Consider the following 57,671-nt stretch of genomic DNA (forward strand, 5'->3'; position numbering starts at 1 on the left):
CTCGCCGTTTGCTCCCTGATGGATCGCGATGGTCTGCACAGGTCGTCCCAGTCCATCAAAATAGGTGATATTCTGTGTTACCTGATCTTTTGTCAGGGTGTTGAACTCAGCAGCCTTTACCGCTTTTTTGGGTACTGCTGTATATATAAAATTATCATCGCTTAAGTTTTGGGAATTTACGCCTAAACTTGTAAATGATAACAAAATCAATAGTAGTATGTGTTTTTTCATTTGAGTTATTTTATGTTTTTGGCACGAATAGAGTTATCTGATTCGTATGAATTGTTGTTTTCTAATTCTTAAAATTTATTTAATTCATACTTTTAGATACCTAAAGCATGTTATCAGTACTACAATTTATTGTTATTACTTCTGAACCTGTTTTTGTAAATGTTGGAGAAGTTACAGAACTACCTGTTGTGCTAGGTCCATAATCATACAATGTCCCTCGGACAGAACTTGTAATGGTGATACTCTTATAATAAGTTGTTGTCGCATTTACTGTCACATAAAATGTATCTCCTGCAGCCAATGTTCCGCTTGATGTACCTGAAGTAGATCTGGTTAAATAACTGGATCCATTTTTAAATAAAGTACAGGTTCCTGCTAATCTATTAAAATTCAAACTGCAACTATTGCTTATGGGAGCCGAAGCTGTAGTCATAGACACGGCAGTACTTAAAGGACTGTCTCCTGCGGCATTGACAGCTTTCACCTGGATACTGTAAGCTGTTGAGGCTGTTAATCCGGATAGTGATCCGGTGTTGGTAGAGAAGGTTATCCCGGTATCGGATCCATTTTTATATATTTTGTAACTTGTAGCTCCTGCAACTGCTGTCCACGAAAAATTTAGTGACGTAGCTGTAGCGCTCGTAAATGTTAATCCTGTAGGTGCAGCAGGTAGTGGAGTCGTACAGATTCCGTTTGTATTGGCATTTGCCTGACCATCGGTATTGAACTTGCTAAGTCCTAAAGCATCGGCATCAGCTTGTGAAATAGTCGAAGTTACAGCACCTTCGGCCTGATTATACGTTACATTCGACCCTGATGTTCCTGCAGCACAATTGTTTTTTGTAAAAGAACCGCTTCTGGCCATGCTTTTATATAAAGTACTTCCTGCAAAGGCAATATCACAGTCAATCTGCTGTCCTTTGTAATTATAGCAGTATTTCTGAAGGATATCAAGATTTTTGTCCTTAACAAACTGTAATCTGCCAAAAGTGTCATAGGTATAAGTCATCTTATCACCTTTTGGATCAGTAATAGTGCTAACTCCAACTAACGGGATATGAGTGTAGGTAGTCACCATCGCATTAGGCAAATTGGTTCTTAAAGAATTCAGGTCTGTTAGTAAGGCAGCTTCTGTTCCCGTATCTGATTTAGCCTGGAGGTTAGATATATAGGAAACCACTTCGCTGTAGGCAGCATTTTCTATCTTAGCGATGGGCTGTGTTTTATTGTAACCCCAGATAATAGATACAGGAGTCCCACTTTCTTGTGTATACTGCAAAATGTTTCCTTTGTCATCGTATTGATTATAAGTAACTTTTTTATCTTTTAATGTATCAATAACATCTGCACCTTTATTGGCATACACATATTTTGGAAGCACTAAATTAGCGGTTGAGGCATCTTTTGCATATACAGTTTTCTGATCAGACAGTTTGTTTGCATTATAACTTTTTACTGCCAGAGGTGTTCCTATTCTGTTCTTACTGATTAGCTCAGGAACAAATGGTTCTAATCCCATTTCAGAATCTGTTGGATAATAATATTTAGTTTCCAAGGTTTCATTTGTTGAATTGACCACTTTTTTGCTTTTAAGCAAAGTCAGGTTTAAATCGTAATCAAATTTCGTTGACTGTACTACAGAATCATTTGCATAATAATTGATGTTTTCTTCACTACTTAAGTTATAATTTCTAGGCCAATATTTAAATGTAGCTACCTGAAAAGCATTTGAAGGTCTTGGATATGTTAGCGCACAGGCTCCAGCTCCCGCACCTAAATCTCCACCTACTTGCGCTCTTACTTCATAAACAAGTTTAGAGTTTAAAAAATATAAAAACTTGGCATTATTAGGTATTTCAGTAGCATTATAACTGTTATTTTGTTCTGATACTTTTTTACCGGTATTGTTTCTAACCTCTTTATTTGTTAGTAGTCCGGTAGTGTATTGATATTGAAGATCTTGCAAGGAATTAGAAACCTCATTGCCGCTGAATTTAAAAATTGTTTTTCCATTATTTAATAATGAATTGTTTATGTCATTTCCAGAATCTTTTTTTTCTACTATTTTATATAACACTGGACTTCCTCTAAAATCAGATAATGGAAGAACACTTGTATAGTTATAAAAGTCCCGTCTTACATAAATTGAAGGGCTGCAGGCACTATTATCCTGTACATGGACTCCTGAATAAAATTTTGGTTTTTGAAGCATTACCCCTGTGCTCTTTGAGTCCTGAGAATAATTATAAGTTGTTGTGATACATTGGTCATTAAAGTCACAATTTTTAACCTGCTTTACTCTTAGTCCACCCACTGTCTGATTAAAATAATCTGAACGCTGTTTTATTGCTACATCAATTGAAGCAGTTGAGCCTATACTTGAAATTGCTTTTATACGATACGTTCCCGGAGTATTTATTATTTTTTTTATTGTACCTGCAAAGCTGTTAGTCTGTGGAATCCAGGTAAGCTCTTTTAGCCAGGTCTGATTAAAAATAAAAATAGCATTTGCTTCATTATCCCCATCTTTTAGCATCAGAACTTTAGTATCTCTTTGTTCCTGGTTTTGGGTTATTTCAGGTTGATTGGCAACGCGATAGTAAATAACTACTTCTGTTGGAACAGTATTGACAACAAAGGTTTCTTCATCTGTTATTCCGTTATGGGCAGAAGTGCCTGCTTGTGCATGAGTGGTAACTGTAGCGTCTGCTTCATATGGCAAATTATAGTCAGTTGATTTCAAATACACCGCATTGGGTTCATATTCTATTAATGAATATCCTTTAGTTTGATATCCTATTTTAGTTAGTGCACCTATTTTAGTACTTAAGAAATCCGGTTTCAAATAAGGATTGTCATCAGGTAAAATTAGGCCATCATAAGTTGCTAATATTCCATTTTTATTATAGTAACCCCACAAATCTTTTTTTACATAATCACTGTCAGCTGTCATGATCGGATATGGAGTACTCATATCATATTCCATCTCGTTTATAATCTGTCCATTAAATTTAACATTCATCAGATTAGTTCTCTTTCCAGTCCATCCTGAATAAACAAAATCATAACTTTTGACAACTGCTGTGGCTTTATTTTTAACGGATAAATTACTTATAACCGAGATTCCTGGCTCTAACGGATTATCATTGTATTGTAATTCAATGGTATAATCATTTGTTATTATTTTTTTTAATTTATTGGTACCTGCATTACTGTATGTTTTGTTTGTTATAATCTCACCATCTTGTCTGCCTACAGACATAGTACCTTTTAGAATCAAGGTCTGGTTTACATTTATATCATTAGAAAAATCAACAGAAGGGGAGTATTCAAATAAAATTTTATTTGTTGTAGTAGGAAAATTAATTTCTGTCAACAAAAAAGAAGAAATGTAAATAGAAGAACTTTCCCCTGAAGATTTTGAACTTTCGGTGGGTATGTTAAAAATATAATTAATGCCTTTATCATCTGTCACTGTGAAGCCAGTATGGAGATAACCTGAAACTTTATAATTTCCATTTTTTAAAAAAAAGGCATTACTATCTTTATCCAAATAAAAGCTGCAATTAAGACTTCCGGCATTTACACTATATTTATCAGGTTCGCCATCAAGAATACCATTTGCGACATTTTCCAAATAATGTTGAATTGTTGTTAATCCGGAGGTAGTTGCATAGTCGTCGAAAGGAGGAAGTTTATTGATGTAATTATATACATATTCTTTATGTGCTTCTCTACCGGTATCATCTAATCCGTTAATTGAATGCAGTATTGAACCTCCAATATTAAATGTCCAGCCAACTCCCGCATATCCTGGAGCTTCATCCAATAAAAGTCCTGAGTAATTATAGGACAGATTAATTGGCATTGTAAAATCACCTTCTTTTATTTCAAAAATAGGTATAGTGTAATTCATCCTGCCTGTTGCAATATCAATAGGAATTTCACCTACTTTGGAAATTGAAGCAGCCTGAGGAGAGGCAACCGTAATATTGGGAATATTAGATTTTAGTGCATCTACTTCCTGCGATTTTACTTCTTGATAGTTAATTAATAAAATGATGATATAAAAAATAAGAGCATATTGTTTCATTCGTATTTTATTTGTTTTGAATGTTTGATTTTCCGTTCTTAATTTTTCCATATTTTAATGACTTTGACTGTTTCTGTTTTCATATTTTTTTAATGAAGTGTTTTTTAGACATGTTATTATTCCATTGTTAATATATTCCTAGAGCATTGTATCAGTAATACAATCTATTGTTATCACTTCTGAACCTGTTTTTGTGAATGTCGGCGAAGTCACGGCACTACCTGTTTTACTCATTGCATAATTATACAATATCCCCCTGACAGAGCTTGTAATGGTGATCCCTTTATAATAGGTTGTTGTCGCACTGACTACTACATAAAACGTATCTCCCGTTGTTAGTGTCCCGCTGGAGGTGCCTGAAATAGATCTTGTCAAATAACCCGAACCGTTTTTATACAATGTACTGGTCCCTGATACCCTGCTAAAATTTAAACTGCAGCTATTAGATACGGGTGCAGCAATGGTACTCATTGACACAGCAGTACTTAAAACGCTATTGCCCGAAGCATTGACAGCCATCACCTGGATACTATAAGCCGTTGAAGCTGTTAATCCGGATAATGAACATGTATTGGTAGCGGATGTTATACCTGTAGCTGCCCCGTTTTTATATATTTTGTAACTGGTAGCACCCACGACCGCTGACCATGAAAAATTTAGTGATGTGGCTGTAGCACTGGTAAATGTTAATCCTGTAGGCTTAGCAGGTATTGTATCACAGATTCCATTTGTATTGGCATTTGCCTGACCATCGGTATTGAATTTTGTCAATCCCTTAGCATCAGCATCAGACTGTGAAATGGTAGAAGTTACAGCACCGGCAGCCTGGCTATAGTCTACAAGAGAACCAACTCCAGAAGTACAGTTGTTTTTCATAAAACCGCCATATTGGGCTACACTGCTAAAAATACACGTTCCGTTTGTGTTTGCATTCGCCTGTCCGTCTGTATTAAATTTCGTTAGTCCATTAGCATCAGCATCGGCTTGTGAAATGGTAGAAGTTACAGCTCCTTGAGCTTGGGTATACGTTACGCTTGACCCAGCTCCTGCAGTACAGTTGCTTTTGGTAAAAGAACCGCTTTTGGCAATACTGCTAAAAGTACAGGTTCCGTTTGTATTGGCATTCGCCTGTCCGTCGGTATTAAATTTTACCAGTCCATTAGCATCTGCATCGGCTTGCGAAATGGTTGAGATTACAGCACCTTGAGCTTGGGTATACGTTACACTTGAAGCAGTTCCCGAAGTACAGTTGTTTTTGGTAAAAGAGCCGCTTCTGGCAATGCTTTTATACGAAATAACAGTAGTTGAGCTATTATCACTGCAGTCTGTTAGCTGTCCTTTATAATTATAGCAATATTTTTGAAGTACATTCAGATCCTTGTCTTTTACAAATTTTAATCGGCCAAAAGAATCATATTCGTAGTAGGAAATATTTCCTTTTGGATCCGTTACACTCGTTACCCCTATCAAAGGATTATACGTATAAGTGGTAACCATAGACTGAGGAAACGAACTTCTTAAAGTATTCAGGGCATTTCTAAAAATTTGCTCAGTGCACTCATTTGACACACAATTATCATGGTCCCCATTAGATAAGGTTTGTAAATTAGAAACATAGCCGGCAATCTGGTCGTATGTGCCGTTTTCTATTTTGGCAATGGGCTGTGTTTTGTTATAGCCCCAGATAATCGATACAGGTGTTCCGCTTTCAGGTGTATATTGCAAAATATTTCCTTTATCGTCGTATTGGTTAAAGGTTATTTTTTTATCATTAATTTTATCAATGATGGCTGTTCCTTTATTGGCATAAATATATTTTGGCAGCAACAGATTATCAGCTGTTTTGATATAGTCTGTTTTTTGTTCGGACAGTTTTATGCCACTATTATGGCTTTGGGTGTCTAAAGGGATTCCAATCATATTTGCCGCAACTAACTCATTTTTGAATGGTTCGCCTGACATTTCTGAATCCTGAGGATAATAGTATTTGGTCTCAAGTACTTCACCTTTTGAATTTATAGTGGATTGACTTTTTGTCAAACCTGTACTTTCATTATAATTGTAACTGCTGCTATTTACAAGAGATTCATTATTAAAATATTGGGTTGTAGTCTCCGTTTTTATTTTGTAATTATTGCTGCTGTGTGATATTACAAATGTTAAAAAAGAATTATGATTATGAGCAGTATGTATGCACCCGATGCCACTTGTAGAAAAATAATCCTCTCTTAACTTTGTTGTAATACCATATACTTTTTTATTTACATCAGGATTAACTGAATAGTCATACACATTAACAGTTTGTTCCAGTAATTTATTTGACTGGTCAATTGTATTTTTTTTAATCAAAACCCCATTTCTTAAAATTGCTTGTTCCGGATTAAGATTATCTACCGGATAGTCTGTTAATGAATAAAAGACTTCTTTTCCCTTTGCATTTCCACTGTCATCTTTAACAGTTTTTGTAACCACGCCATACAATACAGGACTTCCTCTATAAGGAGATAAAGGATAAACACTGCCGTAATTATAGTAATTAAAAGTTGCATTAACCCCGGTACACATATTATCTAAATGGTAACTTCCAGCACTGAACTGGATATCTGTTAAAGAAACTCCACTGCTGTAATTATTGCTGGCAGAATAAGAATAAGTATCTGTAATACAGGTACCATTAAAATCACAATTTTTGATTTGTTTTATTCTCAAGCCTCCAACAGTCTGATCTAACTCTTCGGGCAAAGTATTGGTAACTAATGAAATGCTTGCTTTTGTACCTTTTATCGAAGATGCCTGCAGGTGATAGGTACCAGATTCTAAATCTGTTATGATTTCATTTCCATGAAAATTCAATTGGCTGGGGATCCATTGCAATTCATCATTCCAATTTTGAGATTTGATAAATATGGGTGAACTACTGCTACCTTCTTTATAAAATTTTACAGTGCCATTAGTATATGTTTCATCAAGTGGAATACCTATATTATTGGACAGATCATATGTTAATACTGCTTTACATGGAATAGTAATAGTGATTATCTTATCAATATTATCTAAGTCTTGATAAGGAGAGGTCTGAGCATTATCTCCTCCAACAGTAAAAATATCAGGGTCATAAGGAAGGTTATAACTTTCACGGGTCATATGTACCTTATTTGGTTCGTAATCTATCACTGAATATCCTTTGGTTGCATAGGTAATTTTGGTTAATGCGCCAATTTTTGTACTGTTATAATTAGGTTTTAAAGTGGGGTTGTTATAAGGTGAATTAGTATATTCTAATGCTACAGGCGAACCATTTGGAGGATTATATGATGAATTTGTTGGAGGAATATAGGAAGAATTATAATATCCCCATAAATCTTTTTTTAAATAATTATCATTTTGGATATTTGGTCCTCCAGGAATTGGATACGGGGTAGACATATCATATTCCATTTGGTTTAGCATTTGTCCATTATAACTTATCCCCAACAAATTGATTCTCCTGCCAAACCAATCAGAGTAGTCCAGGTCATAATTTTTTACTACATTATTGTTTTCTTTAATTATTAAATTATCAATTACAGCTAATCCTGTAGGTGAATTATTATACGACACTTCTATCGTTTCTTTTGATGTAATGATTTTTTTTAAATACGAATTGTAGGTAGAAATTAGAGTGGGGTTTTTATAAATGGTTGTAAATGCACTGGTATTATAAGATAAAACTAATGATTGGTTTAACATAAAATCCTGATAATAGATGTTTGAATCTTCATATTGAAACGTGATCGTATTATTGGAATCAGGGAATGTGATTTCTGTAATTAAATAAGAAGAAATGTAATCATAATTTGTTGCAGCTTCCGCAACACTTAGGTCGGCATTTTTAGGAGCATCAAAATGGCTCATAGCCATTTTGTCGAATTTATATTTAATTCCTTTATCATCAGTAAGTGTAAAACCAGCTGTAGTAGTCCCAGATAGCTTATACGGTTCATTTTTTGTAAATATAGCGTTGCCATCTTTATCAATATAAAAGGTACAATTGATATTGCCTATGTTTATAATATATTTATCCGGAAGTCCATCCCTTGTCGCGCCAGCAATACCTTCTAAAAAACTTACTTCATTTATTATATAAGGGTATTCACTATGATTGCCATCAAAAGGAGGTTTGTTAAATAAGTAAGCATCAACCCCGTGTTTATCTCCTTCGTGATATTCATCATTTAGCCCATTTACAGAATGGACAATACTTCCGCCTATGTTAAAAGTCCATCCTGTTCCTGCCCATCCTGCATTTTCCTCTAACAACAATCCTGAATAATTGTATGAAAGGGAAATAGGAAGCGATAATCCTTTTTCCTTTATTTCGTAAATAGGGATTTTAAAATCCATTCTTCCCGTTGTTATGTCTACAGGAATTTCACTCACTTTTGCTAAACTTGCCTGTTGTGGCGTGGGCATAAAAACACTTGGAACAAATTGTGTATTTGCAGTTGTCAGCGATCCTTGAGCATTGGCATGCATCACTGACAGCATGGTAATTATAAGTACTTTTAAACCTAAAAAGTAATTTTGTTTCATATAATAAAATTAATTTTGTTTTCGATTGTTTTTGATATACAGCATGCAGTTCATGAAAATCTACCATTTTAACCTGTTGTTATCGCTGAAGTAATTACCTGACAGTTATATAAAATATGAGGCTGTTTTCACTTTATTTTTTTATGTTTTTAGTATTTAATTTCCCAATCCTTTAATCACTTTCACGGTTTCGGTTTTTACATTTGTTTTTATTTTTACCAGATAAACTCCCTGAGCATATTTACTTAAATCAATAGGGACTGTTCTTGCAGAAATAGTAAAATGCTGTAAGGTGTGCCCCATTATATCTATGACTGTGGCCGTTCCTTGTTTAAAATCATGATCAATTATGATGTTTGTAAATGCACCTGCAGGATTTGGAATAGCTTCCATTGCAGCTTTGACTTTCTCTACTTTAGTTTTGTCTTTTAGTTTTACTACCCAAAAATCATTACTGCCAATAGCAGAGTTCTTATCCTTAGAGGAATTGGAATTGGAAGTTCCTGCCATTAAATAGCCTCCGTCACGGGTTTCAAACAATTTTCTTAAAATATCCTCTCCGTTGCTCCCAACTGTTTTGTTCCAGATTTCCTCTCCCTGCCCATCAATTTTCAAAGCGATATAATCATTAATGCCATCCTGTTCTTTTCCAACTCCTGCTTTTTTTGCCATATCATTTAGCAATGACCGTTTTGCTTCTGTTTTTGCATATCCCCCAATGAGATAGCTCTGATCTTCGTTTACAACCATAGAAGTCAAAATATCCACTTTGCCAAAATCATAGGTTTTACTCCAGATAACTCCTCCTTCATGATCCAATTTAAGAACCCAGTAATCTGTTCCATTACTCACAATTCCGCCTAAAGGTGTTAAAGGATTCCTGCTGTTAGAATTTCCCCCTACAATATAGCCCTTCCTCTTTGGTCTGATAAATAATATAAGGCTGGTCATCGCCGTCTTCGCCATAAGTCTGCTGCCACTCGATAGTTCCGATTTCGTTTATCTTGATTATCCAATAATCACCGGCTCCGCGGCAGCCATCGATTTTATCTCCTGAAACAGGCGAATTTGAATAACCCGCCAAAATATAACCGTTATCTGATTTTTGCTGTATGCTTCGTAGTAAATCTGCATATTGTCCGCCAAAAGTCTTTTGTCATTCAATAACTCCTTCTTTATTTAATTTGACAATCCAGTAATCCATATTGCCCCTGGTCTTCTCTGATTTACTAAATAAATCTTCCTTGACAACAGCAACAGGATTTTCGATTAGTTTATTGCTCGCTATTGGACCAGATGCTGACGAACCGCCTAAAATATACCCTCCGTCTTTGACCTGAAAAGCACACAATAATTCATCCTGGCCATTTCCCCCTATGGTTCTTTGCCATTGTTCTTCCCCTCTTGCGTCGAGTTTAATTACCCAAAAATCAGCCAGTCCTTTACAAGGCTCTTTTTTTTGAAAACCCTCAGATGAATTAGAAGTACCTGCCAGTATAAATCCCCCATCACGGGTACCTTTTACACTTTGTAATAAATCAAATCCACTTCCGACAAAGCTTTTTTGCCAGTCAGGATCCCCTTTTTCATCCATTTTCCAGATCCAGTAATCCAAATCGCCATGATTGTCTTCGGTTTTATTTCCGGTTTTGTCTGACAAAGAACTTCCCGCCAGAATAAAACCATAGTCTGCAGTAGGTATGGCATCAAAAAGATAATCGGCGTGCTTGCCGCCATATGATTTTTCCCAAAGGATGTCCTGAGAATAAGTTAAAGCCGAAACAAGAATAAGAAGGGATAAGTAAAGTTTTTTCATAAGCACTTTTACAGGTAATTGAATCATTTTATTTTCCGCAAATTTAATGAATATATCTGTAAAAATTTTCTGTTTTTTAGTCTTTTGGTTTCGTTTTTCGATACTATAACAAAGAGTAAAAAAACAACCTGTTGAAAACGAATGATTAATAAATTTCATATTTTTAAAATCAGGTATTTATACTTAGAATTTATACCGACAAGCAATATGTGTCCCAAACATCTTTAAAACTTAGAAAATATAGCATGCTTGTATGAAATTAAGATTTTTCGGTAAGGAAAACTGGAATATTTACGCCAATTACAATAGTCATAATTGCATTAAAACTATAGATTGCAAGTATATTTAGACTACCATCGATTTTATAGGATTATCAGGATCTCCAACTGAAAAAAATTGGTATAATTAAAAGCTAAATTTTAAAAAACAGATTTGAATCATAAATTATGATAACAAACAATTCACAATAATCTTCTAAGAACCGGTTATATATTTCAATGTTCACCCGCTACAAAGATAAAAGCTTCAGATTTCTCTGAAGCTCTTTTGCTTTTAACCACAAAAACTGTGTAAAGTCAAAGATGTTTGTCAGCTTTTTATAAAGAAACTTTTTGAGGAACAGGGAATTTTTACCTAATAAAAAAGACCAGACATACTTAAATATCCGGTCTTTATATTTCATCTTTATAAAAGTATCTATTTTTAAAGATACAACTCTTTTAATCCAGGCCTTAGTGCCCGTCAAATTCCCTGCGGTTGTAAAAAGCATCGTCATCACTTTCAGATCCGGATCGGGACTCCTCATCAGCATAGTATGATTTTAATACACTTCTTTCGTAGTTCCTATCAAAATTATGCTGTGTATTATATCTTCCTGTTCTCCTGAAAGTATCATAGGTTATACTGTTGGCCATGACAATTTTTGTGTCTTTATTGATGTTTACAGACCCAATTGGAATAATCAGATGGCTGTCTCCTTCTTTGTACATAAATTCTCTTCCATTGTCATTTACTATCGTATCATGAACCTCATGACGGCTGTCGTCTATTAATTCTTTATCAACTTTCACGTCCAGATATACCACACGCTGCATGTCCTTATTGACCCATAAATTGTCAATTTTACCAATAGTGCGATTGTCAGCATCAACGATTTTCCATCCTCTTATATCAGAATAGTTTGAAGCTACCTTATAATCTGTAAGTTCGTCAAGCCTGTATAAATTTTTATCTTTATTCTCCATGTTCTTTTTAATTTTATCAATTATATCTTCCAGGTTTCAGGCTTACTCTGCAATGGTATCTGTACCCGAAACGTTCTCAATGGTGGTTTCGCTCTGCACCTCATCGTCTCTTAAAAAGACATAATATAGCAGCCCAGCGATCAAAAGCACTGCAACAATCCATGGCCAGACTGGCCTCTTTTTCTCAATTTTAATTTCTGCCATAACTTTATATTTTTATATGAATATTTTAACTTCATCATAAAGTTACAAATGAGACAAGCGTGTAAAGTATTTAATTTCAGATAGATGTTATAAAATTCCCAGCAGATAAAAAACCTCAATTATCACTATTAGTTATCAATAAGATTTGTCTTAATGTAAATTTTATCTTATTTTTATCATAAGAGTATCAGTAAGAATTGTCAATAGTGAATATTAAACTATTCAAAATTAAAACTATAAATATTGATTTTCCAGACTCTAATTATTGTGCACAGATCTTTTTATAATCAAATAACGGTATGTCTTCATGAATCATAAAAATCTGATATCAATTTTTACTATCTTATTATTTTTGTTGTCTGGTAAAATTCAGGGACAAAGCTTTGATAAGGATAGCTTACTGATTTACAATAAAATGCTTTCAAAAAAACAGATCCATGAGGACCTTAAAATACTCCTTGCCATACGTGAAAAAGTAAACTCGGGATTGTATCAATATCGCTCTAAAAAACAGATAGACAGCATCTACAACACTACTATTAAAAGCATTAAAAAACCTATGAGTGTTATCGATTTTTACAAAATAATACTCCGTCTGACCGATTATGAAGGAAGTGTCCATAACTATACTATTCCTAACCTTGATTTGATAAATTTCCTGAACAGACAAAAATCATTTTTCCCTTATCCTCTTCTCTATATTAACGGACAAATTATTTTTGATGGTCAATCGTCAGATATACCGCCCGGTTCGAGAATAAAAAGTATAAATGGCGTAACTGATGTAGAATTGATGCACTCTTTTTATAAATACTATACTGCAGATGGTCACACTATTACAGAAAAGTTATCGGCTAGTGTAAACAAATCATTTGGGATAAACTATCTTTTGGAATATGGTCTTCATGATGCATTTGTAATAGAATACATCTCCCCAAAATCTGACTCTCCTAAAAAAAAGGTGCTTCCTGCGGTAACGCAGCATGAGAGAGAAACAAACATTAAAAACAGATTTAGTGCCCCAGTTACTAACCTGACAGATTTCAGGAAACAGTCTGCTTATAGTTTTCACATGCTTAATCCTGATACAGGTATATTAAATCTGAGATCTTTTGGCATGGCATCCGGATCAGACGATCCCAAATTTGAACCGTATGTGCAATTTTTGGACAGCGTTTTTAACACACTGGACAAAAACAAGGTTTCTAATCTGATCATTGATGTTAGAAATAATCCCGGAGGCAGTGACCCTAACTTTGAACAGCCTGTAATGTATCTCACAGATCAACCATTCAAAGAAAATGTACAGGCTACTATACTCTTTGACCCCAACTTTTTACCTTACGAAAAATATTTTTGGGGTGTTTCAACATCAGAACGACTGGATAGTGTTTCAAGAAAAATGGGAAAAGAATACCTGAAAGGTGTTTATCCGGTTTTCAAAAATAATATAAGCATACAAAACCCAAAATACAATCCGTTTTATCATCCTAAATCGCCCTTCTTTAAAGGCAAACTTTACCTTTTGATTAATGAAAATGTGGCATCAGCAGCTTCTCATTTTGCTTCTCTGGTAAAAGCTTATGTTCAGAATGTTACCATCGTTGGTGTTGAGACCGTTGGCGGTTACTATCGTCATAATGGACATACGCCACTGGTTTATGAACTTCCGAATTCAAAGATAAAAACACAATTTTCAATTGTAAACCTGGTACAGGATGCACCCAAAAAAGATAATCAGCCAGATGGTCACGGTATTATGCCAGACTACGAAGTATGGCCTTCTTTAGATGATTTTTTCCAACAGAAGGATACGCAAATGGAATTTACTCTTAAACTTATAAAAATGAAATGATCGTAATTTTTTATACTTCCTAAAACCTATAAAAGCTCCGGAGAAATCTGGAGTTTTTTTGTTTTTCTGAATAAAAATCTTTAGCAATCTTTTTTGCGCTCACAATCGGAGCATTATATCATCTTTATCCCTTTAGTTAATCATTTCTTAATCCGTTAAGAAAATTATCCGCAGTACTATAAATTCGTCTTATCAACGCGTATGAAATAAGCTCTGTTTAAAAAATTAAAAAATTGATTTATACTACACTTTTAAATATTGCAGTTTTTCAGGGAATTGTTTTAGGTTTAATTATTTTAAAGTCTTCCTTGTTCAATAGTAATTCAAATAAATATCTGGCCTATTTACTTTTTACGCTTTCCATTATTTTACTGAATCATGTTTTTGAGATTGAAGATGCCTTTACCCGCTATCCTTTTCTACACTTTATTAACCATATTGAGTGGACATTTCTAATACCTGCTTTGCTATTTCTGTTTATAATAAACAGAGTTGATGATCGTGTAAAAAGCAAACAAAAAATTTATTTGTGTTTTATTCCGTTTGTCTATTCTGCTGTTCTTAATATTATACAAGATCTTGATCATGTCGCCGGAATTTATACTATTCCTGAGTCAGGCATTGGTTTAATCAATATACTGGGTCTGATTCACCTTATTTTAGCGGTTACCTTCATCCCGTTTCTGTTACTTTACTCTTATTTTATGATAAAGCATTTAAAAGATTCAGAGGAAAAAAAATGGATTATTCCCTTATTAATAATTGTTTCCTCATTATTATTCGCCTTTATTATTACCGCTTTGGTGGGCTTATTTCTTCAATATGACATTTCTCCTGCTATGAACGTTCTGGCTTTATCTGTTACAATCATTATTCACTGGACCGCTTATAATGGTCTTTACAAATACAAACTAGCCAAAAACAAAGAGGCTATTTACAATTTTTTGAACAACGATTTGGCTATTCCACATACCAATATGCAAATTATTGAAACTGACAATCCCGAAGAATACAGGGAATCTATCACGGCAGATAATCTTTATTTTCAAAAACTGGAACTTCTTTGCAAAGAGCAGCACCTTTATACTGATAGTACATTAAACAGAGAGAAAGTGGCAGAACAACTAGGCATAAGCGCGGGATACCTGTCACAAATTGTAAATACGATAACAGGAGACAATTTTGTGCAGTACATCAATCAATATCGGGTTGAAGCTGTCAAAGAAATGATTTCCAATTCTGAATATAACAATTATAATTTACTGGCAATGGGGCTGGAATCCGGCTTTACTTCGAAAACGACTTTTTTTAAAGCCTTTAAAAAAGTTACCGGTCAGACACCAAATGAATATAAAAATAGCTGTAAATAAGTACCGATTTATACATTTTTAAGCTTTTGAGACCTTCTTTAATTTTTCTTATGTGAATTTTGGAACTCAATAATTCAAATCACATTTTATGAAAAAAAACTTTTTACTGCTTATTGTTTTGTTTGTCTTTTATTCTTCTAAAGCACAAAATGAAACTGATCCTTATCAGAAAAATAATGAAATCAAATTAAATGGACTTGCTCCTTTATGGCAATCTTTTCAGGTTGGTTACGAAAGACATTTAAATCATAATTCGTCATTAGGACTTTCTGTTTATTATGTGTTTGACAATACAACAAATGAAAAAGATTTAAATTATTCAATCTCTCCGTATTACAGAAGATACTTTGGTAAAAAATATGCATCAGGCTGGTTTGTTGAAGGATTTGGAATGCTGACTTCTACAGATGGTAAAAAAATATATGCATCAGAAGATCATTCCCTATATACAGAAAACCCGGATGTTATTGATTTAGCTCTCGGTGCAGGTGGAGGCTGGAAATGGGTCAGTAAAACCGGATTCCTTCTTGAAGCGAACATTGGTTATGGAGGTCTGTTATTCAATGCAAATAAAACAGACCATACTATTGTTGCAAAATTTGGACTGAGTGCCGGGTATAGATTTTAATAAAACTTAAAAAACAGATTTAGTTTAACCAAAAAGTAGTTCAAAATTGAACTGCTTTTTGGTTGTTTTGAATCATTTTTATTTACTGTTCAAAGATTAGCCTTGTTTAAATAACCACGTTACAAATGCTACGATTTATATTATGTTTTAAGCAGGTCACCAGTTGATTTGTTACTCATCGTTGCGGACACGGATTACAAATCAGCGTTATCGTGTTGTTTGGTCTTATATTGAGGGCACGGAAAAAATTTCCGCGCTATCGTTGTCTACATATTTGCGCAATCAGGTATAACCACGGTCGAGCATCATAAGCCATGCTCCTGTACTATTTGTGGGCAGGGTTGATCGCAACACCTTTTTTTTGTAGCTTGACCAGATTTCTTTGTAGGCACGAGCCTGAGGCATCGCGCGCTAGCCGTTACTTAATTCTGCTTACACCAGCGGGGGACTACTGACCAAATTATTAATTACGATGGCAAAATTCCAACCGAAGTTGTGATGGAAGATAAAACAGCCGTTGAGCAAATGAGACTCATACAACAGCTCGAAGACGATGACAAACAAACCATCTTTAAACTTATTGATAAAATGCTTACCAGTAGACTCTATCTACATTGGCTCATCAAATTTTACGTGTTTGCATCCAAGTGCTATGACTTCGGCTATTTTATCTCTTAAAACATTCGCCCAGGTCCGACATAATGCCTGAGCATCCGGATAAAGATCTTTTCGCTCGTTGACAACAAAACGAAATAAGACACACATTATCAGAATTTTGAATTCAACAAATTAGGCTCTATTGAAAGCATTGGCAACACACAAAGTACTTTTATAATGGCCGAAATAAAAAATCTTCACAATATTAATGTAGAGAGCTAAATTAATGCATTTAAAGGAATTGCTATATATGATTTACAAGAACCTTTTTTCCAGATAAATTTTAAATGTTTAGAGTTTCAAAAACAAATTATGTTAAGCAAAATTAACATAAAAAGTGTTAAAACAAACTTTCACAGCAAATGATAATTTTCTGAATATTTTCTAGACACTGTCCTAAAAAGAAGTGAATTATTTTTTACCTGATACTATCAATCGAGATTAAACCTTTTGTTTTTTTTAGTCTTCAACTCATAATTACGACGATTTTCTGTCAAAACCTCAGTCTATTAGAGTGTTAACCTCTCTAACTGCGTGCGAATTTTCTTCAAAAAAATTCTCTTCTCATTTGTAAAAATACCTTCCAATATTCTTTTTTTTACATTTTTCTATAATTTTCTCTAAAAAGCAGGAGCATTTTAATCATAATCGCCTATAAATACAGAGAACACAAAGCCTTACAAATACTGGAATTTACATATTTTTCAAATATTAACATATAAATTATAATATCAATATTTATTATAGATATAAAAAACACATACTAAAAAAAACAGGATAGTGCAGGATAGAATTAGCAACAGAACCTTTTAGGTTTGACATATTCGTATTTACTAAAAAAAAGTTAAAACTAACTGACCTTTTCAATATAATAAATTAACCAAGAATGAAGAAAAAAATACACCATCTACTTATCTTTTCATTTTTAGTCCTTCTCTCAAGTTGCAGTAAGGATGCTTATGATGATTACTACGAGCGACCTGACTCTTTAGAACCTCCTATCTACCAACAACTAGAAGCTCGTGGAAATTTTAAAAATCTTCTGGTTTTAATTGAAAAAGCCGGATACAAGGATATCTTAGGTAAAGCAGGATATTGGACCATGATGGCTCCGAATGATGAGGCATTTACGAAATTTTTTCAAGAGCAGGGTATTTCAGATGTAAATAAAGTTGATGCTGAAACTGCTTCAAAAATTGTAAAATATGCTCTCATATACAATGCTTTCCGTGCAGATCAGCTTTCTGACTATCAATCAGGTACGGGATGGGTTCCGGATAATGCCTTTAGAAGAAGAACTGCCTTTTACGATGGCTTTCAAAACAAAACCATAAACGGCAAACCCATGGTTGTTGTCGGATCTAACAGAAATGGAGGTTATCTTTCAGGAGACAATAATAACAAATATATCTCTTATTTTGAAAAAGAGTATTTTGCCGCAAAGGGATTAACTTCGAATGACTACAATTTTTTCTTTCCAGGTTCAACTTATACCGACTTTAATTTATTAGGTGGAAGTGTAAAAGAAGCAGATATTGTGGCTGAAAATGGAATTATCCACGAAGTTACCAAAGTATCACTTCCTTTGGTAAATTTAGATCAGTATTTAGAAAACAACAGTCAGTACAGCCAATTCCGTAAGTTACTTGAGGACAATCTGGTTATTTATGCATTTAACCAATCTGCTACTACAACCTACCGTAATTTTTCTGGCAAAAACGACGATGTTTATGTAAAATACTATGACCCCACTTTGCCTTATTCCCCTAATAATGAAAACTTTTTAAAGCAGGCAGATAATGATGGGCAGAGTGATGCTTATACCCTATTTGCACCTGATAATACATCTTTACAAAAATTCATTGACGAAGTTTTACTTAAGAACTATCCTTCAATTGATAAACTTCCTCAATATATTTTTCAGGATTTATTTAAAGCACACATGGTACAGGGTGCTGTATGGCCATCAAAATTAGGTTCATTTAACAACGGTTTGGATGAAGAATTAAGATTCAACTTAAATACAGATGTAAAAGAAGCCAAAGTATTAAGTAATGGTTTCTTTTACGGAACTAACAAAGTACAGGCGTCAAATTTATTTTACAGTGTGTACACCTCAGCTTATCTGGATCCTAAATTTACTTTAGCTACACGATTGTTTAATGATGGTTCTTCATACAGGGAAATTATCAGCAATATCAATCAAAAATACACCTTGTTTCTACCTTCGGATACAGTATTACGTGGACTTGGATATGAGTACAATACGGCCAGATCCGAATGGAATTATGTATCTCCAATTAATGGTGCTGCTTTATCAGGAACACCAGCCAGACTGCGTTTACTGCGTGTTTTATACAATTGTATTGTCCCTACACCTAATGGAGAACTAAATGATTTGTCAGGTTCCGGAATTATACGAACAGGAGACATGGATATTCCCGGTGAATACATTAAATGGAGCAATAACAAACTCTATGCTGCAGGAAATGAAGTTTTGAATAACATGGTTAATATTCTTGGATATGAAGATCAGCAAAACGGACGTACTTACTATATTGACAAATTACTTGAATTTAGTGAAGAAACTCCAGGAACAGACCTTAAAAATTTAGCTGTTGCAGGATCAGAATATTTTAATTTCTATAGTTATTTAAAAAACTCTAATATCTATACCACAGCTGGTGACAAAATCGCAGGAGTGAACGTTGGTAACTCATACACGTTTGTTGTCCCGAACAATGCAGCCATTATACAAGCTGTGAAAGATGGGAAACTTCCAGGAAACCCTGCAACCGGTGTGCCTAATTTTGCTCCTTCTTTACTTGGTGACCAAGATCAGGTAGCAGATTTTATAAGGTATCATATATTGGTCAACAAAACTGTTTCTGACGACGGACTTGAAGCAGGACAAATTGAAACTTTAAGAAAAGACAGTAAAGATGAAAAAACTTACGTAAGTGTCATGAGTGATACTGGAGTCTTGACTTTTATTGATAAATCCAACAGATCTGCCAATTTCATTGCAAACAAAAGTAACAACCTGGCTGACAGAACCTTAATCCATTTAGTAGACAACTATCTTTTATATACGGAATAAAATGAAACAAAATCTAACCAATTTACTTTACCGTTTTTCATTTGCTTTGATTATTCTGGCAGCACTGCCGTCATTGGCTCAGGATTCTAAAAATGCCTTAGTGCGTGGTCAGATTGTCGACTCAAGTGATAATTTACCAATTCCTTCAGCTACTATCGTTGAACAGGACTCAGAAAATCGTACCGTTGGAGGTGTTTTATCTGACATAGACGGAAATTTTGCAATACATCTAAAAAACCCAAATAATAAATTATTAATTTCAACTATTGGATATAAATCGAAAGTGGTTTCTGTTAACGGCAAAACCACAATAAAAATTGCTTTAGTTTCTACTATAACTTCTTTGGACAACGTTGTAGTTACAGGACAAAAAAAGGTAGAAACCGGACTACTTAACATTGCCGATAGAAATAAAACAACCAGCTCTGTTACTATTAAAGCAGCAGATATAGCTAACTCTCAGGCTGCTTCTATTGATGAGCAATTACAAGGACGTATTGCAGGTGTGGATATTATTTCATCAAGTGGTGACCCTGGTGCAGGAATGCAGATTAAAATCAGGGGAGCTTCTTCAATTTCAGGATCTTCAAGCCCTTTAATCGTTGTTGACGGAATGCCTTATGAAACCTCTATCCCGGCAGATTTTAACTTTGGTACTGCTGATGATGATGGTTATGCAGCATTACTAAATATTGCTCCTTCGGATATTGATACCATCACCATCGATAAGGATGCAGCAGCAACTGCTTTATGGGGGTCACGCGCAGCAGGTGGTGTTATTATCATCAATACGAAGCGTGGTGGAATCAGTGCTCCAAAAATTAGCTACACTTTTGTAGGTACTCGTTCAAAAGTTCCTGATGCAATTCCGATGTTAAACGGAGATCAATACTCACAATTGATTCCGGAAGAATTCATGAACCGAAACGGTGTGCCTTTAAACACACAAAATATTAAAGAATTTCAATACGACCCTCAGGAGGTTTATTATTACAAAAACTATAGTAACAATACCGACTGGACAAAAGCAATATCTCAAATTGGTCTTATACACGATCACAACCTTTCTTTACAAGGCGGTGGACAAAGAGCAAGATATTTCAGCTCAGTAGGGTATTACAACTCTAAAGGAGTAACTATAGGTACTGGCTTTGAACGAATCAGTACTCGTTTAAATTTAGATTATGTAGTTTCAGACCGTATTCGTTTTAAAACTGATATAGCGTATACACATTCCAGTACAGACCGTAATTATGTCAATAATTTTTCGGGTACTGACAAGGATTTACTTAGAAGTGTTTCCTACGGAAAAATGCCAAACATGGGAATTTTTGAATATGATCAATCCGGAGTTCTTACTCCTAACTATTTCTCTCCGGCCCAAAACGTTCAGGGAGGATACCCAAGCACTTATAATCCTGTTGCTATGGCGGAATTTGCTACTAACAATCAGGTAAGTGACAGAGTAGTACCCCATTTTAACATCAATGTTGATATTATACCAAAAAAATTAATCTCAACATTTGATCTACAATTTGATTTTAACAGTACAAAAGCGAAATCTTTTCTGCCTCAAAATGCTACAGGACGTCCAATTACAGAAACAGTAGTTAACAGAGCTTCTGATGTGGATGTTGATATGGCTAATATAACGACCAAAACCAATTTCATTTACACCCCTGATCTTGGTGAAAAACAAAATTTATCGGTACTTTTATCTTTACAATCGAATGATTCCCGTTACGAGTCACATCAGGTAATTACCTCGAACACAGCATCATCTTTACTTACAGATCCATCCAATCCGTCAAGAACACAAAATTCAGAATTAAATTTATATACCAGTAATAGCCAGACAAGAACTGTTGGTAGTTTATTGAATGCGCAATATGGTTTATTAGACCGTTATATTCTAAACGTAGGTTTACGTGCAGATGGTAATTCAAGATTTGGTCAGGAAAACAGATACGGCTTATTTCCTTCGGCATCTGCGCGTTGGAGAATTTCAGGAGAATCTTTTATGAAAAATGTCAGTTGGATTGATGACCTTAGTTTAAGACTTAGTTATGGACAATCAGGAAAAGCTCCTAGGTATGATTACCTTTATTTCAATGTGTATGGAAATTACAGCACAGAATACTTAGGACTTAACGGCGTATATCCTCAAAATATTCAACTGAGTAATTTTCGTTGGGAAACCCTGATTGGAAAAAATTTAGGATTCAATCTTCAAATGTTTAATAAGCGTGTTACACTGGATGCAGAATTTTACAGAAACACCACAAAAGACATGATTTTCCTGGATCTTGATATCACCACCGTTTCAGGATACAGCAAAATGGATCAGAATGTTGGGACTATGGACAACCAGGGATGGGAATTAGGTCTTTTTACTACACCAATTAAATCTGGTAAGTGGAAAGTAGAATTCAATTTTAACATTGCCAGCAATGAAAATATGATTCGTGAAATTTCTCCATACTTCCCTAATGAAAGTGGAAATACGGATCGTAATGGAGAATACAAACGTTTTCTTCAAAAAGACAGCCCTTTTGGATCATTCTACGGATATAAATTCAAAGGAGTTTATACTGACAAGGAAGCAACTCTGGCAAGAGATGCAAATGGAAATGTAATTACAGGTCCAAATGGACAAACGGTGTATATGCGTTTTAATTATCCAAATACCGACTATACTTTTCAACCTGGTGATGCTATTTATGAGGACATCAATAAAGATGGTAACATAGACAGTCGTGATGTGGTATATTTAGGAAACAGTAACCCTAAATTTACAGGTGGATTTGGCCCTAATATAATTTTTAACAACCAGTTCAAATTATTACTGTTCTTTAACTTTCGTATGAATTATGATATTGTAAACGGAACGGATATGACCACAACCAACATGTATGGATGGGGTAATCAAAGTACAGCAACATTATCGAGATGGCGTAATCCTGGTGATGTAACCGAAATGCCAAGAGCAATTTACGGAGCAGGGTATAACTGGTTAGGATCTGACCGATATGTAGAAGATGCTTCTTTCCTTCGCCTTCGTTCGGTTACTTTTAGTTATTCTTTTGGAAAAAAACTTTTAAAAAGTTTAAGAATGGATGAAATAAGAACTTATGTAACTGCAGACAATTTATATACATGGACAAACTATAGAGGTCAGGATCCTGAAGTGAGTATGAAAGCCGGAGATCCATTCGGAATTGCTATTGACAACTCCAGAACTCCTCCTACAAGTCGTGTATCATTAGGTATTACAACACGTTTCTAAAAAAAAAAATTGATTTATGCGAACTACAATAAAATCTACAATAGCAATCCTTCTAATTTTTGTTACTGCAACATCTTGTGACAATTATTTAGATTTAAAACCTGAAGACGGAATCGTACGTGAGGAATTCTGGAAAACTAAAGAAGACATCCAGGCTGCCGTTATAGGAATCTATTCTTCATTATTAAAAAGACCTCCTGGAGCGCAAATTCCAACAGGGGGAACCGATTATAATATCAGTGAATACTTGTTTATGTATGGAGAAATCAGAGCCGATATGATAACTCCGGGAGGAAATATTACAGAAGAACAAAGAGATATTACAACTTCAAATATCCTGTCATCGAACGATTTGACAAGCTGGGCCGCATTTTACCGTGTTATCAATTACTGTAACACTGTTATTGAACTCGCCCCTGCTGTAAGAAATAGTGATCCAACTTTGACACAAACACAATTGAACAATTTTCTTTCTGAGGCTTTAGCCATCAGAGCCTATATGTATTTTACCCTGGCCCGTACTTTTAAGGATGTACCTCTTAAACTGACTGCAACACTTTCTGACAAGGATAATTTTCAAATAGCAAAAACACCACAAAATGAAATTTTTGCACAAGTTATCAAAGATCTTATTTTAGCTGAAGAGTATGCCGTTGTCGATTATGGAAATGCCGCTTCTAATAAAGGAAGAATTACAGTTTATACAATTAATGCTATGCAGGCTGATGTTTATCTTTGGATGGATAAATATGCCGAAGCTCTGGCTGCAGCTACTAAAGTGACTGATTCAGGTAAATTTGAATTAATTCCTGCTTCCAATAGCTGGTTCAATAATGTATTTGCTGTTGGAAATACCACTGAGAGCATTTTTGAGTTTCAATACACGAAACAAAACCTTAATCCGTTTTACGACATGTTTTTTCAAAGACCGGAATTCCTGGCAGCTCCACATGTAATAGAGGATGTATTTGGTATTGACTTTAACAATCCGTTGAACAGGGATGTAAGAGGTGAAAGATGCGCTTTGGTTCCCGGACTTAATTTTATCTATAAGTACACCGGACTTAACAACAATGATTTTAAAACTTCACAAGAATCTGACACACATTGGTTTGTATACAGATATTCAGATGTTTTACTTTTAAAAGCAGAAGCTTTAACGCAATTAGGTGAAGGAGATAAAGCCCTTATTATTATCGATGATATCCGTACCAAACGCAAAGCCATCAGTTCAACTTCACAAACCGTGACTACTACAAGCAAATCAGAAATGACTGATTATATTTTAGCAGAGCGAGCCCGCGAATTTGCTTATGAAGGAAAGAGATGGTTTGATGTTCTGCGAAATGCCCGAAGAAATAATTATGAGCGCTTAGATTTATTGATTAGTATGGCACTGATTAGCGCTCCGGCAGATCAGCAGCAATCTATTATAGCTAAACTTGAGGATCCAAATAGTCATTATTTGCCTATTAATGAATACGAATTATATACTAATAAAGCACTTGTTCAAAATCCATTTTATAAATAATTAAGTCATGAAAAGATACGCTGCATTCCTAAAATTGATGAGACTTACTTTAGTGGTTTTTTTAACCCTGGCATTTCTTAACTGTACTTCTGAAAAAATCAATGAACGAACTGATGAAACAGTAAACATTACTGATTTTTTAAGACAAAATGATGAATATTCCATGTTCCTGGAAATGTTAGAACTTACTAACTATTCTTCATTCATGAATACTTATGGTACCTACACTTTATTCCTGCCAAGCAACAATGCGATAAAAAACTATTTAACTGATGTTGGTGCAGCTGCTGTAAAAGACGTACCATTAGAAGATTTAAAAGAACTTGTAAAACTGCATATTCTTGATCAGGAAGTAGCTACTACAGCATTTACTGATGGTAAAATTGCAACTCCGAGCCAGCAAGGACAATTTATTATTACCGGGGCTGCCAATGTTGGCGGAATTTCAAGCATCACTGTTAATAAAACATCCCGAATTATGTCTTCAAATGTAAAAGTAGGAAACGGGATAATCCATATAATAGATAAAGTATTGCGTGTTGCCGATAAAACTTTGGCCCAGACTATTGAAGCTGATCAATCACTTTCATTATTTACCGAAGCTTTAAAAGCAACCGGATGGTATGACAAATTAAATATGCCGTTAACTTCGACTACTGTTGAAGGAAAAACAACACTTTCAGGACATTTGACTGTATTAACAGAAACAAATGAAGTATTCAAAGCAGCCGGTATCAATAGTCTTGCTGATTTAAAAGCAAAATACAGTCATCTAAACGATCCTTTAAATCCTGAGGACAGTCTGAATCTTTTTGTAAGCTACCGTGTTTTACCAAAACTTCAATACTTAGCTGATTTAGCTGTTTCTCCATCACTTGAAACCAAAGCACCACTGGAAGTAATTAGTGTAAAACTGGCTACAGGTAAAATTTTACTAAACGAGGAAACTTTTAATGGTGTTTTAGAAAAAGGAATTCCGGTAAACCGTACAGGAAGTGATGTAACAACTTCAAACGGAGTGGTTCATACTGTTGAACAGAATTTCTTTATCAAAAAAAGAAACCCGGCTCCGGTTTATTTTGACTTGGGTGACCAACCGGAATTCAGAAAACTGAGTGCTGTTTTTAGAAAACCGGGTAATTATGTATCGCTTGCCAAATCACTTTTTACAGAAGTAACCTGGGATGGTGTTGATGCCCTTACTTATGTTTGTGCTGCTAAAGGAAGTTCCAGCTATCAGGATCGCGCATGGAAAGGGGATGTAATTGAAATATTCCGTTTTAGAAATGGTAATACTCAAAATATTGCTTTTAAAACACCGGTCATTATAAAAGGTAAATACAAAGTTTGGGTATCTTACAGATGGAAAAGCGCTAAAAACCCAACAGTTAGAGCTTATTTTGATGGTGTTGCATTGCCAAGGCTGATTAACTTTCAGGAACAAGGCGTTAATAATATTGACGAAAGAGTATTAGAGTCACAAGGTTATAAAAGTCATATTGATCCATTTACCAATAGATTTAACAGCAGGCTTTGCGGTGTTATCGATGTACAAACAACAGGACGACATACTATAACCTTTGAATCACTTTCTAATCCTGGAGATACTGCATGGATGGATGTCGTGGAATTCCGACCAATAAATATGGATCAACTGTATCCTAGACTTAAATCTGGAGGAGAAGGTTTTGTGGAGTAATAATCACACAAGCAATTGAAAAGCATTCTAATCAAAATTTTAATCATCTAAAAATGACCATATCAAAATTAATTAATAAAAAACTTTTTGCTGGCATTGTGACATTAGCATTATTTTCGTGTTCTGATCCATGGTCAGACCGGGAAAATAATGGAGATGACAACCTAAATATCACTCTTAGCGAAGCCATCGCGAGCAACCCGGAAACATCAAAGTTTGCAGAATTGTTAGTACAATCAGGTTATGACGAAATTTTGTCGGGCTCAAAAACTTATACTGTTTTTGCTCCTACAAATGAAGCCATGACTCAGGTCGACGCTTCGCTATTAAATACTCCTGAAAAGGTTACTGCTTTTGTACAAAACCATATTGCACTAACAGCCTATTCTTCTATAAGAAAAGATGCCTCAGAAAAAATTAAAATGCTGGGTTCTAAATATTTGCTATTTAAAGGTAATGCAACAATTGGTGATGCCACTATTGTTACCGCCGATAAATATGCTGCAAATGGTGTTTTTCATATTATCAACCGTTCACTTGCACCAAAAAAGAATATTTGGGAATACATCAATTCGCAAACAGCTTCTTCTTCAATGTGTAATTATCTGGTAAGCTTAAATGAATTAAATATTTACGATTCTGACATTACTGCGAAAGAAAATGCTGTCCCTGGGGTGCTTGCAGATTCCTTAAGTAATTCTTTTTTAAAAAATGTATACAATGTAAACAACGAAAAGAACTCTTACACACTATTTTTAATTGAAGATGAAGGTTATAATGCTGAAGTAGATAAACTCAGGCCGTATCTAAATAAATCAACTGCAGATGCTACCACAACATATTCCAGCTATTTCACGGTGAGGGATATGGTTTTTCCTAAAGCGTATATACCAAATGAATTACCAGACAAATTAACTTTAACTACCCGTTTTGGAGTGAAAGTAGAGATAGACAAAACCCAAATTGTGGGAGAACCTGTTATTTTGAGTAACGGGATCGTTTACCGCATGAAAAAAGTAGATGTTCCGTTGACTGATCGCTTAGTTACCACTAAAATAGAAGGAGAAGATAATACTTCTTTCTCCCCTTCTAACTTACGCAGCAAGATTTTTTACCGTGAGCAAAAGGATCTTAAAGGTATTTTTTTCAAAGATGTTATGGTATACAATTCAGGAGTATCATTGTTTCAGCTGAATTACAAAGCAACCGATTTATTTAGTACTAAATACGACGTATACTGGAGGGCCACTAACATCAATAATTACAGTTCAAATGCTACCGTTTTTCAACAAAGGTTAGTTGTAGGAAGAGTGATTAGGGATGGTGTAGAATATCCAAACGAGGTTATTAAAAATTTTGATTTTAAAAACGTTGAAATCGGTGTTTATGATGACGTGTATTTAGGAGAATTCACCTTAACAAACGCTCAGGATATTGAGAGAATTACCCTCTATGGAGCCAATACAACTACAGTAGGTAATAACACCATGATCCTTGATTATTTAAAATTTGTTCCTGTCGTTAAATAATATTTTATAAAAATAGATATGTTAAAAAATTTACAACTAACCTGTGCAATAAGCATCTTCCTTGCCGGAAGCCTTAGTGTATCCCTATATGCTCAAAACGTTCAGGATTCAACTGCAACTACTGTAACTGCTCCTAAAATAAAAAAGGGAATAATAGTAAAAGGTATTGTTAAAGATGCCAAAACTAAAGCAGGTTTATCAGGGATAAATGTAGTAGTTAAAGACTTTTCTGCAGCCATTACCAATGATGACGGTAGTTTTGAAATCAATGTACCTGATTTACAAGCGCTGTTGACTATAAGCGGACAGGAATTCCAAACCAAAGTCTTTCCTCTTAAAAACAGAAATTCAGATTTAGAAATATTTTTGTACGAAGCGTATTATTCTCCTATTTACCAAATAGCCAATTTACCTACCGGAACTGAATTCCAGTACGGAAGCACCAAAGCGGTAAATGTGGTTAATTTTAAAACCAATCAATGGTCCAGTCCCATTAAAGAGTCTGTTGGCGATTTTCTTCAGGGAAGAGTAGCCGGTCTTAACAGTATTAGAAGATCCGGAGTTCCGGGATCAGGGGCTTATTTAAACCTTCGCGGTTTTACTTCTTTGTATGGAACAAATAAACCGTTGATTATTGTTGACGGAATGATTTATGACGATGAAGATTATGGTTCCGGAATTATACAAAACAACTCTTCCTCTCCTTTGGATAATCTGGACGTAAAAGACATTGAAAATATCACTGTCCTTAAAGATGACAGTGCGCTGTATGGAGCCAAAGGAGCTAACGGTGTACTTATTATCAATACCACGCGTCCGACAGAACTGACTACAAAAATTGATTTTACGATGTACGGGAGTGCCAATCAGACACCTGACCAATTACCGGTTATGGGTGCAGATGCCTACCGTACACATATTTCGCAGTTAGAAGCTACTCGCGGACTTTCTCAGGATCAAATTGCGGCTCTTCCGTATATGAATGACAATCCTCTGCTTCCGGGATATTACAAATATCATAATGAAACCAACTGGCAGGATAAAATTTTCAAGTCGAGTGTTAGCCAAAACTATTTCCTTAAAGTGCGTGGAGGGGATGATATTGCAAAATATGGTTTGTCTGTGGGATATCTTAATAATCAGGGAATTGTTGAAAACACCGAATCAAAACGTTACAGCACCCGTTTAAATGCAGCTTTGCGTTTAACTGAAAAGCTTTATGTAGATGCCAACATGTCTTTTATCAATAATCTTCAGGAACAGAGAGATCAGGGATTTGCTTACAAAACCAGTCCAATTTATCTGGGTCTTACAAAAGCACCTTTTTTAGCAGCCAATGCTATAGATGATGCCGGAAATGTTTCTCCAAACCTGGCAGATACGGATGATTTTAATGTCAGCAATCCAAGAGCTATACTAAATGACGGAATTGGAACCAACAAAAACTATCGTTTCTTTGGAAACCTGAATTTTAAATATACAATTAATAATGCATGGAATGTAAATACCCTTTTTGGACTTACTTACAACAAAGAGCGCGAAATTTTCTTTATTCCGGACAAAGGAGTAGCCGATGTTATTCTCCCTACTGCAATAGCTAAAAACCGTTCCGGTAGTGAGGTACAAATTTTAAACAGCATTTATACTGATACTTACGCCAATTACTTTAAGAAATTTAAGGATGATCAGCAAGTAGATGTTCGTTTTGGTTTTAGAACACAAAGTAATCATTCTGAAAGTGATTTAGGTTTGGGATACAATTCTGCTACTGATGATTTTACAAGCGTAGGAGCCGGATCTAACCTATTGCGCCAGGTTGGAGGAGCTTTAGGAGAATGGAATTGGCTAAACATATATGCCAGTGCAAATTACAATTACCATAATAAATACTTCCTGACAACCAGTTATGCGGTTGATGGTTCAAGCCGTTTTGGAGATAAAGAGAACGGGAATAATAAGTTCTCTCTTATGACGGCTATAACAGGAGCATGGATGGTTTCTGCTGAAAATTTCATGAAAAATTCAAAAACCATTGATTATTTAAAATTGAGAGGAACAATCAGTGAAGGCGGTAATGACGATATCGGAAATTTTACAGCTCAAAAATATTATGTTTCACAAAACTTATTGGGTGTACAAGGTTTGGTAAGTGGTAATATTGGAAATCCAAACCTGCAGTGGGAAACCGTTAAAAAATTTAATGTTGGTGCTGACTTAGGTTTGTTTAATGAACGTATTAATCTTTCTATGGATTTTTACAGAAAGAAAACAGAGGACATGATTGTTTATGAATCTGTTAGCAATGTAACCGGTTTTGATTATGTAGTTTCAAACAGTGGTCAAATGAAAACTTTAGGGGCAGAATTATCTTTGAATAGCCGTGTAATAAGTTCGCCAGATTTTACTTTTGATTTTGGACTGAATTTAGCCACATATAAAAATAAGGTACAAACCCTTCCAAATGGTGATATCCTGACTCAGTTTGGTGGAGCGACATATATTACCTCAGTAGGAAATGATGCTAATTTATTTTATGGTTTAAAAACTAATGGTGTATATTCTACTACTGCAGATGCCAACGCTGACGGATTTTCAAAACGTTTAAGTAATGGTCAATTAGTTCCTTTTGCCGGTGGAGATATGCGGTTTACAGACACAAACGGTGATAAAGTAATTGATGATAAAGACCGTATGATAATTGGTAATCCAAACCCGGATTTAACAGGAAGCATTACAACTAATTTTACCTATAAACGCTTCAGCCTACAGGGACTATTTACTTTTTCAGTAGGAAACGACCTTTATAATGGGGTACGCTACAACCTTGAAAAGATGAGTGGATACGAAAACCAAAGTACTGCTATAGCAAACCGCTGGAGAGCCGAGGGACAACAAACTGATATACCAAAAGCTACATGGGGAGATCCTATGGGAAATGCCAGTTTTTCTGACCGATGGATCGAAGACGGTTCTTACTTAAGGTTAAAAACTTTAGTATTGGGTTATGATTTTAATGTCGAAAAAATGAATTATATAAAAGCCATAAAAATTTATGCTACTGCCAATAACTTGTTTACACTGACAGATTATCTGGGCTATGATCCAGAATTCAGTGCGACCTCATCTATATTTGGTCAGGGTGCAGATATCGGATTAGCACCTCAGTTTACAAGTTTTCAATTAGGATTACGTTTAGGCCTTTAATTATTTTACACTTAGATAAGAATACAGATGATGACAATTAGTATAAAAACAAAAAAAAGCATTCTATTAGGAATACTGGCTCTAACATTTAGCCTGAATTCCTGCTCTGACTATCTGGATGTGCAGCCTGAAGACAAGCTTATTGAAGAGCAAATGTATCGTAATATATATGATGCTGATGCCGCTGTAATGGGGGTTTACGGAAAATTTATGGCACTTGCAGAGAAAAACGTTATTTTGAATGAAATGCGTGCTGACCTGATGACAACAACCAGAAATTCAAGTCCATACCTTAAAGAAATTTCAGAACATAATGTTTCAGCTGACAACCCGTATGCCAATCCTAAAGATTTTTTTGTGGTGATTCAAAACTGTAATAATGTGCTTAAAAATTTCGATATGATGCTCGAAAAAAAGCGTTTTACTCAGGAACAGTATGACCAGCGTTACTCTGATGTGGGAGCAATTCGCAGCTGGGTTTATCTTCAGTTAGGAATTCACTATGGAAACATTCCTTACATCACAGAACCTATTGAAACAATAGAAGATGCAAAAAACATTTCTAAATATCCCCGCATACCATTTAATCAATTATTAGATCAATTGATTTTATTTACCGAAAATTTGCCTTATAAGGATTTATATGCTTCAGGAAGTTCTTTGGTAATTACCATTGACGGCTACAATACAGCTAAATTCTTTATCAACAAAGAATGTTTGCTGGGTGATTTACATCTTTGGAAAGGAAATTACAATGCTGCTGCTATACATTACAAAAATGTTATGGAAACCGGAACTAAAGGAGGTACAGATACAGAACTATATAATACTTACAGGGTAAAATTTGCAGAGGTTACAACGCATGACGATTTAGCGGTTGGTTATTTAAGATATTCTGAACAAGACGCTACAACCTTAATTAATAGCAATACACAAGGCTGGAGATCCATTTTTGCCAGGGACAGAGATGCATTATGGAACACAGAATGGATTTGGTCTTTGCCTTTCGAAAATAATTTTGCTCCTAAAAACCCATTTATCGCTTTATTTTCGAGCAAAAATGGCGATTATCTAGTCAAACCATCCAACACAGCTATTGCTCTATGGGACAATCAGAAACAAAGTAATGATATCCCTTACGATGCACGTGGACCAAAATTCACCTATAATATTATAAATGGCGATCCCGTAATTATGAAATACCTTTACAGCAGTGAAGCAGTAGCTACAACCGGAATTGGTAATACAAAAGGGCAATGGTTTTTATACCGTGCAGCTAAATTACATCTGCGTTATGCAGAAGCTGCCAACAGAGATAACCAGCAAAAAGTAGCTTATGCTATTTTAAACAATGGAATAAGAAGGGCTTATACTCCAAGTCCTGCACCTACAGATGTTACTGATGTACAGCAAACCAAATTGCCATTCCCATATGATTTCGATGCCCGTATGGGGGATTATCCATTTTATAGAGCAAACTGGCATCGTAATGATGGAATTCGTGGCCGTGCTTTCATGAAATTTGTCGGAGCAGTTGGAGATGATGTAATTACGACCGAAAACAATATTATTCAGGAAGACGCATTAGAATTAGCTTACGAAGGAAACCGTTGGGAAGATTTGGTTCGTGTAGCTTTACGCCGAAATGATCCATCGTTTTTAGCTGAAAAAGTATACCAAAAACTGAACAGTGAAGGAAACAGTAAAGCAGACGAAGTACGTTCTAAACTGATGAACGTTAACAATTGGTATTTGCCATTTAATTGGTAAAACTATTTTTAGAGAGGCTTATAGATATTGAAATATTTATAAGCCTTTTTTATACAAAAAATAAAGCTTTAAGCTTTAATAATAAAAAGATTAAACCTTTTTATATCAAATAAAGTATTGTATTTAGTAGTTTAATTTTTATCTAATTTAAAAACCATTTTTATGAAAAAGAATACTGTTTTATTGATGTTATTATTATGTGGTGTATTTAGTACCCTATCTGCTCAGAGTGTTTTACGCTGGTCAGTACATACACCCGATGGTGAAGCTACCTTAAAAATTAAAATAGACGGTGTTGTTGTTGTAAATGTACAGCAGGCACAATATGCTTCTTCACAGAGCGGGATCATACAGGTTGACAATTATTCAACAATTGAATATGAAGCGACTACCAGTGGTGCACCATTACTTTGTGCTGCCACTGAAACACTCTTAGTTCCTGGTTGGATTGCCAGCTGTTATGATGCGAATGGCAATTTCATAGACCCTTATATTTATTCAGAATCCTGGTCATGGACTGCTTATGATGATGATTATACAATACAATTATCCACTATCCCAAATAACTCATAAAAACTCATATTAACAAAAAAAGCGGTTGTATCCTTTAAAAGGTTTTACACCCGCTTTTAATAATATTTTTTCAACACTTTCCTGTGGAATTTTACAAAAAAGAAAGTTTTATATTTATTTTACTATCATTTAAAAATCCAAAACAAAATCCTTTGAAGCACATTTGTTGAAAAAAGCAGCATTAAATTTATACAGTTTATCTCCTTTTTCAGAAACATTTTCTTTTTTTTCTTTCAAAGGGACTACTACTTTCTGCTTTAAAAAATTTCTGCTAAAACTATCCTTATCCGTTTCTATGCCCAAAATTCCCTTATAAAGATTCATTAATTCTGATATCGTAAATTTCTCCGGCAGAAGATTAAAATCAACAGGAGACTCACGAACACATTTTTCTAACTGATACAAACTATAATCTAAAATTAAATTGTGATCCTGAATTAAATCAGGTACATCTGTAATCATAAACCATCTTTGGTATAAATCAACTACACCAAATTTCACCCGATAATCTTCAATATTAATAACCGTGTAATATCTTAAAGTTTGAGAATTTGTACCGGCTCCCTCTGTCAGCTGTTTCAGGAACACATTTTCAAAATTACCAAATTCATTCAGTAAATCCAGGGCAGTCTCATCTGCTTTTTTAGCATCCTTAGCAATTCCGGATATAAGCCCCCATTTTGTCCCTACTCCTTTATTCCCCTTAGATAAGAGCACCTTAAGGCTTCCGTTATCATAGCCGAAAACAACACAATCAATCGTGACCTCATTCATAATTAATCGTTTTAGTATTAATAAAATAGTATTGACAATATGTAAATAAAATTTGCTAAAAAGAACTCTTTATAACATTTGTCGTCACAAACTTATTCGATTAAAATAAAATAACCATCCTGAACCGTGCTGGTACACGGAAATTTTAATTTCATTTACAATATGAAGAAATACAAGGATTGGGAAGACTTTTATGAAAATTGTATAATCTAAAACTCGTATAAAAAAAACTCCAAAATCAATTTGACTCTGGAGCTACTTTTATTAGAATGCATTCTAAAAAATCAATGACATATCGTGCCAAACTTCTCCGCCATGAACAGATTGGGAAACTCCAAAATCAGCAAATCCAAAACGTTGATAATATTGGATTAAATGTGATTTACAAGTCAGGATAACCCCGTTACGCCTTTCCTTTTTAGCCTGCATAATCAAATGGTTCATGAGCTGGCCAGCATAACCCTGATTGCGATATTCTGGTGCCACAGCAATCCCAAAAACACTTTGCCATTTACCATTTTTATCGTGTAATGAGGCTTCTCTAAACAATGTATCACTTATGGTATTTTGATTCGTAACCATTCCGTTTACAAAGCCAATTAACTTTCCCTCAGCTTCCAGAAGCCAAAAATGCTCTGGATAGATTTGAATTCTTTTTGTAAATGATTCTTTTGATGCTGCCTCTTTAGGCGGAAAACAAATATTTTCAATTTCAGTAATAACATCAAGATCGTTTAAAGTAGCATTTCTAAAAGTTATCATAGTTTTAAAATTTTAGCAAAATTAAACAAAGTCCTGTTTTAAACAATAAGCCTGCAAATTCAAAATGATTTTGCAGGCTTCTGTTCTATTTATAAAACAAACCAATCTCTCACATCTTCTGCAATCGTTTCTTCTGCCATAAGATTTTCAAATTCATTTGTTGACGGATTATACTGATACTCTTTTTGCCACTCTTCATAACAAAGCGCCACTTTTTGAATGGCATTACAAATAAACAATAGCTCTTCGTCTTTCAATGTCGGATGGAGCGATAGTCTCACCCAGCCCGGCTTATTGATTAGGTTTTTCTGAAGAAGTTCATTGGTCATCATTTTAGACTTTTCCTCACCTAAATCAAACAAATAATGTGCATACGTACTGGCACATGACCAGCCACCACGAACCTGGATTCCGAAACGGTCATTTAAAAGACGGACGATTAAATTGTAATGGATGTTTTCTATTGTAAAAGAAACACAGCCAATTCGTTCGCTTTTCAAATCGCCCAAAATGGATAAACCATCCACTTTTTGAAGTTCCGAATAACAGAGATCCAACAACTCTTTCTCTCTTTTTTGAATCTTCTTTACGCCCATCTGTTCTTTCAGTTCCAGACATAAAGCTGTACGCATCACCTGCAGAAACCCCGGAGTTCCGCCATCTTCTTTTACTTCTATTGCATCACTGTAATCATAGCCGCCCCACGGATTCGTGTATTTTACATTTCCTCCGCCCGGATTATCCGGAAAATTAGCTTTATATAGCTTCTCATTAAAAACCAAAACCCCACAGGTTCCGGGTCCGCCTAAAAATTTATGAGGCGAAAAGAAAATCGCATCCAATTGCTCTTCAGTCTCTTTTGGATGCATATCGATTTTGACATAAGGTGCCGAAGCTGCAAAATCGACAAAACATAAACCTCCGTGCTGATGCATGATTTTTGCCAGTTCATGATACGGAGTGATAATTCCGGTAACGTTGGAACAGGCCGTAAAAGAACCGATTTTCAAAACTCTGTTTTCGTATTTTTTAAGTTCTGATGCGAGTATTTTCGGATCAACCAAATTGTTTTCACCTGCCGGCAGAATCACCACATCGGCAATGGTTTCATACCACGGAACCTGATTGGAATGATGCTCCATGTGGGTGATAAAAACCACCGGTCTTTCATCATCAAAATTCAGTTTTACATTGTAGATGTTATCCGCAGACCGCAATCCCATGATACGCTGTAACTTATTTAAAGCTGCTGTCATTCCGGTTCCGGTGGTAACCAAAACATCGGATTCATTGGCATTCACATGTTTTTTAATCAATTCTCTTGCATACTGATAAGCATAAGTCGATGCCTTACCGGTTTCACTTGAAAAAGAATGCGTATTAGCAATCATCGGACCTATTTTATTAAGCATAATATCCTCAATCGGGATGTACAATCTTCCGCTGGCAATCCAATCGGCATAATATAATTTTTGTCTCCCGTAAACCGATTCAAAAGTATGGTTTACTCCTATTATATTTCCTCTAAACGTAGAAAAATGCTGTTCTAATTGGGTTGTCTTCAAAGTAACTTCCATATCATTTATTATTTAAAAGCATTTTACTTTTTAAAGTTCCGGATTCCGGACAGCAGCCAGCTATAATATGCTGTAACCTCAGGATTGTAAGCAGAAGGTTCCGTCAAATTAGTACTGTTATGATCTACAATTACATAAAAGGGCTGGGCATTTGCTTTATAATTCTTAATTTGAAGATCGCTCCATTTATTACCAATCGTTTTGATTTTTTTTCCTGTTGTTTCAGAAACATACTGCTCACTTTCCGGTAAGTCTTTTTTATCATCTACATACAATGAAATCAGTACAATATCATTTTTTAAAACGCCTAAAACTTTTGGATCAGACCAAACCAGTTCTTCCATTTTTCGGCAGTTTACGCATGCATATCCTGTAAAATCCAACAAAACCGGTTTTCCTGCTTTTTTAGCGAATTTCATTCCATTGTCATAATCATGAAACGTGATGATATTGTGCGGACCATATTCTGCGCCTTCAGGCAATGTTTCTTTGCTGGCTGTTTCTGTCTTTCCACCGCCAATACCGTTTGGAGATTCGCTGTAATACATTGCCGGAGGAAATCCGCTGATGAGTTTTAAAGGTGCGCCCCAAAGTCCCGGAATCAGATAAATGGTAAAAGTCAAAACGATCAGTCCAAAACTTAATCTTCCTACTGAAATATGATTTAACGGAGAATCGTGCGGCAGCGTAATTTTTCCAAATAAGTAAAATGCCAAAACGCCAAAAACAGCAATCCAGATGGCAAGAAAAACTTCTCTTTCCAGCCAGTGCAATTGTAAAACCAAATCGGCATTGGATAAAAATTTAAAAGCCAGAGCCAATTCTAAAAATCCTAAAACCACTTTTACAGTATTTAACCATCCGCCTGATTTTGGCAAAGCATTCAGCCAGCCCGGGAAAGCAGCAAACAATGAAAATGGTAATGCAATGGCAATTGAGAATCCTAACATCCCGACAATCGGGGCAATTCCTCCTTTTGATGCTGCTTCAACTAATAGTGTGCCTACAATTGGCCCCGTACACGAAAATGACACAATTGCTAAAGCCAAAGCCATAAAGAAAATCCCGATCAATCCTCCTCTGTCTGCCTGAGAATCCACCTTGTTTGCTAATGCATTTGGAAGCATAATTTCGAAAGCACCCAAAAATGAAATTGCAAAAACAACCAATAAAACAAAGAAAATCAGGTTGAACCAAACATTTGTAGAAAGTGCATTCAATGAATCGGCACCAAAAACAGCCGTTACAATCGACCCCAACAAAACATAAATAACTACGATTGAAAATCCGTAAATCAGAGCATTTCTAATTCCGGCTGCTTTCGTTTTACTTTGCTTGGTAAAATAACTTACCGTCATTGGAATCATCGGGAAAACACAAGGTGTCAGTAAAGCCGCAAATCCTGATAAAAAAGCAAGAATAAAAATGCCTAAAAAACCTCTTGACTGACTTTTTTTAGCTGGTTTAATAACCTCTTTTACGGTTTTATCTTCTGTCACAACAGCTGTTTTTTCTTCAACTGTAATCGTATCACTATTAACAACTGCAGTATTTTTGGCTACAGCCAATTTCTTTGAATTCGGGATTTTAAACGATAATTCTTCTGACGACGGAGGCAAACAATTACTGTCATCGCAAACCATAAAATCAACGTCTGCTGTAACGTTCAGAATTTCATCCGAAGTAAATTTGATTTTTTGCGTAAAAACCGCTTTATCTTCAAAATATTTAATTTTCATGTCGAAGATTTTATCGATGGTTTCATGGCCTTTTTCTTCGGTTGTTTTTCCGATTAACTCGAATTTCTTTGCTGTATTTTTAAAAGTAAAAGCAGTTGGAGATGGGCCGCCTTCTTCAATATATTGTCCGTACAGATGCCAGCCGGATTGTATTACTGCCTGAGCTTTTAAAAGATATTCTTTATCCGAGATTTTTTCTACAGAAGTACTCCATTTTACCGGATTGTACATTTGGGCAAACATACTTCCTGAAAGAAGGAACCATAATGCCATTAGTATATTTTTCATTTTTTTGATTTGATATTTTAAAAAAAGAGCTGCTTTCAAACAGCTCTTATAGTCTTTCATAGAAAATGGCTTACTAATTCAGATTCTAAAAATGAAATAATGAAAGACGATTATTAAAATTATTTTAGATTGCTGGAATTTTGGCAAAATGGTAGTATTGCTTTTGTTTGATGCAAATTATTAAGCGCATAGATTCATAGTTTTCGTAAGCTAAAAAAGCCGTTTCACTTATTCAAAAACACATAGCTATGTGTTAAGAAATGAGTTTCTCTTTTATATTCTTTTCAAAAAAGAAAAATCTATGTTTCTATGTGCTCAATAAAAAGTTATTTCAAAGGATTTCCGCTTTGATCAAGCGAACCAGATTTAATGATGATCATTTTGTCTAACTGAATGTACTTTTTAATAGCATCATTCACCTGTTGCAAAGTCACTTTTTCAATATCTTTTGGATATTGGTCGATGTAATTTGGCTCCTGTCCTCTCTCGATAAAACTCAAAATCGTTCTTGCCATTCCGCTTGTGGTAGACATTCCAACTTTAAAACTTCCGATTAAATTGGTCTTCTTATTTTCTAATTCTGTTGCAGTAATGCCCTCCTTTACCCATTTATCAATCTGAACCATCGTAGCATCCAGTCCTTTTTGAAATAAAGACGGATTGAAAGAAGCATTTACCATCCAATACCCACCGGTTTGGATATTTCCTCCTAAGCCAGATGAAATGCTATATGTTAAGCCATCATTATCCCTAACGGTCTGCATCAAACGACCTGCAAAACCGGCACCTAAAGTGTAATTTCCAATGTAAAACGGAATATAATCTGCATCGGCTCTTTTTAAACCTGTGTACTGACCAATATACAATTCGGCACTTGGCTTTTCAGGAATTGTAACTACTTCTGTTTTTGAAGCTATTTTTACGGCATCCTCAAATTTTAAAGTTTCAGAAACGCCACCATTCCAGTTCTTGAATGATTTTTTCAAAGAAGCATTTAAATTAGCCCCATCTGTATCTCCAACAATTACCAAATGCATAGAGGCAGGACCGAAATATTTTTTATGAAACGCTTTTACTTCTTCTAAATTTGCATTTTTGATGTTGGCTAAATCTTCTTCAACGCTTAGGCTATAATTTGGATTTCCTTTTGGATAAATTGCCTGAGAAAGCGCAATATCACCTCTTTCGCCCGGATCATTTAAATTTTGCTGAGCATTTCCTGTAAACTGCTGTTTGAGGTTTTCGAATTCTTTCAGGTCAAATAAAGGATTGCGGATTTCTTCTGCCAATAAAGCAACAACCTGATCTAAATCTTTTTTAAGACATTTAAAACCAATATTTATTTTGGTCGTTGAAGCACTCACATTTAAGTTCACCCCTAATTTTTGAAGCTTTTCAGAGAATTTAAATTTATCATTCAGTGTAGTTCCTTTTGATAACATAGAAGCTGCTAAAGAAGAAACCATTGGATTTTTAGTCTCATTAACAAAATTCCCTAATGAAATACTTGCTGCAACTGTCACAAAATCTTTTGCAGATGTTTTTACCGAAACCACATCGATTCCGGCTACTTTTTCTCTTTTGAAAGCCGAAGCTGTTTTTTCAATTATACTTTCGTCTAAAATAATTTCTGCAGTAGTATTATTTTGTACTGAAATTTCAGAAGAAGTTTCTTCATGTGAATGTCCGCCTTCCGGATGTCTGTAATAAAAAGGACCGTTTTCAGGCATGAAATTATTAGACTGAGCCGCATCCTGATTTTGAGCACCGGATTGTTTTGGTATAAAATAGCCCGTTGTACTTTGATCTTCAACCAAATATTGCTGAGCTACGCGTAAAACATCCGCCGGGGTTACTTTTTTCAATCGGTCAACACCGGTTACAAAGTCTGTCCAGTCGCCTGAAGCGATAGCTTCGTTTAATTCTGAAGCAATAACACCAGAACCGTCGCGCGCTAAAATAGTCTGTGCACTAATTTTGGCAACCACTCGGTTTACCTCATCCTGAGTTACACCTTCTTTCTGGATTTTAGCAATAACTTCGCTTATTTTAGCGTCGATATCTTCGTGTTTTGATGTTGTTGGAAAACCAACCCCAATGGTAAAAAGACCAACTTCTTTAAAATTTGTCGCACTTGCATAAGCGTAAATTCCCATACGGGTATCTACAAAAGTTTTGTTCAAAATTGCTGAAGGCCCTGATCCGATGATTTCGCCTAAAATATTCAAAGCCGGTAAATCTTCATGCAAAGCCCCCGGAATTTTATACGCTTTATTTACAACACCTAATTCACCCGGTTTTCTAACCACAATTTTACGCGCGCCGTATTGCTGTGGCTCTTCGGTATAAGGCTGAGGTAATGTATGAGGTGCTTTGGTAATTCCACCGAAATATTTTTCGATCAATTCAAAAACATTCTCTTTTTTAAAATCACCGATTATCGTTAAAGTTGCATTATCCGGCCAGTAATAGGTATTATAGAAATTACGCAAAACCTCAATTGGTGCTTTTTCAATATCCGATTTCCAACCGATTGTTGAATGATGATACGGATGTGCAATGTAAGCTGAAGCCCAGATTTCTTTATCCAGTAAACTGTTCGGGTCGTTTTCACCGCGTTCAAATTCATTGCGGACAACGGTCATTTCTGCTTCTTTATCTTCTTTGGTCAATAAAGAATTGCGCATTCTGTCGGCTTCAATTTGTAATGCTAATCCAATTTTGTCACTTGGCAGGGTTTCAAAATAATTGGTTCTGTCGTACCACGTTGTGGCATTTAATTGTGCTCCGGTATTTTGAAGCACATCCGTAATTGTCGTACCGCTTTTTTTGTTGAAAGTCGGCGTTCCTTTGAACATTAAATGCTCCAAAAGATGCGTCGATCCCGTGTTTCCTAAAACTTCATGTTTGGAACCTACACGATATACAATTTGCACCGTTGCCACTGGCGAAGCATTGTCCTGTAAAAGCAAAATATTCATTCCGTTCGGCTGGTACAAATATTCTTCGATTCCGCCTAACTCTTTTATTTTCTTAAAGTTATCTGATTTTCCCTGTGCTGAAACCAGCGTACAGAAAGCAAGTGAACAATAGCCCAGAAAGATGTATTTTTTCATTGTGTTTGATATTTTAATGAAGAAATTTATAATTCGTTATTTAGATTTAAACACATAGAATCATAGTTTTTGTAACCGTGAAAAGACGTTTCACTTATTCAAAAAAACATAGCTATGTGTTGAGAAATATGTTTCTCTTTTGTATCCTTTTTGAAAAGAAATAAATCTATGTTTCTATGTGTTTATTTTTCTTGAATTATAAGGCAATTTATGATTTACTGAAAATCTCTTTCAGCTTTGACTGAAGTTCAGCTTCTCTAAGGTTTTTAGCCACGATTTTTCCGTCAGGTCCAATCAGATAATTAGTTGGAACCAATTTTACCCCGTACAAAACAGCTGCTTCATTTTTCCAGCCTTTAAGATCTGAAACATGTGTCCAGGTTAAACCATCTTTTTCGATTGCTTTTTCCCAAAGTTTCTTTTTATCATCTAATGAAACTCCTAATACATCAAATCCTTTGTCGTGGTATGTTTTGTATGCCAAAACCACATTTGGATTTTCTTTTCGGCATGGACCGCACCAGCTTGCCCAAAAATCAATCAATACATATTTCCCTTTATAATCAGATAATTTTACCACTTTTCCATTCACGTCGTTTTGAGAAAATTGTGGCGCTGCAACACCTACAGCCGTTTTATTATTCAATTCAATTCCTTCTTTTATTTTTTTACCAAAATAAGAGCCTTGTACCTCAGGAGTCAAAACTGCAAAATATTCATTTACCTGTTCCGGCGTTCCGTAAGTTACCAAACGGTCATCTAAAACTAATGCTCCCGCAACCTGATCTTTGTGTGATTTGATAAATTTAAAAGTCAGGTCATCTGCCTGAGTCTGCAAATCTTTCCATTTTTTATCCATCATGGCCTGCTGCTCAGCAGTAAGCTTTACTTTTCCGTTTTGACTTAAGGAATCTGATAATTTATAAATTGGTCCCGCAACATCCTGAATCTTTTTAAATTCGTTTTTATAATAAGAACCATAAATAGAATCCTGGGTTGCTCCGGACAATTTGGCCATATAAACTGAATCCTTATGCGCTGTAAATCCAATAGTTTCATTAGACAACACAAAAACTTTTCCGTATTCCTGACCTTTTAACTTAATGCTGTATCTCAAGGGCTCTTCCACTTTTCCTGTAAAACTAAATTTACCGTCAACAATTTTTGCAGAATCCTTAACTACGGTTTGATCACCATCCTGAAACTCTAAGTAAACTGTTCCGTCTTTTTGTCCCGGAATATTTCCGTTGATAGTAAATCCTTCCTCTTTTTTAGAACAGGAAGTAATTGTGGTTACCAGCGCCAACGCTAATAAACCTGATTTTGAAATTATACTTTTCATGTTGCTATTTTTTTATTTGTAAATGCTTTATGCTTATTTTTTCAACATATAGCATATTTGTGTTTATTTTTTTCTCGCAGATTTAGGAGATTCAGAAGATTTTTAGTCTTTCAATCCGAGGCTGATTTAAAAAAAAATTAAAAACCAGATTATGATTTGAAAAGTTCTTTTAATTTTTCTTCTAATGCCGCTCCTCTTAGATTATCACTAATAATAACACCTTTACTGTCTACTAAATAAGTTGCAGGAATCGCTTTTACATTAAATGCTTTGCTTACTTTATCATCATCATACAAATTTGGCCATTGCATGTTTTCCTGACCTAAAGCTTTCAACCACGCTTTCTGGTCACTATCGATTGAAATGCTTAAAATCTCAAATCCTTTTCCGGAATACTCTGAATAAGCTGTTTTCAGGTTTGGGATTTCTTTACGGCATGGTCCGCACCATGATGCCCAGAAATCAATCAGGATGTATTTTTTTCCTGCCACGATCTCTTTTACGCTTAATGGTTTTCCGCCTTTATCATTTAAGGCAAAATTTGAAACACTTGTCCCAATCAATGATTTCGGATTTACTTCTTTATCAACCAATTGTCCGTAATAACTTTTTTTAGCTGCTTCAGAAAATTGTTCAAATTCCGGTTTTTGATCCGGTGTAAAATAGCTGTACTGTATCATCATAAAAAAGGGGCCCCACCAGGTATCTTTATGTTTTGAAATCAGATTTTTTGAACTGGATGCTACTTTATCAAAAAATGCTTTTTCTTTTGCTTCAAAACTTTTCCATTCCGGAGTGTTTCCAATAGAATCCATTGCCTTTTTATTTCCGGCAACCCTTGCTTTACCATAAGCTTCCGAAACTTTTTCAGTGCCTTTGTGATACTCTTGGTAGTCTTTTTCTAATTCTTTTCTAAAAGCAGTTTCTTTTTTATAATAATCATGTGATTTGGATCCTGAAACTACTTCATTTTTAAAGTTAATTTTTTTGTCTTCTCCTTCTGAAACAGTTCCTTCAGCTGATAATTTTATTTTAGAATTTTCTACTAAAACCGGTATAAATCCTTTGTTGTTTCCAAATGCAACATAAAAAAAGCGAGGTTCTTTTAATTTTCCTGTCAATGTAAATTTGCCGTCTTTAATTTTTGATTCTGCAACTGCAGGTTCTGAAGAATGTGTTGCTCCCGGAATTAATTTTACTGCTGTTCCATCTTCAAGTCCCGTAATATTTCCTTCAATGGTATAAGAAGCTGCTGCCGGAGCTGCTGATTTTTTCTTTTGCGCAATGCCGGAAATTGTGAGAAGGCAGATGCACAATCCTGCTATTTTAAATTTAATTGTATTCATTTTTGATTGATATTTTTGATATTTTATAAGAAGCTCCCCTTTCGGAATACCTACTCAGGAAGCTTTGGGGCCTTTATTATTTTGCTACATTCTGCGTTATTGTTCCGTTACCCGGATTTTTTACAGCTCCTTGTGGGAAAGGCATTGTCCACATATGAGAAGTTGCTGATAACGTATAAGTTGTTCCACCAGCTACTTTTGAGAAACTTACCGGATAAACACCTTCGGCATTTAAACGACGTGCATCTGCAAAAGGAATCAGCGTGTTGGTAAGTTCATTATTTTTTGTTCTGTAAATAGCCTTTAAAGCAGTTGTTTTGTCTGTAGTCGAAATATCCTGATAAGAAGCAGGAAGAATACGTGTCTTACGAACAGTATTCAAAACAGCCAATGCATCACTGATTTGGTTGGCACGTGCCAGACATTCTGCTTTAATCAAATAGATTTCTACAGTTGTCATTCCGCCAAAATTAAAAGCACCGGATAAGGTTCTTCTAAAATAGGTTTCAGCACCAACAGTGTAGGTTTTCCAACGTGACAAGAAACGCGCGTCTCCGGCTTCAAAACGCTGTGCACGTTCTACAGGAATACTGTTTTCTGTTGTTAAACTAGAGTTAGCTCCATGACGATAGTTGTAATTCTCTACATAATTATATCCCATTGGAGATGTAAATGTGGTATAATTAGCAGGAGTTTCAATTAATGTTTTATTAGCATTGTAAAAAGCAATCCAGTCATACAGTTTATTGTTTTCTGCCAATGCCAGATCTGCATATTTCAAAGCTTCTGTATAGTTGTTCATCTGAAGATATACCCTTGCATAAAAAGCATAACCTGTTCCCAGATTTGGATGTAAAACCGTCTGGGAAACTTTTGGCAGATAAGGCAAAGCTTCTTTAACATCATTCAGAATAAAATCATACAACTCCTGAATCGTTACCTGTTTACTTGGTGCATTAATATTAGCACTTGTAATTAAGGGAACAGATAATTTTGTTGAAGCTGTTGAAGCAACATAAGTATCTGCATAAAAATTAACCAGATTAAAGTAGTTCATCGCGCGCAGTACTTTTGCTTCTGCCCACACTATTCTTTTTTGTTCTTCAGTAGCCTCTGTTGTAGAAAGAGCATTTTCAATAATTAAATTGAAAGTCGAAATTCCCTGATAGCTTGCATAATAAGTCGTTTCATCAGATACTTTCAATGCAATTCGGTCGGCATTTTGATCCCACATATAATTAGCATTGATTAATCTGTCACTTGATAAAGTAGCAAGCGTTGCATATTGGTCATTCATTAATTGTGAAGCTCCTGCTATATTTACTCTGTGATTGGTATATTCGTCACGAAGAAAAGCTTCATAGTCTGCTAATGTTGTAGGTACTTTAGATCCTTTTGGAGCGTCATCCAGATAGTTTTCGCAAGATGCAAAAGTCAATCCTAAAGCTAAGAAGTACACTACACTTTTATATATATTTTTCATCATTTAGTCTTTATAAATTAGAAATTAACATTTACACCCATAACAAAACTTGGAGACTGGAAACCGCCTAACATGTATTTAGCATCTCTGCTTTTTGCCCATGTGTAAACATTTTCTGCATTCAGATTGAAACGTACATTTTGTAATTTTACTCTCTGAATAAGATCTTTTGGCAATTGATAACTCAATGAAATGTTGCTTAATCTTACATTTGAAGCATCCAAGATGTTGATGTCCGCATAGGAATAAATGGAACGGGAATCTGAATTAAAATCTGCTTCATACTCGTATACGGCTCTTGGAATATCTGTAAATGCTTCGTCACCCGGCTGCATCCAACGGTTTGCAATATTATTATTAACCATTGTAATGTCTGTTACATATCCGCCAGCTGCACCATTGTAATTATTGGTTAACATTGGCAGGAATGTATTTCTTACTTTATGCCCCAATTCATAAATGAAAAGTGCAGAAAGTGAGAAGTTTTTATAACTAGCAGATGTATGGAAAGATCCGCTGTGTGTAGGGACTGTTGAACCAAAATCCTTAATAGCATCAATTTGACCCGGATTATATTTTACTGCAGTTCCTGAAGCATCATAAACCTGAGGCACTCCTGTGTTGCTTAAGCCAGCCCATTTGTAACCATAAATAGAATTAAAACTGGTTCCAACTCTTGGGAAAGCCTGAGGATAATCTAATTGCAAGAAATAAACAGGAGCTTCAACTTTTACGTTATCGACATTATTTTTGTTATACGCATACAAAACAGTTGCATCCCATGAAAATGAAGGTGTTTTTACGATAGCCCCGCTTAAACTAACTTCGATACCTTTATTGGTCATTTCTCCATTATTTGTATTGTAAGTAGAATAACCCCATCCTTCTGTTGGAATCCCCTGGCTGCTTGCTAATAAATCCTCTCCTTTTTTGTTGTATAAATCTACAGTTCCGCTTAATCTGTTTTTGAATAGTGCAAAGTCCAAACCGATATTCGTAGTGGTTGTTTTTTCCCAGGATAATTCAGGATTTGGTCTCGAACTAACAGTTCCCTGATTTCCTCCAACATTTGAATTAGAATTGTAATACGCTGTTAAATAGGGTGCTGAATTTTTAGCAATATTTCCTCCAATACCATAAGAAGCACGAACTTTTAGCGCATCTACCCATGAAACTTTAAAAAATGATTCTTTATCAATATTCCATGCAACACCTGTTGACCAGGTTGGTTTGTTTTGATATTTATTGTCTGTTCCCCAAAGGTTCGAACGGTCCCAGCGTACACTTCCTGTTGCAGAATACTTTCCGTCATACGTATAACCTCCTGTTCCATATACCGAAACATAACGGTTTATTAATTCTCTTTCTAAAGAAAAATCATTTTGTGTCATCGATCCGCCAAACACACTTCCGTACACTTTAAGCAAATCAGCCTGATTTACCGGAGCAAAGCCTAAAGTCTGATCATCATAGCCGTAACGGGTGTTATCTGTGTACTCTAGTTTTGTATGTCGAATTTCCATACCAGCAATAGCGGACACATCATGCTTTTCATTAAAAGTCTGATTGAAATTTAGCTGTTGACGGAAATTATAAGCGTTATTGTACTGATTTGCTTCTTTTATAATGTCTCCATAAGGCAGATTATAAACCGGTTTGTTATTTACAACAGTGACCATACCATTTACTTTGCTTCTAACATAGTATGATTCTTTTTCAAATAACTGACTTGTACGATCTGCACCATATTCGTACTGGAACATTACGTTGTAATTGAATGCATGACTGATCTTGGCGTTAAATTTAGCAAACGTTCTGTTTAAGAAATTTTTGCTTTTAATCAGGTTTCTTCCAAACTCATCCATTGGAGTAATGTCCATGTTGTAAAGGCCATAATTTTGTAAAGACTGAAGCGTAAAAGCATTATAACGGGATGCTGCAGTAGAAACAAAATTAGTTCCGTCGTTATTAACCAATTGGTTGTATGGCTGATATTTAAATCCAGGTCCTGAAGTAAAATTAGGTTGCGAAGCAAAATAACTCTGTGTATCTCCTTTACCATAGTTAATATAAGTTCCTAAATCCAAAGAAAGCCAGTTGTTAATCTGGGTTGTATTTTTCAAGTTAATCCCAACAGATTGATTTTCAGAATATTTATCTTCAAGCTCATTGTTTCTATAGGTCAAAGAGGCATTAAAAGTATTGTTTTCAGTAGCTTTACCTAAACTAACGTTGTGCTGCATAAAATACTGGTCACGTTTTGCATATCTGGCAATATCATCAAAATATTTATAACCTTGCCCGGCTAATGAATTTAAACGGTTATTTGCTTCTGTCTGAGAAATATTTCCGGCATAACCATTTAAAATAGTCTGCATTCCTAAACTTGTAAATACAGCATTATTTAATAAAGATTTTGCATAGGTACTTGCATTAGTCCCTTGTAAACTAGGGTTTCCTGCTGCCCAGCCTCTTTCTAAACCAATAATATCGGCAGAATCAGTTAGGTTTCCTGTATAGTTTCTGTAAGGTGTAACGGTTAAGTTACTTGAAAACGAAATATTTGTTTTCCCTGCTTTTGCCTTTTTAGTTGTAATTACCACAACTCCATTGGCGGCACGTGCTCCGTAAATAGAAGAAGCTGCTGCATCTTTTAAAACAGTAATCGTTTCAATATCTTCTAAATTCAGATTAGGCACATTTTCATCAAGAGCAGAATATGGAGTTAATTTTGTATTCTCAACAGGAAATCCGTCAATAACATACAACGGAGTTGTTGTTCCGGTCATAGTAGTCGTTCCACGAATTTTACCATCCTGATACCCTACAATGCGTCCCTCCAAAATGGAGTTTAAACTGCTTAACCGCTGTTCCTGAAAATCTTTTGCTTTTAAATTTGAATAAGCCCCTGTTGCTTTTTCTGCTGTAATATTTTGATATCCCGTAGTCAAAACTACTCCTTCTAATTCCAGAACATCTTCTTTTAAAACAACATTGATAATGCTTTTACCATCTACTTTAATTTCTTTTCTGATGTATCCTAAGTAAGCAAAAGCTAAAGTAGTTTCGCTGCTTACTGCAATAATCTGATATTCTCCGTTAAAATCGGTTTGCACACCACGACCTGAACCATTATCCGAAATCGCCGCACCTACTAAAGGCATTCCTTTTGTATCGGTTACCCTTCCTTTTACTATAAAATCCTGTACCTCAGCTTTTTGTTTTTCAGCCGGTGCTTTTTTTGGTGTCAAAACAATATGTGAACCACTCACTTTAAAATCGGTACCCGAATCTTTAAAAATGGTATTTAGTATCGTTTCAATAGAAGCATTGGTTAAATTAATATCTATTTTTCTATCTAAATCAACTGATCTTACATTGTATACAAATCTGTAATCACTGGTATATTCAAGCTTTTCAATTGCTTTTCCAACAGTCATATTACTGGCGCTGAAAGAAAGTCTGGCCTTTTGAGAATAGGTCACACCCGCTTGCATAACGGATAGAGTGGTTAATAATAATAATGTAGTCAATTTCATCTTCAAATCAAATTTCAAAAAAGGCTTGTCGAACCTGATTTTGTTCAATAGTTTTTTCATACTTTTAAAATGTTTTTTTAATGTTGGTTGGTTAATTAACTGACCGCATTCCTATACCGGGAAATGTTGGCGCATTTTCCGGTTTTTTACAGCCGCTTCTCGAACTTTTGTTACATAGGCTTATTCCTTTTTATGGTTCTTAATTTCAAATTTGTTCTTGGATTTATATTTTGATATTTTAAACTCTATTTAATCGTAATTTTATCTCTGTCAATAGTATAATCTATTGCATAACTGTCGCTAAAATATTTCAGCACAACTTCAATAGGCTCATTATCAAAACGGGCATTAAAAATTTCTTTTCCGAGCATTTTATTTCTGTTAATGAAAGTCACATTGTATCGTCGTTCCAGTTTTTTTATAATATCTTCAAACGAGGCATTTTTAAATACTAAACTTCCTTTTACCCAGTCTGTGTAATAATCCGGATTTACTTCTTCTGTTGTAATTACAGACTTCCCTTTTATACTCGATCCTTTGAAACCCGGTTTCAAATACACCTGATTTTCATTTGTTTTCTGACCTTTATAAAGCGAAACTTTTCCTTCAACCAGCACAATATCAGTACTTGTATTATCCATGTACGCATCTGCATTAAACCTGGTTCCCAAAACCTCAACACTTACTTCATGTGTATTTACCGTAAACGGATGCGCCTTGTCTTTGGCAACTTCAAAATAAGCTTCCCCTGTCAGATTCACTTTTCGCCCCTCGCTCTTTAAAAACTGTATCGGATACGTCAATTGAGTTCCGGCGTTCAAATACACAATGGTTCCATCTGACAACTGTATTTCAAATTTTTTACCATAAGGAATCTTAATTGTATTGTAAACTAACTTTCCTTCAGTATAGGCTTTGTTATACACCAGCCTGTTTTTTTCCTGTCTGCCAATAATGTTACCGTTTTTATCCGTTAGATTTCGAGTATCAGCCGTATCAATTTCTTCTTCTGAATTATTATCTAATTGTAAAACAATTTCATCTTGTCTCGGAATCACAACATTTTGTTTCTCTTTCAGGATATTCGAATTTTTATAAAAATAAAATCCGCCCAGAGCGACAACCAAAATCGCTGCATATTTGTAATAAGAAGAAAATCTTCTTTTATAAAAAACATTATTTTCTTTCTGAATTCTTTCTGATAACTGCCTTCTTATTTCAGCAGAATCGAATGTATTCATAGCGGTGTCAATGGCATAATTCGTTTTTACAAATTCCCTAAACTCAATTTGGTTTGCTTCATCCTTTAACCACTCCGTCAGTTGTTCAATTTCATCCTGACTGGCCTGATTTGTGATAAATTTTACCATTAATCGTTCTGACTTTTTTACTGTCATTTTATCTTTTTTTAATATTATTACGAAGCCAAAAAACAAAACCCTAACAATTTGATAAAGTTTTTTTGATTTTACTGATTTTTTTATTTTTCACAAGTCTTTTCTTTCAATAAACTCTATTAATTTGATAGAATTAAAAAACAAAATGATTTATCTTTGCATTTTTAGGCATTTTTATTTGTAATAAAATTCAAATAGAAAATCTGAATACAGGGCTTATTTTGGGAAATATCCGTTCTGATTAAGTCCTAAAATTTTAAATTTATATATTTGTTACTATGAAAACCGATGATTACAACGATAATAATATTCTGATTGAATCTCTTCGAAACGGAGATGAAAAGGCATACACTTATCTCATCGACTCCTACCATCATAAACTTTGTGTTTATGCCAATAGCCTTGTAAAAAATATTTACAGCGCCGAAGACATCGTTCAGAATGTCTTTATAAAAGTTTGGGAGCAAAGAGCGCGGTTAAAATCAGATCATGCCATCAAAAGCTTTCTTTACAAATTAGCTTATAATGAGTTTATCGATTTATACAGAAAAAACCAATCCTTGTTTTCTCTCGAAAAAACGTATCATGATGCCTTAAACTCAGTTGTTCTTGAGGATGATTCTGAATCTTTTCAACGCATCTTAAAGGTAGTAAATAAAGAGATAGAAAGTTTACCTCCTAAATGCAGGGAAGTTTTTATTTTAAGTAAAAAAGAAGGTTTAACCAATATCGAAATTGCCGAACATCTTGATGTATCCATCAAAACTGTTGAGGCGCAGATTACCAAAGCATTTTCGATTTTGCGTTCTTCGCTTGAAGAAAAGATAAAAAGTGTTTTGTTTATGTTCTTCGGAAAAAAGAAAAAGCTGGGATTAAGCTAAATTGAATCTCTTTTATTCTAAAGTAATTACAGTTATTCCATTTCTTTTATTTACAAAGAACTCTTTACATGATTTTCCTAAAGCTATTTTCCTAAAATAAATCTCATCCTGTTTTATAATTTCCTTCTTATCTTTAATCTCAGGAAATATTAAAAAAGAAAGTATGAGTACTCCAAATACCATTAGAAAAGTTGCTATTGTTGGTTATAACCGAATTCCATTTGCAAGAGCTAATACGGCCTACGCCGAAGTTGGAAACCAGGAAATGATGACCGCAGCCTTAAACGGACTTATTGATAAATACGATTTAAAAGGTCAGCTATTAGGCGAAGTAGCTGGCGGTGCGGTTATCAAACATACGTATGACAACAATCTGATTCGGGAATGTGTCATGAAAACAACTCTCGATCCCGCTACTCCAGCCTGTGACTTACAGCAAGCCTGTGATACCGGAATAGAAAGTGCCATTTATATTGCCAATAAAATTGCTCTTGGGCAAATTGAATCCGGAATTGCCGGAGGTGTTGATTCAATCAGCGATATGCCGATTGCGGTGAGCGAAAAACTACGTAAAATTTTACTGAATGCCAGAAAAGCGAAATCATTAGGCGAAAAAATCAAATTATTTTTAAAACTCCGACCAAAAGATTTAACACCACTCGTTCCCCGAAATGAAGAGTCACAAACCGGACTTTCAATGGGCGGACATACAGAAATAACCGCAAAACATTATAAAATATCCAGAGAAGACCAGGATAATCTGGCTCTTAAAAGTCATTTGAATATGGCAAAAGCCTATGATGAAGGTTTTTTTGATGATATGATTACTCCGTTTAACGGACTTGAAAAAGACAATAATCTGAGAAAAGACAGTACTATTGAAAAATTAGCCAAATTAAATCCTGCCTTTGATAAAGTAAACGGAACATTAACAGCCGGAAACTCAACACCGCTTACAGATGGAGCCTCGTGTATTCTTTTAGCCAGTGAGGAATGGGCAAAAGAACGCGGACTTCCAGTTCTGGCTTATATTACTTTTGCAGAAGTTGCTGCGATTGAATATGTTAAAAATCAGCAAAACCTTTTATTAGCTCCATTATTTGCTGCCAGCAAAATGTTAGAAAAAGCCGGATTGACTTTACAGGATTTTGACTATTATGAAATTCACGAAGCTTTTGCAGCACAGGTTTTGGCAACTCTCAAAATTTGGGAAAGTCCGGAACTGAGTGCAGCAATCGGTTTAAAAAAAGCATTGGGAACAATAGACCGGGAAAAGTTAAATGTAAAAGGAAGCAGTCTGGCAGCAGCGCATCCTTTTGCCGCAACCGGAGGCAGAATCATTGGTGTGATAGCAAAATTATTGAACGAAAAAGGATCCGGAAGAGGATTTATTTCAATTTGTGCCGCCGGCGGACAAGGAATTACCATGATTATTGAGAAATAACTTAAAAGCAAAATCCCGTCAGAACCGGGATTTTTTATGCAAATCTTAAAAAGAAAATTCTTCAACAGCTGCCAAAGCCTTTGGTAAAGCACTTTCAGCAAAATCAGGAATTGATGTTCCCTCTACACGAAAAGTAGTCACATCTGTCATACCTAAAAAACCTAATATTGCACGTAAATAAGGATCTGCAAAATCATTACTTTTGTATGGCCCTTCAGAAAATACAGCCCCGGACGCAATAGATAAATATACTTTTTTATTCACTACCAATCCTTTTGGCGTGCCATCAGCATAACTAAAAGTCACTCCCGCTCTGGAAACCTGATCGACCCATCCTTTTAAAACCGCCGGAATTCCGAAGTTGTAAAATGATACTCCAATCACAATAATATCAGCGTCAAATAATTCTTTTACTGCATTATTTGAACTTATAATGGCTTCTTTTTGTTCATCAGTATGCATTTCTTCAGGCGTAAAAAATGCTCCAATCTGTGAGGCATCCAGATAAGGCAAAGGTGTTTTCGAAAGATCAAAGGTCTGAACCTCAATCTCCGGATATACATTTCCCAGTTTTTCAATCACTGCATTCGATAATTTATTACTAAAGGAATTATCTCCTTTGATACTTTGTAATTATATTCAGAATTCTTTTACTCATAATTTATTTGTTTTGTTTTACAATACAAACTTATTTACATTTACTATCTCTTTTATAGTACTATCCTCAGAGATAGCGCTTTCATTGAGCATAGTAACGTTATAAACATGAAAATGAAAAGCGAAAACACCACTATTACAAAAGAAACTGAGTGCTCAAAAAACAACTGTATTGGTGCTTTATTGCCCGTAAGAGATGCTTTGGAGGTTTTAAGCGGCAGATGGAAACTGCCCATTTTAATTGCTTTATCTGATCGCCCAAAACGGTTCAAGGAAATCTCAAAAGACCTCGATGGCATCACAGACAAAATGTTATCTAAAGAGCTCAAAAATCTGGAAATAAACAAACTGGTAATCAGAACTGTTTATGATACGTTTCCGCCAACCGTTGAATACAGAAGAACAGAACACAGCAAGTCTTTAGTAAATGTAATTCTGGCATTAAAAGACTGGGGAGATTTACATCGAAAAGAAATCATTGGTAAATAATTTTTCTGATTAAGCGTTTAAAAAGATAAATAGATTTTGTTTTCTTTTGCAAATAACATTTCTATATTTGCAACTTGGTTGCATTACAACAACTGAGATTTCCAAAATAAGAATGAATAAAAAGAAATTCGTCATAATTAATCTTTTAATGTCTTTAACGGTATTGCTCGCAATGCTTTTTCAGACGATTCACTCTTACGAGCATGTTTATGCGCAAATTCAGGAGAAACATTGTGATCATAAATACATCCCTGGACAAAAGCAAATCACTCACAGTCATAATATAGAGAATAATTGTTCTATATGTCATTTTGAATTTAGCACTTTTATTTCCAACGCATTTCCTACTTATACCTTTCATAAAACACACATTCCTACTGTACAGGAATTCACTTACAACCTAATAACTGCAGCGTTTTTCAAGGGCAGTCTTTTTGCTTTAAGAGCACCTCCTGCTCTGGCTTAGTTTACTATATTACTTTAAAAAGAATCATTCACTTGCTTTTAACAGAAAGTGAAGAACACTCCTATTCGTACGTCTTTTTCTAAAGGAAACTTTTCCGCTGAAATTATATTACGTCTTTTTTTTAAATTTTACATAGTAAACTCCTTCCTTATTCCGACAATACGATTTTGGTTCAAAAGCACCTTGGTGTTTTTGTGAATCAAATCATTCCATATTCATAATTCCAAACAAATATAAAAGATGCTTACCGCAGAAAACCTGACTAAAAAATACGGCGATCAAATTGCTTTGAATGCCTTGAATTTAAACATTAAAGAGGGAGAAATTTTTGCGCTGTTGGGACAAAATGGTGCCGGAAAAACGACTACCATAAATTTGTTTCTGGGTTTTATAAAACCAACCCATGGCGAAATTAAAATCAACAATATTTCGGTTGTTACCGATGCAGATAAGACCAAAAAAGATGTGGCATACATTCCTGAAACGGTAATGTTATATCCAAATCTTACCGGACTGGAAAACCTGAAATTCTTTTCCTCCCTTGCCGGATTTAAATATTCAACCGGAGAACTGACTTATTTTTTAACCAAAGCAGGTCTGCAAATTACAGCTCATGATCAAAATCTGGGCGGCTACTCAAAAGGAATGCGCCAAAAAGTAGGGATTGCAATTGCTATTGCCAAAAGAGCAAAAGTGCTATTATTAGACGAACCTACGAGCGGTTTAGACCCGAAAGCTTCCAACGAATTCTCTCAAATCTTAAAAGAACTTTCAGCAGACGGAACAGCAATTTTAATGGCTACACACGATATTTTCAGGGCCAGAGAAGTCGCAACACACATCGGAATCATGAAACAGGGCAATCTGGTTACGATTATCGAAGCCGAAAAAATATCAGCAAACGAATTGGAAGATTTGTATTTACAAACTGTTTAAAAAGGAAAAATTTCCATCTACATAAAAAATGAAACATCTATTTATAGTACTGTTTTTTGTCTTTAGTTCTGCTTGTTTAAAAGCGCAGACGAATACAAAAAGTAACGACAGTATCGCTAAGGATTCCATTAAAACGGAAGCCAAATTAAACGAACTCCAAGCCGTAGAAATCATAGGCCGTTCTACCCGAAAATACAACAGCGATTATTCTTTTGGAGCAACAAAAACAGCTACGCTTAACAAAGACATTCCACAATCAATTTCTACGGTTACCAAAGAATTAATTGCAGACAAAGCCGCAATTTATCTCGCCGATGCTGTAAAAATGACAAGCGGTGTGATTCCGGCGAGTTATTACAATCAATACACCATCAGAGGGATCAGCCAGAACGAAGAGGGACAAATCATCAACGGAATGCGTACCCGCCAATATTATTTCCTGCAGCCGCTTACCAGTAATATTGAGCGTGTGGAAGTAATTAAAGGACCGTCGAGCGCTACTTTTTCTTCTGTAGATCCAGGAGGAAGCATCAATCTGGTGACCAAAAAACCATTAGCCACTGACCGAAAAGAAATAAGCCTGAGTGCCGGAAGTTTTAGCACTTTTAGAGGAACTCTTGATTTTACCGGCCCATTAAATGAATCAAAAACACTATTATATCGTGTAAATGCAGCGTATCAGGAAGCAAAATCGTTTCGTGATTTAGTGGGCAATAAATCGTATTTGCTCTCTCCGTCCTTCAGTTATATTCCAAATGAAAAAACAGCTATCAATACAGAGTTAATCTTAAGCGACATGACTGGAATTCTGGATCGCGGGCAGCCTATTTTTGGAGCCGTTGCCGGAGTTACAAGTCTGAATAAAACGCCCATAAGCCTGAACTTAGGTGCGCCAAGTGATTTTTTTAAATCGAAAGAAATGATTTTCACTACGAATTTCTCTCATAAATTCACTTCAAAAATTGGTTTTAATGCCGCATACATGAAACAATCCTGGAGAGAAGATTTGCAGGAACACCGAACCACAAACGGATTTGCCGTAGACATGAACAACCAGCCTGTAACAAGTCTTGCAATGATGCAGTTTGTACAGCGCCAGCAATACTGGAATGTGGACAACTTAACAGCCTTTTTAAATTTCGATTTCAAAACCGGAAAACTGAATCATAAACTACTAACGGGTTACGATTTAAGCAGCTGGAACAAAACCAAAGGCGGCGGACAAAATGCAGCAAGAGGTTACCTGTTGAAAGACGGAACTGTTGCAAGCACTTTTGTACCCGCAAATGCATCTAATTATCAAACTATTACAATTGACGGTGTTACTTTACCAAAACCAAATGTAAATTATTTCAATTTAAATAATCCGACTTATACCGTAAGAAGTCCTGATGATTATACTTTGAATATACGAACAGCATTACCATCGGCTTTAACCACTACGAATGCTATTTATATTCAGGATCAGATTCAGTGGGACAAGTTTACGTTTCTTTTAGGATTACGAAACGAATGGTTTGAAGACATCACCAATTACGAGACGAATAACGAATTAACCGTTAAGAAATCGGCTTTACTGCCTCGTGTAGGAATTACGTATGCCATCAATACCGCTATCAATGTTTATACGACTTATCTCGAAGGGTATCAGCCCCAATCGAACACCGTTACGTTGATGCCGCAAACCGGAAGTTTACCTGCCGGAAGTTTGTTTGATCCTCTCGAAAGCAATTTGAAAGAAGTGGGTTTAAAAGCTACTTTTTTAAACAATTCAATGAGTTTTAACGCCGCTGTTTACGAAATAAACCAGCGCAATATCCTGATGAATGCCAACGACCCTGTTAATCCTGATTTATTGGTTACCAGAGGTTCTGAGCGCAGCCGTGGTTTCGAATGTGATTTGGCAGGCTATATTACACCAGACTGGCAAATCAATGCTTCGTACAGTTATATTGATGCCAAAATTACCAATGACCGCAATGCTTCCTTAATTGGCGCCAGAAAACAAAATACGCCAAAAAACAGCGCCAACTTATGGACACGCTACAATTTCAAATCCGATTCTGCTTTGGA

The 57,671-nt window shown here is 35.2% G+C and carries 37 protein-coding genes (1 of these 37 running past the window's edge); 17 read left to right on the top strand and 20 right to left on the bottom strand.

Annotation, left to right across the window (positions count from 1 at the left end):
* From FLACHUCJ7_RS04775 to FLACHUCJ7_RS04800, 8 genes are all read right to left on the bottom strand, one after another.
* On the bottom strand, window positions 1–231 hold a 231-nt coding region (locus FLACHUCJ7_RS04775), incomplete at its 3' end, for a DUF6443 domain-containing protein (RefSeq protein WP_180908076.1).
* A gap of 100 nt (window positions 232–331) precedes the next feature.
* Window positions 332–4,375: a DUF5977 domain-containing protein gene (locus tag FLACHUCJ7_RS04780; protein WP_180908077.1), complete on the bottom strand. Its 4,044-nt coding sequence runs from the start codon at window positions 4,373–4,375 to the stop codon at window positions 332–334.
* A gap of 87 nt (window positions 4,376–4,462) precedes the next feature.
* Window positions 4,463–8,896, bottom strand: a complete 4,434-nt coding sequence (locus FLACHUCJ7_RS04785; RefSeq protein WP_180908078.1) for a DUF5977 domain-containing protein — start codon at window positions 8,894–8,896, stop codon at window positions 4,463–4,465.
* Window positions 8,897–9,052: 156 nt separating this feature from the next.
* Window positions 9,053–9,847: a T9SS type A sorting domain-containing protein gene (locus FLACHUCJ7_RS25280; protein ID WP_230408788.1), complete on the bottom strand. Its 795-nt coding sequence runs from the start codon at window positions 9,845–9,847 to the stop codon at window positions 9,053–9,055.
* Entirely contained in the window at window positions 9,783–9,980 is a 198-nt protein-coding gene (locus FLACHUCJ7_RS25285; RefSeq protein ID WP_230408789.1) for a hypothetical protein, read from the bottom strand. The genes FLACHUCJ7_RS25280 and FLACHUCJ7_RS25285 overlap by 65 nt, the downstream gene beginning before the upstream one ends.
* Before the next feature lie 72 nt (window positions 9,981–10,052).
* Entirely contained in the window at window positions 10,053–10,712 is a 660-nt protein-coding gene (locus FLACHUCJ7_RS25290) for a hypothetical protein (protein ID WP_230408790.1), read from the bottom strand.
* A 731-nt stretch (window positions 10,713–11,443) separates the two neighbouring features.
* Window positions 11,444–11,956 (bottom strand): PRC-barrel domain-containing protein, encoded by a 513-nt coding sequence (locus FLACHUCJ7_RS04795; RefSeq protein WP_180908079.1) that lies wholly within the window; start codon window positions 11,954–11,956, stop codon window positions 11,444–11,446.
* 42 nt (window positions 11,957–11,998) lie between these two features.
* Window positions 11,999–12,160 carry a hypothetical protein gene (locus FLACHUCJ7_RS04800; protein ID WP_180908080.1) on the bottom strand — a complete coding sequence of 54 codons (162 nt, stop codon included), beginning with the start codon at window positions 12,158–12,160 and terminating at the stop codon, window positions 11,999–12,001.
* A 307-nt stretch (window positions 12,161–12,467) separates the two neighbouring features.
* Here FLACHUCJ7_RS04800 and FLACHUCJ7_RS04805 point away from each other — a divergent pair, with 307 nt between their 5' ends.
* The 3 genes from FLACHUCJ7_RS04805 to FLACHUCJ7_RS04815 all read left to right on the top strand — a co-directional run bounded on the left by FLACHUCJ7_RS04805 (window position 12,468) and on the right by FLACHUCJ7_RS04815 (window position 16,013).
* The gene (locus tag FLACHUCJ7_RS04805) at window positions 12,468–14,015 is read left to right on the top strand and encodes a S41 family peptidase (protein ID WP_180908081.1); all 1,548 of its coding nucleotides are present in this window, start codon (window positions 12,468–12,470) and stop codon (window positions 14,013–14,015) included.
* 233 nt (window positions 14,016–14,248) lie between these two features.
* Window positions 14,249–15,385, top strand: coding sequence for a helix-turn-helix domain-containing protein (locus FLACHUCJ7_RS04810; RefSeq protein ID WP_180908082.1), 1,137 nt, complete (start codon window positions 14,249–14,251; stop codon window positions 15,383–15,385).
* A gap of 88 nt (window positions 15,386–15,473) precedes the next feature.
* Complete coding sequence (locus tag FLACHUCJ7_RS04815) at window positions 15,474–16,013, top strand: DUF3575 domain-containing protein (protein WP_078227481.1); 540 nt, start codon at window positions 15,474–15,476, stop codon at window positions 16,011–16,013.
* A 609-nt stretch (window positions 16,014–16,622) separates the two neighbouring features.
* Here the strand turns inward: FLACHUCJ7_RS04815 and FLACHUCJ7_RS04820 are convergent.
* Window positions 16,623–16,778, bottom strand: coding sequence for a hypothetical protein (locus FLACHUCJ7_RS04820; RefSeq protein WP_180908083.1), 156 nt, complete (start codon window positions 16,776–16,778; stop codon window positions 16,623–16,625).
* 778 nt (window positions 16,779–17,556) lie between these two features.
* On the opposite strand from FLACHUCJ7_RS04820, the gene FLACHUCJ7_RS04825 reads away from it, so the two are divergent.
* From FLACHUCJ7_RS04825 to FLACHUCJ7_RS04860, 8 genes are all read left to right on the top strand, one after another.
* The gene (locus FLACHUCJ7_RS04825) at window positions 17,557–19,770 is read left to right on the top strand and encodes a fasciclin domain-containing protein (protein ID WP_180908084.1); all 2,214 of its coding nucleotides are present in this window, start codon (window positions 17,557–17,559) and stop codon (window positions 19,768–19,770) included.
* A 1-nt stretch (window position 19,771) separates the two neighbouring features.
* Window positions 19,772–23,056: a SusC/RagA family TonB-linked outer membrane protein gene (locus FLACHUCJ7_RS04830; protein ID WP_180908085.1), complete on the top strand. Its 3,285-nt coding sequence runs from the start codon at window positions 19,772–19,774 to the stop codon at window positions 23,054–23,056.
* Window positions 23,057–23,072: 16 nt separating this feature from the next.
* Window positions 23,073–24,587 (top strand): RagB/SusD family nutrient uptake outer membrane protein, encoded by a 1,515-nt coding sequence (locus tag FLACHUCJ7_RS04835; protein WP_180908086.1) that lies wholly within the window; start codon window positions 23,073–23,075, stop codon window positions 24,585–24,587.
* 7 nt (window positions 24,588–24,594) lie between these two features.
* Window positions 24,595–26,286, top strand: a complete 1,692-nt coding sequence (locus tag FLACHUCJ7_RS04840; protein WP_180908087.1) for a fasciclin domain-containing protein — start codon at window positions 24,595–24,597, stop codon at window positions 26,284–26,286.
* 53 nt (window positions 26,287–26,339) lie between these two features.
* Complete coding sequence (locus FLACHUCJ7_RS04845) at window positions 26,340–27,815, top strand: fasciclin domain-containing protein (RefSeq protein ID WP_180908088.1); 1,476 nt, start codon at window positions 26,340–26,342, stop codon at window positions 27,813–27,815.
* 18 nt (window positions 27,816–27,833) lie between these two features.
* Window positions 27,834–31,019, top strand: a complete 3,186-nt coding sequence (locus tag FLACHUCJ7_RS04850) for a SusC/RagA family TonB-linked outer membrane protein (protein ID WP_180908089.1) — start codon at window positions 27,834–27,836, stop codon at window positions 31,017–31,019.
* A gap of 27 nt (window positions 31,020–31,046) precedes the next feature.
* A complete protein-coding gene (locus FLACHUCJ7_RS04855; protein WP_180908090.1) occupies window positions 31,047–32,789 on the top strand; it encodes a RagB/SusD family nutrient uptake outer membrane protein in 1,743 nt (580 codons plus the stop codon).
* 162 nt (window positions 32,790–32,951) lie between these two features.
* Window positions 32,952–33,362 (top strand): hypothetical protein, encoded by a 411-nt coding sequence (locus FLACHUCJ7_RS04860; protein WP_078227473.1) that lies wholly within the window; start codon window positions 32,952–32,954, stop codon window positions 33,360–33,362.
* A gap of 129 nt (window positions 33,363–33,491) precedes the next feature.
* Here the strand turns inward: FLACHUCJ7_RS04860 and FLACHUCJ7_RS04865 are convergent, their stop codons facing one another.
* The 10 genes from FLACHUCJ7_RS04865 to FLACHUCJ7_RS04910 form a co-directional block, all read right to left on the bottom strand.
* The gene (locus FLACHUCJ7_RS04865) at window positions 33,492–34,136 is read right to left on the bottom strand and encodes an NrtR DNA-binding winged helix domain-containing protein (RefSeq protein WP_078227472.1); all 645 of its coding nucleotides are present in this window, start codon (window positions 34,134–34,136) and stop codon (window positions 33,492–33,494) included.
* A gap of 276 nt (window positions 34,137–34,412) precedes the next feature.
* Window positions 34,413–34,898, bottom strand: a complete 486-nt coding sequence (locus FLACHUCJ7_RS04870) for a GNAT family N-acetyltransferase (protein WP_078227471.1) — start codon at window positions 34,896–34,898, stop codon at window positions 34,413–34,415.
* An 89-nt stretch (window positions 34,899–34,987) separates the two neighbouring features.
* A complete protein-coding gene (locus FLACHUCJ7_RS04875; RefSeq protein ID WP_180908091.1) occupies window positions 34,988–36,475 on the bottom strand; it encodes an aminotransferase class V-fold PLP-dependent enzyme in 1,488 nt (495 codons plus the stop codon).
* A gap of 23 nt (window positions 36,476–36,498) precedes the next feature.
* Complete coding sequence (locus FLACHUCJ7_RS04880; protein WP_180908092.1) at window positions 36,499–38,502, bottom strand: protein-disulfide reductase DsbD family protein; 2,004 nt, start codon at window positions 38,500–38,502, stop codon at window positions 36,499–36,501.
* Window positions 38,503–38,828: 326 nt separating this feature from the next.
* The gene (locus FLACHUCJ7_RS04885) at window positions 38,829–41,618 is read right to left on the bottom strand and encodes a M16 family metallopeptidase (protein ID WP_180908093.1); all 2,790 of its coding nucleotides are present in this window, start codon (window positions 41,616–41,618) and stop codon (window positions 38,829–38,831) included.
* Between the two features lie 208 nt (window positions 41,619–41,826).
* Window positions 41,827–42,960 (bottom strand): TlpA disulfide reductase family protein, encoded by a 1,134-nt coding sequence (locus FLACHUCJ7_RS04890; RefSeq protein WP_180908094.1) that lies wholly within the window; start codon window positions 42,958–42,960, stop codon window positions 41,827–41,829.
* A gap of 149 nt (window positions 42,961–43,109) precedes the next feature.
* Complete coding sequence (locus FLACHUCJ7_RS04895) at window positions 43,110–44,306, bottom strand: TlpA disulfide reductase family protein (RefSeq protein ID WP_180908095.1); 1,197 nt, start codon at window positions 44,304–44,306, stop codon at window positions 43,110–43,112.
* A gap of 76 nt (window positions 44,307–44,382) precedes the next feature.
* Window positions 44,383–45,792 (bottom strand): RagB/SusD family nutrient uptake outer membrane protein, encoded by a 1,410-nt coding sequence (locus tag FLACHUCJ7_RS04900; RefSeq protein WP_230408791.1) that lies wholly within the window; start codon window positions 45,790–45,792, stop codon window positions 44,383–44,385.
* A 14-nt stretch (window positions 45,793–45,806) separates the two neighbouring features.
* Window positions 45,807–49,388, bottom strand: coding sequence for a SusC/RagA family TonB-linked outer membrane protein (locus FLACHUCJ7_RS04905; RefSeq protein WP_180908096.1), 3,582 nt, complete (start codon window positions 49,386–49,388; stop codon window positions 45,807–45,809).
* A gap of 185 nt (window positions 49,389–49,573) precedes the next feature.
* A complete protein-coding gene (locus FLACHUCJ7_RS04910; protein WP_180908097.1) occupies window positions 49,574–50,725 on the bottom strand; it encodes a FecR family protein in 1,152 nt (383 codons plus the stop codon).
* 278 nt (window positions 50,726–51,003) lie between these two features.
* On the opposite strand from FLACHUCJ7_RS04910, the gene FLACHUCJ7_RS04915 reads away from it, so the two are divergent.
* Both FLACHUCJ7_RS04915 and FLACHUCJ7_RS04920 read left to right on the top strand, forming a co-directional pair.
* Window positions 51,004–51,606 (top strand): RNA polymerase sigma factor, encoded by a 603-nt coding sequence (locus FLACHUCJ7_RS04915; RefSeq protein ID WP_180908098.1) that lies wholly within the window; start codon window positions 51,004–51,006, stop codon window positions 51,604–51,606.
* Window positions 51,607–51,769: 163 nt separating this feature from the next.
* A complete protein-coding gene (locus FLACHUCJ7_RS04920; protein WP_180908099.1) occupies window positions 51,770–53,050 on the top strand; it encodes an acetyl-CoA C-acetyltransferase in 1,281 nt (426 codons plus the stop codon).
* A gap of 45 nt (window positions 53,051–53,095) precedes the next feature.
* Here the strand turns inward: FLACHUCJ7_RS04920 and FLACHUCJ7_RS04925 are convergent, their stop codons facing one another.
* Window positions 53,096–53,632, bottom strand: coding sequence for an FMN-dependent NADH-azoreductase (locus FLACHUCJ7_RS04925; RefSeq protein WP_230408792.1), 537 nt, complete (start codon window positions 53,630–53,632; stop codon window positions 53,096–53,098).
* Between the two features lie 189 nt (window positions 53,633–53,821).
* On the opposite strand from FLACHUCJ7_RS04925, the gene FLACHUCJ7_RS04930 reads away from it, so the two are divergent.
* The 4 genes from FLACHUCJ7_RS04930 to FLACHUCJ7_RS04945 form a co-directional block, all read left to right on the top strand.
* Window positions 53,822–54,196, top strand: a complete 375-nt coding sequence (locus FLACHUCJ7_RS04930; protein ID WP_230408793.1) for a winged helix-turn-helix transcriptional regulator — start codon at window positions 53,822–53,824, stop codon at window positions 54,194–54,196.
* 112 nt (window positions 54,197–54,308) lie between these two features.
* On the top strand, window positions 54,309–54,662 hold the full coding sequence (locus tag FLACHUCJ7_RS04935) for a hypothetical protein (RefSeq protein ID WP_230408794.1): 354 nt from the start codon (window positions 54,309–54,311) through the stop codon (window positions 54,660–54,662).
* A 240-nt stretch (window positions 54,663–54,902) separates the two neighbouring features.
* Window positions 54,903–55,598, top strand: coding sequence for an ABC transporter ATP-binding protein (locus FLACHUCJ7_RS04940; protein WP_180908101.1), 696 nt, complete (start codon window positions 54,903–54,905; stop codon window positions 55,596–55,598).
* Window positions 55,599–55,626: 28 nt separating this feature from the next.
* A protein-coding gene (locus FLACHUCJ7_RS04945) for a TonB-dependent siderophore receptor (RefSeq protein ID WP_180908102.1) crosses the window boundary here: on the top strand, window positions 55,627–57,671 show its 5' portion. It continues 253 nt past the right edge of the window; the window shows 2,045 of its 2,298 coding nt (coding positions 1–2,045); its start codon is at window positions 55,627–55,629; its stop codon lies off the right edge, out of view.

Origin of the sequence: Flavobacterium salmonis, from assembly GCF_903819435.1 — a bacterium.
Lineage (GTDB): Bacteria > Bacteroidota > Bacteroidia > Flavobacteriales > Flavobacteriaceae > Flavobacterium > Flavobacterium chungangense.

Bases quoted from the DNA above. Each gene is read 5' to 3' on its own strand.
- FLACHUCJ7_RS04780 (WP_180908077.1), bottom strand. From the start codon at position 4,375: ATGGAAAAATTAAGAACGGAAAATCAAACATTCAAAACAAATAAAATA.
- FLACHUCJ7_RS04785 (WP_180908078.1), bottom strand. From the start codon at position 8,896: ATGAAACAAAATTACTTTTTAGGTTTAAAAGTACTTATAATTACCATG.
- FLACHUCJ7_RS25280 (WP_230408788.1), bottom strand. From the start codon at position 9,847: ATGACCAGCCTTATATTATTTATCAGACCAAAGAGGAAGGGCTATATT.
- FLACHUCJ7_RS25290 (WP_230408790.1), bottom strand. From the start codon at position 10,712: ATGAAAAAACTTTACTTATCCCTTCTTATTCTTGTTTCGGCTTTAACT.
- FLACHUCJ7_RS04795 (WP_180908079.1), bottom strand. From the start codon at position 11,956: ATGGAGAATAAAGATAAAAATTTATACAGGCTTGACGAACTTACAGAT.
- FLACHUCJ7_RS04800 (WP_180908080.1), bottom strand. From the start codon at position 12,160: ATGGCAGAAATTAAAATTGAGAAAAAGAGGCCAGTCTGGCCATGGATT.
- FLACHUCJ7_RS04805 (WP_180908081.1), top strand. From the start codon at position 12,468: ATGAATCATAAAAATCTGATATCAATTTTTACTATCTTATTATTTTTG.
- FLACHUCJ7_RS04815 (WP_078227481.1), top strand. From the start codon at position 15,474: ATGAAAAAAAACTTTTTACTGCTTATTGTTTTGTTTGTCTTTTATTCT.
- FLACHUCJ7_RS04820 (WP_180908083.1), bottom strand. From the start codon at position 16,778: ATGTGTGTCTTATTTCGTTTTGTTGTCAACGAGCGAAAAGATCTTTAT.
- FLACHUCJ7_RS04825 (WP_180908084.1), top strand. From the start codon at position 17,557: ATGAAGAAAAAAATACACCATCTACTTATCTTTTCATTTTTAGTCCTT.
- FLACHUCJ7_RS04830 (WP_180908085.1), top strand. From the start codon at position 19,772: ATGAAACAAAATCTAACCAATTTACTTTACCGTTTTTCATTTGCTTTG.
- FLACHUCJ7_RS04835 (WP_180908086.1), top strand. From the start codon at position 23,073: ATGCGAACTACAATAAAATCTACAATAGCAATCCTTCTAATTTTTGTT.
- FLACHUCJ7_RS04840 (WP_180908087.1), top strand. From the start codon at position 24,595: ATGAAAAGATACGCTGCATTCCTAAAATTGATGAGACTTACTTTAGTG.
- FLACHUCJ7_RS04845 (WP_180908088.1), top strand. From the start codon at position 26,340: ATGACCATATCAAAATTAATTAATAAAAAACTTTTTGCTGGCATTGTG.
- FLACHUCJ7_RS04850 (WP_180908089.1), top strand. From the start codon at position 27,834: ATGTTAAAAAATTTACAACTAACCTGTGCAATAAGCATCTTCCTTGCC.
- FLACHUCJ7_RS04855 (WP_180908090.1), top strand. From the start codon at position 31,047: ATGATGACAATTAGTATAAAAACAAAAAAAAGCATTCTATTAGGAATA.
- FLACHUCJ7_RS04860 (WP_078227473.1), top strand. From the start codon at position 32,952: ATGAAAAAGAATACTGTTTTATTGATGTTATTATTATGTGGTGTATTT.
- FLACHUCJ7_RS04865 (WP_078227472.1), bottom strand. From the start codon at position 34,136: ATGAATGAGGTCACGATTGATTGTGTTGTTTTCGGCTATGATAACGGA.
- FLACHUCJ7_RS04870 (WP_078227471.1), bottom strand. From the start codon at position 34,898: ATGATAACTTTTAGAAATGCTACTTTAAACGATCTTGATGTTATTACT.
- FLACHUCJ7_RS04875 (WP_180908091.1), bottom strand. From the start codon at position 36,475: ATGGAAGTTACTTTGAAGACAACCCAATTAGAACAGCATTTTTCTACG.
- FLACHUCJ7_RS04880 (WP_180908092.1), bottom strand. From the start codon at position 38,502: ATGAAAAATATACTAATGGCATTATGGTTCCTTCTTTCAGGAAGTATG.
- FLACHUCJ7_RS04885 (WP_180908093.1), bottom strand. From the start codon at position 41,618: ATGAAAAAATACATCTTTCTGGGCTATTGTTCACTTGCTTTCTGTACG.
- FLACHUCJ7_RS04890 (WP_180908094.1), bottom strand. From the start codon at position 42,960: ATGAAAAGTATAATTTCAAAATCAGGTTTATTAGCGTTGGCGCTGGTA.
- FLACHUCJ7_RS04895 (WP_180908095.1), bottom strand. From the start codon at position 44,306: ATGAATACAATTAAATTTAAAATAGCAGGATTGTGCATCTGCCTTCTC.
- FLACHUCJ7_RS04900 (WP_230408791.1), bottom strand. From the start codon at position 45,792: ATGATGAAAAATATATATAAAAGTGTAGTGTACTTCTTAGCTTTAGGA.
- FLACHUCJ7_RS04905 (WP_180908096.1), bottom strand. From the start codon at position 49,388: ATGAAAAAACTATTGAACAAAATCAGGTTCGACAAGCCTTTTTTGAAA.
- FLACHUCJ7_RS04910 (WP_180908097.1), bottom strand. From the start codon at position 50,725: ATGACAGTAAAAAAGTCAGAACGATTAATGGTAAAATTTATCACAAAT.
- FLACHUCJ7_RS04915 (WP_180908098.1), top strand. From the start codon at position 51,004: ATGAAAACCGATGATTACAACGATAATAATATTCTGATTGAATCTCTT.
- FLACHUCJ7_RS04920 (WP_180908099.1), top strand. From the start codon at position 51,770: ATGAGTACTCCAAATACCATTAGAAAAGTTGCTATTGTTGGTTATAAC.
- FLACHUCJ7_RS04930 (WP_230408793.1), top strand. From the start codon at position 53,822: ATGAAAAGCGAAAACACCACTATTACAAAAGAAACTGAGTGCTCAAAA.
- FLACHUCJ7_RS04935 (WP_230408794.1), top strand. From the start codon at position 54,309: ATGAATAAAAAGAAATTCGTCATAATTAATCTTTTAATGTCTTTAACG.
- FLACHUCJ7_RS04940 (WP_180908101.1), top strand. From the start codon at position 54,903: ATGCTTACCGCAGAAAACCTGACTAAAAAATACGGCGATCAAATTGCT.